Annotated in this window: 61 protein-coding genes and 1 tRNA gene (2 of these 62 cut by a window edge); 41 read left to right on the plus strand and 21 right to left on the minus strand. The window is 35.9% G+C overall.

Annotated elements, in window-relative coordinates:
• The 3 genes from D2K60_RS20160 to D2K60_RS20170 all read left to right on the plus strand — a co-directional run.
• Positions 1-1,654 carry the 3' portion of a monovalent cation:proton antiporter family protein gene (locus D2K60_RS20160; RefSeq protein ID WP_117170902.1) on the plus strand. 191 nt of this gene lie to the left of the window's left edge, so 1,654 of the gene's 1,845 nt are visible here — the last part of the coding sequence; its start codon lies beyond the left edge, outside the window; its stop codon occupies positions 1,652-1,654.
• Between the two features lie 141 nt (positions 1,655-1,795).
• Positions 1,796-2,572 (plus strand): enoyl-ACP reductase FabI, encoded by a 777-nt coding sequence (gene fabI / locus D2K60_RS20165; protein WP_117170903.1) that lies wholly within the window; start codon positions 1,796-1,798, stop codon positions 2,570-2,572.
• Between the two features lie 134 nt (positions 2,573-2,706).
• Positions 2,707-3,297: a CotO family spore coat protein gene (locus tag D2K60_RS20170; protein WP_117170904.1), complete on the plus strand. Its 591-nt coding sequence runs from the start codon at positions 2,707-2,709 to the stop codon at positions 3,295-3,297.
• Between the two features lie 49 nt (positions 3,298-3,346).
• Here D2K60_RS20170 and D2K60_RS20175 read toward each other — a convergent pair whose 3' ends face one another.
• Positions 3,347-3,802, minus strand: coding sequence for a CotY/CotZ family spore coat protein (locus tag D2K60_RS20175; protein ID WP_117170905.1), 456 nt, complete (start codon positions 3,800-3,802; stop codon positions 3,347-3,349).
• 220 nt (positions 3,803-4,022) lie between these two features.
• Here D2K60_RS20175 and D2K60_RS20180 point away from each other — a divergent pair, with 220 nt between their 5' ends.
• The 3 genes from D2K60_RS20180 (at position 4,023) to D2K60_RS20185 (ending at position 5,674) form a co-directional block, all read left to right on the plus strand.
• On the plus strand, positions 4,023-4,295 hold the full coding sequence (locus tag D2K60_RS20180; protein ID WP_117170906.1) for a hypothetical protein: 273 nt from the start codon (positions 4,023-4,025) through the stop codon (positions 4,293-4,295).
• A gap of 853 nt (positions 4,296-5,148) precedes the next feature.
• Positions 5,149-5,322, plus strand: coding sequence for a hypothetical protein (locus D2K60_RS20785; protein WP_162880803.1), 174 nt, complete (start codon positions 5,149-5,151; stop codon positions 5,320-5,322).
• A gap of 67 nt (positions 5,323-5,389) precedes the next feature.
• The gene (locus tag D2K60_RS20185) at positions 5,390-5,674 is read left to right on the plus strand and encodes a hypothetical protein (protein WP_117170907.1); all 285 of its coding nucleotides are present in this window, start codon (positions 5,390-5,392) and stop codon (positions 5,672-5,674) included.
• A 22-nt stretch (positions 5,675-5,696) separates the two neighbouring features.
• Here D2K60_RS20185 and D2K60_RS20190 read toward each other — a convergent pair whose 3' ends face one another.
• A complete protein-coding gene (locus D2K60_RS20190) occupies positions 5,697-6,374 on the minus strand; it encodes a DUF421 domain-containing protein (protein WP_117170908.1) in 678 nt (225 codons plus the stop codon).
• A gap of 92 nt (positions 6,375-6,466) precedes the next feature.
• Positions 6,467-6,895, minus strand: coding sequence for a GNAT family N-acetyltransferase (locus D2K60_RS20195; protein ID WP_117170909.1), 429 nt, complete (start codon positions 6,893-6,895; stop codon positions 6,467-6,469).
• Between the two features lie 132 nt (positions 6,896-7,027).
• Between D2K60_RS20195 and D2K60_RS20200 the strand changes: the two genes are divergently transcribed.
• Positions 7,028-8,773, plus strand: coding sequence for a methyl-accepting chemotaxis protein (locus tag D2K60_RS20200; protein WP_117170910.1), 1,746 nt, complete (start codon positions 7,028-7,030; stop codon positions 8,771-8,773).
• A gap of 83 nt (positions 8,774-8,856) precedes the next feature.
• Here the strand turns inward: D2K60_RS20200 and D2K60_RS20205 are convergent, their stop codons facing one another.
• Positions 8,857-9,447 carry a cell wall hydrolase gene (locus D2K60_RS20205; RefSeq protein ID WP_117170911.1) on the minus strand — a complete coding sequence of 197 codons (591 nt, stop codon included), beginning with the start codon at positions 9,445-9,447 and terminating at the stop codon, positions 8,857-8,859.
• Between the two features lie 308 nt (positions 9,448-9,755).
• Here D2K60_RS20205 and D2K60_RS20210 point away from each other — a divergent pair.
• Positions 9,756-9,827 (plus strand) — tRNA-Val (locus D2K60_RS20210).
• A 44-nt stretch (positions 9,828-9,871) separates the two neighbouring features.
• Here the strand turns inward: D2K60_RS20210 and D2K60_RS20215 are convergent.
• Positions 9,872-10,138, minus strand: coding sequence for a hypothetical protein (locus D2K60_RS20215; RefSeq protein ID WP_205418627.1), 267 nt, complete (start codon positions 10,136-10,138; stop codon positions 9,872-9,874).
• 300 nt (positions 10,139-10,438) lie between these two features.
• Between D2K60_RS20215 and D2K60_RS20220 the strand changes: the two genes are divergently transcribed.
• Positions 10,439-10,933, plus strand: coding sequence for an antibiotic biosynthesis monooxygenase family protein (locus tag D2K60_RS20220; protein WP_117170912.1), 495 nt, complete (start codon positions 10,439-10,441; stop codon positions 10,931-10,933).
• Positions 10,934-11,090: 157 nt separating this feature from the next.
• Positions 11,091-11,642: a TVP38/TMEM64 family protein gene (locus tag D2K60_RS20225; RefSeq protein WP_117170913.1), complete on the plus strand. Its 552-nt coding sequence runs from the start codon at positions 11,091-11,093 to the stop codon at positions 11,640-11,642.
• A gap of 62 nt (positions 11,643-11,704) precedes the next feature.
• On the opposite strand, the gene D2K60_RS20230 is transcribed toward D2K60_RS20225, so the two are convergent.
• The 7 genes from D2K60_RS20230 to hxlA all read right to left on the minus strand — a co-directional run bounded on the left by D2K60_RS20230 (position 11,705) and on the right by hxlA (position 18,047).
• The gene (locus D2K60_RS20230) at positions 11,705-13,651 is read right to left on the minus strand and encodes an ABC transporter permease (RefSeq protein ID WP_117170914.1); all 1,947 of its coding nucleotides are present in this window, start codon (positions 13,649-13,651) and stop codon (positions 11,705-11,707) included.
• Positions 13,641-14,402 carry an ABC transporter ATP-binding protein gene (locus tag D2K60_RS20235; RefSeq protein WP_117170915.1) on the minus strand — a complete coding sequence of 254 codons (762 nt, stop codon included), beginning with the start codon at positions 14,400-14,402 and terminating at the stop codon, positions 13,641-13,643. The genes D2K60_RS20230 and D2K60_RS20235 overlap by 11 nt, the downstream gene beginning before the upstream one ends.
• 100 nt (positions 14,403-14,502) lie before the next feature.
• Entirely contained in the window at positions 14,503-15,507 is a 1,005-nt protein-coding gene (locus tag D2K60_RS20240; RefSeq protein ID WP_117170916.1) for a sensor histidine kinase, read from the minus strand.
• A complete protein-coding gene (locus D2K60_RS20245) occupies positions 15,500-16,195 on the minus strand; it encodes a response regulator transcription factor (protein ID WP_117170917.1) in 696 nt (231 codons plus the stop codon). The genes D2K60_RS20240 and D2K60_RS20245 overlap by 8 nt, the downstream gene beginning before the upstream one ends.
• Positions 16,196-16,355: 160 nt before the next feature.
• Complete coding sequence (locus D2K60_RS20250; protein ID WP_117170918.1) at positions 16,356-16,721, minus strand: winged helix-turn-helix transcriptional regulator; 366 nt, start codon at positions 16,719-16,721, stop codon at positions 16,356-16,358.
• Positions 16,722-16,854: 133 nt separating this feature from the next.
• On the minus strand, positions 16,855-17,412 hold the full coding sequence (gene hxlB / locus D2K60_RS20255) for a 6-phospho-3-hexuloisomerase (RefSeq protein WP_117170919.1): 558 nt from the start codon (positions 17,410-17,412) through the stop codon (positions 16,855-16,857).
• 5 nt (positions 17,413-17,417) lie between these two features.
• Positions 17,418-18,047, minus strand: coding sequence for a 3-hexulose-6-phosphate synthase (gene hxlA / locus D2K60_RS20260; RefSeq protein ID WP_117170920.1), 630 nt, complete (start codon positions 18,045-18,047; stop codon positions 17,418-17,420).
• Positions 18,048-18,245: 198 nt separating this feature from the next.
• On the opposite strand from hxlA, the gene trhA reads away from it, so the two are divergent.
• From trhA to D2K60_RS20275, 3 genes are all read left to right on the plus strand, one after another.
• Positions 18,246-18,881, plus strand: coding sequence for a PAQR family membrane homeostasis protein TrhA (gene trhA, locus D2K60_RS20265; RefSeq protein WP_117170921.1), 636 nt, complete (start codon positions 18,246-18,248; stop codon positions 18,879-18,881).
• A gap of 82 nt (positions 18,882-18,963) precedes the next feature.
• Complete coding sequence (locus tag D2K60_RS20270; RefSeq protein ID WP_117170976.1) at positions 18,964-19,851, plus strand: RluA family pseudouridine synthase; 888 nt, start codon at positions 18,964-18,966, stop codon at positions 19,849-19,851.
• A 17-nt stretch (positions 19,852-19,868) separates the two neighbouring features.
• Positions 19,869-20,099 carry an excisionase family DNA-binding protein gene (locus tag D2K60_RS20275; RefSeq protein WP_117170977.1) on the plus strand — a complete coding sequence of 77 codons (231 nt, stop codon included), beginning with the start codon at positions 19,869-19,871 and terminating at the stop codon, positions 20,097-20,099.
• A gap of 41 nt (positions 20,100-20,140) precedes the next feature.
• Here the strand turns inward: D2K60_RS20275 and D2K60_RS20280 are convergent, their stop codons facing one another.
• On the minus strand, positions 20,141-20,587 hold the full coding sequence (locus D2K60_RS20280; RefSeq protein ID WP_117170922.1) for a hypothetical protein: 447 nt from the start codon (positions 20,585-20,587) through the stop codon (positions 20,141-20,143).
• Positions 20,588-21,385: 798 nt separating this feature from the next.
• On the opposite strand from D2K60_RS20280, the gene D2K60_RS20285 reads away from it, so the two are divergent.
• Positions 21,386-22,828, plus strand: a complete 1,443-nt coding sequence (locus tag D2K60_RS20285; protein WP_117170923.1) for a DEAD/DEAH box helicase — start codon at positions 21,386-21,388, stop codon at positions 22,826-22,828.
• 118 nt (positions 22,829-22,946) lie between these two features.
• Here D2K60_RS20285 and D2K60_RS20290 read toward each other — a convergent pair whose 3' ends face one another.
• Together D2K60_RS20290 and D2K60_RS20295 are read right to left on the minus strand one after the other, a co-directional pair.
• A complete protein-coding gene (locus D2K60_RS20290) occupies positions 22,947-23,393 on the minus strand; it encodes a S1 domain-containing RNA-binding protein (protein WP_117170924.1) in 447 nt (148 codons plus the stop codon).
• A 99-nt stretch (positions 23,394-23,492) separates the two neighbouring features.
• Positions 23,493-25,049 carry an ABC-F family ATP-binding cassette domain-containing protein gene (locus D2K60_RS20295; RefSeq protein ID WP_117170925.1) on the minus strand — a complete coding sequence of 519 codons (1,557 nt, stop codon included), beginning with the start codon at positions 25,047-25,049 and terminating at the stop codon, positions 23,493-23,495.
• 431 nt (positions 25,050-25,480) lie between these two features.
• On the opposite strand from D2K60_RS20295, the gene D2K60_RS21060 reads away from it, so the two are divergent.
• The 11 genes from D2K60_RS21060 to D2K60_RS20345 all read left to right on the plus strand — a co-directional run bounded on the left by D2K60_RS21060 (position 25,481) and on the right by D2K60_RS20345 (position 39,293).
• Positions 25,481-25,999, plus strand: coding sequence for a hypothetical protein (locus tag D2K60_RS21060; protein WP_240335358.1), 519 nt, complete (start codon positions 25,481-25,483; stop codon positions 25,997-25,999).
• Positions 25,969-27,609: an FUSC family protein gene (locus D2K60_RS20300; RefSeq protein ID WP_240335359.1), complete on the plus strand. Its 1,641-nt coding sequence runs from the start codon at positions 25,969-25,971 to the stop codon at positions 27,607-27,609. The genes D2K60_RS21060 and D2K60_RS20300 overlap by 31 nt, the downstream gene beginning before the upstream one ends.
• 68 nt (positions 27,610-27,677) lie before the next feature.
• A complete protein-coding gene (locus D2K60_RS20305; RefSeq protein ID WP_240335360.1) occupies positions 27,678-28,445 on the plus strand; it encodes a PAS domain S-box protein in 768 nt (255 codons plus the stop codon).
• A 19-nt stretch (positions 28,446-28,464) separates the two neighbouring features.
• The gene (locus tag D2K60_RS20310) at positions 28,465-29,403 is read left to right on the plus strand and encodes an LCP family glycopolymer transferase (RefSeq protein WP_420818832.1); all 939 of its coding nucleotides are present in this window, start codon (positions 28,465-28,467) and stop codon (positions 29,401-29,403) included.
• 1,001 nt (positions 29,404-30,404) lie between these two features.
• Positions 30,405-31,364 (plus strand): calcium/sodium antiporter, encoded by a 960-nt coding sequence (locus D2K60_RS20315; protein WP_117170928.1) that lies wholly within the window; start codon positions 30,405-30,407, stop codon positions 31,362-31,364.
• Positions 31,365-31,375: 11 nt separating this feature from the next.
• A complete protein-coding gene (locus tag D2K60_RS20320; protein ID WP_117170929.1) occupies positions 31,376-32,710 on the plus strand; it encodes a DUF2252 domain-containing protein in 1,335 nt (444 codons plus the stop codon).
• Positions 32,711-32,913: 203 nt separating this feature from the next.
• A complete protein-coding gene (gene licT / locus D2K60_RS20325) occupies positions 32,914-33,759 on the plus strand; it encodes a BglG family transcription antiterminator LicT (RefSeq protein WP_117170930.1) in 846 nt (281 codons plus the stop codon).
• Between the two features lie 142 nt (positions 33,760-33,901).
• On the plus strand, positions 33,902-35,752 hold the full coding sequence (locus tag D2K60_RS20330; RefSeq protein ID WP_117170931.1) for a beta-glucoside-specific PTS transporter subunit IIABC: 1,851 nt from the start codon (positions 33,902-33,904) through the stop codon (positions 35,750-35,752).
• 102 nt (positions 35,753-35,854) lie between these two features.
• Positions 35,855-37,312, plus strand: a complete 1,458-nt coding sequence (locus D2K60_RS20335) for a glycoside hydrolase family 1 protein (RefSeq protein ID WP_117170932.1) — start codon at positions 35,855-35,857, stop codon at positions 37,310-37,312.
• A 246-nt stretch (positions 37,313-37,558) separates the two neighbouring features.
• Positions 37,559-38,542 carry an ABC transporter ATP-binding protein gene (locus tag D2K60_RS20340; RefSeq protein ID WP_117170933.1) on the plus strand — a complete coding sequence of 328 codons (984 nt, stop codon included), beginning with the start codon at positions 37,559-37,561 and terminating at the stop codon, positions 38,540-38,542.
• Positions 38,520-39,293: an ABC transporter permease gene (locus tag D2K60_RS20345; RefSeq protein WP_117170934.1), complete on the plus strand. Its 774-nt coding sequence runs from the start codon at positions 38,520-38,522 to the stop codon at positions 39,291-39,293. The genes D2K60_RS20340 and D2K60_RS20345 overlap by 23 nt, the downstream gene beginning before the upstream one ends.
• Before the next feature lie 84 nt (positions 39,294-39,377).
• Here D2K60_RS20345 and D2K60_RS20350 read toward each other — a convergent pair whose 3' ends face one another.
• Positions 39,378-39,599, minus strand: coding sequence for a hypothetical protein (locus D2K60_RS20350; protein ID WP_117170935.1), 222 nt, complete (start codon positions 39,597-39,599; stop codon positions 39,378-39,380).
• Positions 39,600-39,773: 174 nt separating this feature from the next.
• Between D2K60_RS20350 and D2K60_RS20355 the strand changes: the two genes are divergently transcribed.
• The 7 genes from D2K60_RS20355 to D2K60_RS20385 all read left to right on the plus strand — a co-directional run bounded on the left by D2K60_RS20355 (position 39,774) and on the right by D2K60_RS20385 (position 44,335).
• Positions 39,774-40,436, plus strand: a complete 663-nt coding sequence (locus D2K60_RS20355) for a ribonuclease H family protein (RefSeq protein ID WP_117170978.1) — start codon at positions 39,774-39,776, stop codon at positions 40,434-40,436.
• A 9-nt stretch (positions 40,437-40,445) separates the two neighbouring features.
• A complete protein-coding gene (locus tag D2K60_RS20360) occupies positions 40,446-40,772 on the plus strand; it encodes a CHY zinc finger protein (protein ID WP_117170936.1) in 327 nt (108 codons plus the stop codon).
• A 58-nt stretch (positions 40,773-40,830) separates the two neighbouring features.
• Positions 40,831-41,010, plus strand: coding sequence for an H-type small acid-soluble spore protein (locus D2K60_RS20365; RefSeq protein WP_112180194.1), 180 nt, complete (start codon positions 40,831-40,833; stop codon positions 41,008-41,010).
• A 779-nt stretch (positions 41,011-41,789) separates the two neighbouring features.
• On the plus strand, positions 41,790-42,656 hold the full coding sequence (locus D2K60_RS20370; RefSeq protein WP_117170937.1) for an SPFH domain-containing protein: 867 nt from the start codon (positions 41,790-41,792) through the stop codon (positions 42,654-42,656).
• A gap of 14 nt (positions 42,657-42,670) precedes the next feature.
• Positions 42,671-42,820 carry a type II toxin-antitoxin system antitoxin gene (locus D2K60_RS20375; RefSeq protein WP_117170938.1) on the plus strand — a complete coding sequence of 50 codons (150 nt, stop codon included), beginning with the start codon at positions 42,671-42,673 and terminating at the stop codon, positions 42,818-42,820.
• A gap of 183 nt (positions 42,821-43,003) precedes the next feature.
• Positions 43,004-43,543, plus strand: a complete 540-nt coding sequence (locus D2K60_RS20380) for a DUF4334 domain-containing protein (protein ID WP_117170939.1) — start codon at positions 43,004-43,006, stop codon at positions 43,541-43,543.
• 21 nt (positions 43,544-43,564) lie between these two features.
• Positions 43,565-44,335, plus strand: a complete 771-nt coding sequence (locus D2K60_RS20385) for an SDR family NAD(P)-dependent oxidoreductase (protein WP_117170940.1) — start codon at positions 43,565-43,567, stop codon at positions 44,333-44,335.
• Between the two features lie 72 nt (positions 44,336-44,407).
• Here the strand turns inward: D2K60_RS20385 and D2K60_RS20390 are convergent, their stop codons facing one another.
• Complete coding sequence (locus D2K60_RS20390) at positions 44,408-45,103, minus strand: YetF domain-containing protein (RefSeq protein WP_117170941.1); 696 nt, start codon at positions 45,101-45,103, stop codon at positions 44,408-44,410.
• A gap of 180 nt (positions 45,104-45,283) precedes the next feature.
• On the opposite strand from D2K60_RS20390, the gene D2K60_RS20395 reads away from it, so the two are divergent.
• The gene (locus tag D2K60_RS20395) at positions 45,284-45,529 is read left to right on the plus strand and encodes a stage VI sporulation protein F (protein WP_117170942.1); all 246 of its coding nucleotides are present in this window, start codon (positions 45,284-45,286) and stop codon (positions 45,527-45,529) included.
• A 63-nt stretch (positions 45,530-45,592) separates the two neighbouring features.
• On the opposite strand, the gene D2K60_RS20400 is transcribed toward D2K60_RS20395, so the two are convergent.
• The gene (locus tag D2K60_RS20400; protein ID WP_117170943.1) at positions 45,593-45,973 is read right to left on the minus strand and encodes an SLAP domain-containing protein; all 381 of its coding nucleotides are present in this window, start codon (positions 45,971-45,973) and stop codon (positions 45,593-45,595) included.
• Positions 45,974-46,046: 73 nt separating this feature from the next.
• Between D2K60_RS20400 and D2K60_RS20405 the strand changes: the two genes are divergently transcribed.
• The 7 genes from D2K60_RS20405 (at position 46,047) to D2K60_RS20435 (ending at position 53,425) form a co-directional block, all read left to right on the plus strand.
• The gene (locus D2K60_RS20405) at positions 46,047-46,952 is read left to right on the plus strand and encodes a ketopantoate reductase family protein (RefSeq protein ID WP_117170944.1); all 906 of its coding nucleotides are present in this window, start codon (positions 46,047-46,049) and stop codon (positions 46,950-46,952) included.
• Between the two features lie 93 nt (positions 46,953-47,045).
• Positions 47,046-48,101, plus strand: coding sequence for a M42 family metallopeptidase (locus tag D2K60_RS20410; RefSeq protein ID WP_117170945.1), 1,056 nt, complete (start codon positions 47,046-47,048; stop codon positions 48,099-48,101).
• Between the two features lie 207 nt (positions 48,102-48,308).
• Positions 48,309-49,328: an efflux RND transporter periplasmic adaptor subunit gene (locus D2K60_RS20415; protein ID WP_162880804.1), complete on the plus strand. Its 1,020-nt coding sequence runs from the start codon at positions 48,309-48,311 to the stop codon at positions 49,326-49,328.
• A gap of 13 nt (positions 49,329-49,341) precedes the next feature.
• Positions 49,342-50,043: an ABC transporter ATP-binding protein gene (locus tag D2K60_RS20420; protein ID WP_117170979.1), complete on the plus strand. Its 702-nt coding sequence runs from the start codon at positions 49,342-49,344 to the stop codon at positions 50,041-50,043.
• Positions 50,040-51,218, plus strand: a complete 1,179-nt coding sequence (locus D2K60_RS20425; protein ID WP_117170947.1) for an ABC transporter permease — start codon at positions 50,040-50,042, stop codon at positions 51,216-51,218. The genes D2K60_RS20420 and D2K60_RS20425 overlap by 4 nt, the downstream gene beginning before the upstream one ends.
• 88 nt (positions 51,219-51,306) lie before the next feature.
• A complete protein-coding gene (locus D2K60_RS20430) occupies positions 51,307-51,987 on the plus strand; it encodes a response regulator transcription factor (protein WP_117170948.1) in 681 nt (226 codons plus the stop codon).
• Positions 51,935-53,425, plus strand: a complete 1,491-nt coding sequence (locus D2K60_RS20435) for a sensor histidine kinase (protein WP_162880805.1) — start codon at positions 51,935-51,937, stop codon at positions 53,423-53,425. The genes D2K60_RS20430 and D2K60_RS20435 overlap by 53 nt, the downstream gene beginning before the upstream one ends.
• Positions 53,426-53,430: 5 nt before the next feature.
• On the opposite strand, the gene D2K60_RS20440 is transcribed toward D2K60_RS20435, so the two are convergent.
• The gene (locus tag D2K60_RS20440; RefSeq protein WP_420818833.1) at positions 53,431-54,645 is read right to left on the minus strand and encodes a cation:proton antiporter; all 1,215 of its coding nucleotides are present in this window, start codon (positions 54,643-54,645) and stop codon (positions 53,431-53,433) included.
• Positions 54,646-54,915: 270 nt separating this feature from the next.
• Here D2K60_RS20440 and D2K60_RS20445 point away from each other — a divergent pair, with 270 nt between their 5' ends.
• Positions 54,916-55,185, plus strand: a complete 270-nt coding sequence (locus tag D2K60_RS20445; RefSeq protein ID WP_117170951.1) for a DUF3949 domain-containing protein — start codon at positions 54,916-54,918, stop codon at positions 55,183-55,185.
• 31 nt (positions 55,186-55,216) lie between these two features.
• On the opposite strand, the gene D2K60_RS20450 is transcribed toward D2K60_RS20445, so the two are convergent.
• A complete protein-coding gene (locus tag D2K60_RS20450) occupies positions 55,217-57,328 on the minus strand; it encodes a heavy metal translocating P-type ATPase (protein ID WP_117170952.1) in 2,112 nt (703 codons plus the stop codon).
• Positions 57,321-57,671: the 3' portion of an ArsR/SmtB family transcription factor gene (locus D2K60_RS20455; RefSeq protein ID WP_117170953.1), read on the minus strand. The gene runs 18 nt beyond the window's last position; 351 of the gene's 369 nt are visible here — the last part of the coding sequence; its start codon lies beyond the right edge, outside the window — the gene reads right to left on this strand; the stop codon is at positions 57,321-57,323. The genes D2K60_RS20450 and D2K60_RS20455 overlap by 8 nt, the downstream gene beginning before the upstream one ends.

Here is a 57,671-nt window from a genome sequence, read left to right on the forward strand (position 1 = left end):
ACTGGGTTTCATTTTTCTAATGTTTCTTAGTGGTTTAGAAATAGATTTTAGTCTCTTTTCAAGAAAAAGAAAAAAAGAAAATAAGGCATCAAAAATGCCGAATCCGGTAATAATTGCAACGATTGTATTTGCTGGCATCTTGCTATTATCATTAGTGCTTTCTTATTTATTTGTACTTGCTGGTTTCATAGATAATGTATTCCTAATGACGTTAATTATTTCAACTATTTCATTAGGTGTAGTGGTACCAACTTTAAAGGAATCACAAGCAATGAAAACGCCTATCGGCCAAACAATTTTATTGATTGCCGTTATTGCAGATTTAGTAACCATGATTTTACTTGCCGTATTTGTTTCTTTCTACGGAGAAGGTTCAGGAAATATGTGGTTACTACTGATTTTGTTTGGTGTTGGTATTTTACTTTATTTTGTTGGAAAACACTTCCGAAACCAAACATTTGTCGAAACAATGTCAAAAGGAACGATTCATATCGGTACGCGTGCCGTTTTCACGTTAATTATTTTTCTAGTTGCAGTATCTGAATCTGTTGGTGCAGAAAACATACTTGGTGCCTTTTTAGCTGGTGCTTTAGTTTCCTTATTGGCACCAAATCAAGACTTAGTACAAAAATTAGATAGTTTTGGCTATGGATTTCTAATTCCGATTTTCTTTGTGATGGTTGGTGTGGAAATCAATCTTTGGACATTATTTGAAGATCCGAAAGTTTTAGTGCTGATCCCGTTGTTATTGATCGCTCTTTTACTTTCAAAATTAGTACCAGCTATTATTTTAAGGAAATGGTATGATACACGCACCGTTATTGGGGCTGGTATGATACTAACGACGACATTGTCTCTCGTTATTGCTGCAGCGGCAATTGGAGAACGAATTGGCGTAATTGATAGCCAAATGGAAGGTGCGTTAATTTTAGTTGCGGTTTTAACTTGCTTAATCACACCACCGATTTTCAAAAAAATGTATATTCATAAAGAGGAAGAAATTCCGCAGCAAGTCATTTCTTTTGTTGGATCAAATCAAGCGACTTTACCTGTTGTGAGAGAGTTGGATCAAAACCTATTTGTGGCACATCTTTATCATACAAGATTAGAAAAAATTGATGAGAAAATTACACGATCTGTTTTTGATATTAAAGAATTAAAAGATTATCAAATAGAACACTTGGAAGAATTGGGTGTTTTTGATGTAGATATAGTAGTCGTTTCAACAGGTGATGAACATAAGAATGCAGAAATCGCTTGTTATGCAAAGAAAAAAGGTGTCAAACGTGTTATTGCAAGAGCAGAAATGACAAGCACTGACAAATATCTTAAAGAAAATGATGTGGAAGTATTTTCTGTTCTCCTATCAACAAAGACTTTGTTAAAAGCAATGATTGAGTCACCTAGTGTAGTAGATATTTTAACAAATCAAGAAAGTGCATTGTATGAGATTAATATGAACAATTCGATCTATGATGGGATTATGTTACGAGAGTTTCCATTCACAGGTGATGTCATTATGGTTCGAATATTTAGGGACGATGAGTCGCTTGTACCTCATGGAGATACAAGGTTACGTTTAGGCGATCATCTTGTTGTTACAGGGTCATCTGAGTATGTAGAAGAATTACAAGGTATATTAGAGTTTGTGTAAACGCACAGAAACTGGACAGTCTGCAGTAATTGCAGGCTGTTTTTAGTATTACAAAATTATAAATTGAGTTTCAAGTGAATCTAAGATAAACTAGTAGTAGGTACTAATAACAACTTATAATATATGTAGGGGGATACAAAAATGAATTTTTCACTAAAAGGGCGTACATACGTGATTATGGGTGTCGCGAATAAACGAAGTATTGCTTGGGGAATTGCTCGTTCTTTGCATGCAGCTGGTGCACGTCTTATTTTCACATATGCAAGTGAGCGCTTTGAAAAGCCGGTAAAAGATCTAGTTGCAACGTTAGAAGACCAAGAGGCACTTTTTTATGAATGTGATGTTACAAGTGATGAAGCGGTTCAAACAGCATTTGATCATATTAAAGAAGATGTAGGTACAATTCATGGTTTAGCACATTGTATTGCATTCGCTAAAAAAGAAGATCTTAAAGGGCAATTTGTTGATACAAGTCGAGATGGTTATCTTTTAGCACATAATATTAGTGCGTATTCTCTCTTAGCTGTATCACGCGCTGCACAGCCATTAATGACAGAGGGCGGTGGTATCGTAACTTTAACATACCTTGGTGGAGAACGCGTTGTTCAAAACTATAATGTGATGGGTGTTGCGAAGGCGAGTTTGGATGCAACGATGAAGTATTTAGCAAATGATTTAGGACAACATGGTGTTCGTGTAAATGCAATCTCAGCTGGTCCAATTCGTACATTGTCTGCAAAAGGTGTAGGAGATTTCAACTCGGTATTAAAAGAAATTGAAGAAAAAGCACCATTACGTCGTGCAGTTACGCAAGAAGAGGTAGGCGATACAGCATATTACCTCTTAAGTGATTTGTCGCGTGGTGTTACAGGTGAGATTATTCACGTTGATTCTGGTTTTAATATCTTAGGATTATAATAATGCTAACAAGCGAGTGCAGTTACCTACTGTGCTCGTTTTTTTATCTACAAAAATAACTTAAGTATTAAAGTGTTGGGCACAACTCCAAAAAGCTTTTCATATAGTAACATAGGCAAAGGAGGAAACCCACTGTGAGTAGAAGAAAAAAAAGATATTCAGCGCGTCCTGTACTTTATATTCAACAACCTGATTTTGAGGTGCCAGCTGCTTCCATGCAGGCAGATTACTTCACACCTAAAGAAGAGAAAGAAGCTACTGTTTCACATGCTTCAGTTCCAATTGAATCACAAGCACGTGGTAGAAAGTCAAAAAAGAAAACAAAAATTATACCTGAATTAGAAAAGCCTGTAGATGATTTTGAGGAAGATAAAGACGATGAAGAACGTGAAGTGAATACAGATTTGAAGGATGAAGAATTTAGTAAAGAAATGGAGTCTTCAGATAAAGAAGAAGAGGAGGAAACTCAATTTCAATCAAAGGAATTCCCTACTAAAAAGCCATTTTCTGAAATGACAATAGAAGAACAAGTCGATTATTTAGCGACAAAGCCATCCCCACATATACCAAAAATGAAGTGTGAAGTTATAGCCCAAACAGGCAGGTATAGAGGTATTATTACAGCGTTTGATGCTAATGTAGTTCAGATTGAAACATTTAAACGTCCTAAATTTCATCAGGTAGATCTTGAAGAAATTGAATCGATTCGCTTATTAGGATTTTAAATGACAAAAAGAAGGGCGGCACTATGCCAGCCCTTCTTTTTTAAAAATATTATAGTGCGTTAATTGCTGGTAGACAAGTGATGTGGCAGAAACAATCTAAATCTACTGTAATACAAACGCCAGTTACTTCTAATTCACCTGTTTTTTGTTCAACCGGTGAACATGGATCGTCTTGTTGATCGTTATCATCACGAAGCAATTCTATAACGGCACAGTTGTCGTCGCCTACCTCTTTTACTCGGAAGTAAAAGCTAGCAAAAGCATCTTTTAAGTCCTCAACTGGAACCCCAAATCCCTTAAACGCTTTACAGTCTCCTTTACAGTACAAAATAAATGGCACTGTGTCTAGATTGTTAGCTGATGGTGAAGTATCCCCCAATAAATCAGCAATTGATTGTTCACAACTTGTTGTACACTCGCTTAATAAATCAGATTGTGCATCCGCAATTTCGCGAAGAATATCAGCTACACAATTACCTGAATCAAACTTCTTTCCACATGACATAATAATATCCCCTTCCGTTTTTTGTTGACTTGTTCGTCACTTATAACGTATGTAATCTGTTATGTGTTGTGTGGGCAAACATCTTACTGAAAAAAATTTCTTTTTTTTATTAGTTTATTAGAAAAAAACGGAGAAAACCGGGCGATTGTCACTTCCGAATCAGCTTTTGTCACATAGACTAGTATCGATTAAGTTTTACACATAAGGAGTGAATTGAAGAATGTCAGAAGAAAAAAAGCATGAGTCGAAAAAGATTATTCATGTAAAGGACTTAGTAATTAAAGCAGAGAATGTACATTTCGAACCAACGCATCAACAACGACCAGAAGAACGTTCACGTCCATTTGATGCTTTCTTTGGGAAAAGAAGAGAAGAGGAAGCTGTGCAAGAAGATCGTGTAGAGGAAGTAAGGGATGAAGAAGTAAAAGAAGAGCAGGAAGAAGCACTTGAAACAGAAAAAAGAGAAGAGAGACGTCCATTCTCATGGTTGTAACTTTTTAGGGATAACATTAAATTGTTATCCTTTTATTTTTAGAAGCTTTTGAAATTCAAACGAAGCAATCTTACCAAAGAAAGTGCGAAACGTTGACTGCTTTATTTTATAAACAAAGCTTTTATATTACTTAACACTCTAAAAAAATCCTGCTTGCTAAAAGATTGTCGTTTATTGTTTATTATAAAAGAGCTGTATATTTTGGTTTAACATACCCGCTACGGAAGCAAATGGTCTCGCTTTCCGGTGGGCACAACCTCAGCTATCTATAGAAGCAGAGAACGCTTCTATAGATAGCTGAGGTTTGTGCTGTTCCCACTGGAGTCTCAACCCTTTGCTTCCTCCGCTAGATAGCGTATCTTTGTTTCATGCAGTTAACAATGTAAATCTACATGCTTCTTAATTTGCGAAAAAATTATCCAGATGAGTTTCTTAACGCCACTAACTATTATAAAAAAATATTATCATAAAAGAATGCGTCTAATACTATCGATGGAAATATACGAAGACTCCTCGAAAATACAAATCGATTTCCTTCGTGCGATGTGAATTCTGGGAAGCATTCCTTGTCCTGTGGGAACAGCGCGGGCTGAAGATCCACTTAGTAAAGCGTTTTGTGCTTTACTAAGTTAGCTGAAGCCGTGCCCACGGAAAGCGAAGTGTATTTCAGAGCGGTAATAGGATTTTCTATCAAGTGCTTAAGATAAAAAGCACTCATGAAAGGCCTAGAAGTCAATTTCTACTTTGAATTGCGAGACTTCCTAGTATTACCAAGATTTAAATACCTGTTTCACGCTGGAAAAGTTGAGTGATTTATAAACGTCACAATAGCTAGTGAAAGAAGGTGATCCCAATGCAAATACAGCGACTGATTCAAAATATCGGAATTATTGGAAAGCACATAGAGAAAAATGAAAAATACTTTCGTTATCCTGAGAAAAAAGTTCAACCAACTATTAAGGATATTGAAAATCAAATGAATCAATTTGAAAATGAGATGTTAAAGTGGGAAAAATTATTGGAATAGATGAACAATAAATGCATAAAAATCAGAAAAGCGGGTATAGAGTATATATAGAAGGGGAGGATGACTTATGGGTTATGTACTTCCGATAGACACGACGCAATATCAAAATTATCATAATCGAGTAGCGCAACCTGAGAGAGACCCATATCCAATTGAAAAAGTATATCCAACACAATTAGATATGTCTTACCAAAAGATGCCTGATAAAAACGATAATGATATGTCAGAATGGAGTGAGGCTGCTAGTAGAAACCAATCTGTAGCAATCCCTCAATATTCAATTCCAGGACCAGCAGATGAGGTTTATGCTGAGATGACTGGCGTTGGACAGAATATAAATGAAATTGTTTAATTTATATAAAAAAAGGAGAAGCTCACATCGTTTGTACGAATAGAACTTCTCCTCTTTTATATTCTGCATAAAAAACATCTTTATATGAATCTACATTTTGGATTTTTAATTCATTTTCCAACCAAGCTTGATCTTGATTTATTTCTTTCAAATTATCTTTTATTATTTCTCCATCATTAATTAAAGCCATCGACAATCTTACGTCTTCTGGATTTAAATTCAGGTCCAAACGTGTCGGTGTTTGTGCATGTGATGTTTTTAGAACAGAAACAGTTCCGTCAGTTTCCAATATCGCATATGCTACGTCGCGAATGGAGAAAACATCTTTAGAGCGAAGCAAATGGAGTAATTGATTCACATCAAGTTTTGCTTTCGCCATTACTTCGCGTTGTAATTTGCCGCTATGAATGATAATAGAAGGTCTACCCTCTAGTAACGAACGTGTACGTTTGAATTTTTGCGTCATCCACTCTGTTATATACAGCAAAAACCCCCATAAAAGTACAGCAAATCCAATCTGTGTTACGCCTACCTCATCATCAAATAAAGCATTTCCTACTAATTCACCTAAAACGAGTGCAGAAATGAAATCAAAAGCAGTTAATTGTCTGATTTGTGATTTTCCTAATACTTTTGTAATAATAAATAAGCATAAGAATCCAAATAGGGTTTCAATAAAAATAGAACCAATATCTTGCATGACATCCTCCCCATGTAACCAGCATACTATCTTCATGATGGACAAGAGAGTCAATTTTTATACCAGGAAGAGGTTACCACTTTCTACTTTTATTAGAGGAGTTCTTTTTCCATTGTAATATGTGGCATGTTAGCGTCGAGAAAAATATCTGAAACGGTACGGTATCCTAATCCCAGGTAAAAACGTTCTGCATGTGTTTGTGCATTTAATATAGCAGTCTGGATGGATGCATTAACGAGTTTCGATTCCATCGCTCGCATGAGTTCTTTTCCCAATGATTGACCTCGAAATGACTTCAAGATACAAATGCGCTCAAATTTGCCATAACTATTGATAATCCGAAGTCTACCAGCAGCGACAGGTTTTTCATCTATATAACCAACAAAGTGATACGCCTCTTTATCTAAATGATCAAGTTCTAATTCTTTTGGAACACCCTGCTCTTCTACAAAAACTTGCTGTCGTACAGTATAGGCATCTTTTAATTGTTTGTTATTGTTTGTTACTTCTTTAATATCCATTTAACATACCCCTTTGATTGTGAAAATTTATCAATAGCACTATTATATCATGTTACTTTCAATAAATAATTAGTTGAAATTTGCATATTTTTGTCGATAATAAAACTGTACAGACATTTCAGGGGGGATTATATGAAAAGGGGAAAGTTTCAATTATCAAGTATAGCAACTAAATTAATGCTATTAATCATTACTATTATTATAGTTACTGGTGGAATTATTGGTGGTACGAGTTATTTTATGGCGAAAAGTCAGCTTTTGGATGCAGGGAAAAGTGATTTACAAAGTATAGTGGAAGGGGCATATGCTTCGCTAGAATTATTAAATGAAGAGGTAGAGAATGGAGATTTATCTTTAGAAGAGGCAAAAGATAAAGCACGAATTATATTAAATGGACCATTAGAGGATGGTGAATACGTGTATGAAAAGTCACACTTCACCTATAAAGAAAATGGCTATGTTTTAGCATATGATGCAGATCTTGTATTACAAATTCATCCATCTAAAATAGGTGGAGCTCCCGCTGATGAACAAAATAGAAGTAATCGTGAGCGTATTGTGGCAGGTGGAACATCTGCAAATGAAGTGGATCACTTTGTAACGTATTCTGATCAGCAGTCAGATGGTTCGTTTCGAGATAAAACGGCTTACGTCCAATATTTTGAACCGTGGGATTGGACAGTTGGTATAGCCGTATTTGAATCCGAATTTTATGAAGAGTTAAATATTTTAAGATATGTTATTTTGGGTGCAACAGTAGCTATTATTCTCATAAGCTCACTTATTTTTTACGTAGCAATTCGTAAGAAGGTAGCTATGTTAAAAGATGTGGCAGAAGCATCTACACAAATAGCTCATGGTAAGGTACAGGTAACTAATCTTCCAGAATCAAATGATGAAATTGGACAATTAGCATTTGCTTTTAATAAAATGTCACAGCAGTTACGTGAATTAATAGAGAATGTACAAAAAACGAGTGATCACTTACTAGATTCAGCTAATGATTTATCGGCTGTGTCTGAAGAGACTTCTGCTAGTAGTGAAGAAATTGGTAATGCTATTTCTGAGGTTGCTACCGGTACGCAAGAACAAGCGAATGACCTAGAGGATATCAATTATCGCGTAGAAATTTTAACAACAGCAATTAATGCAATGAATGATCAGAGCAAGAAAATGAAAGATGTTACAACAAATGCTGAGGAAGTTTCTTCAGAAGGATTAACGATTGTTGGTCAATTACAACAATCTAATGCTGAATCACTGGCATCATCAGAAGAAATAAGCACAGATATAAAAAACTTGCATGAAAAAACAAAAGAAATATTTCATATCATGGAAACCATTGAGAGTATTGCAGGTGAAACTAATCTATTAGCACTTAATGCGAGTATAGAAGCGGCTAGAGCAGGCGAACAGGGTAAAGGTTTTGCGGTAGTTGCGGATGAGATTCGTAAATTAGCTGAACAATCGAAAGATGCAACCCATCAAGTTCGAGAGGTTGTAACAGCTATTACGAGTGAAACAGAGAAGACAGTAGAAACAGTAGGAAGCATAAACCAAACATCACAAAATCTAAATGAAGATGTGTTACAAACACAAAGTAAGTTTAATCAATTATCTATTTCGATTAAAGAGATAGGATCGGCCTTACTAGTGTTAGATGGCGAGATAGATAAGACAACTTCAACTAGTCAAAAAATTAGTGAGGGAATTGAGAGTGCATCTAGTGTTTCTGAAGAAACTGCAGCATCAGTTGAAGAAATAACCTCTTCTGTTGATGAGCAAATTAATGCAATTACGAATGTTGCAAACTCTGCAGAAAAACTAACTGACTTGAATCGCGAGCTAAGTGAGTTATTGAAACGATATACGATCTAATAGAAAACACCTTAATCTGGCTTATACAGATTAAGGTGTTTTTTTCATAGGTTGAAAGGCTAGTATCTATCAATTAATCAAATTTATTTTGCGAAACGATGGTTTCCGATTGTAATGGTTACTTCACGAGATAGAATCCAGCTGCTTTTAGCTGTTGTTGGATTATAAAAGTAAATCGATCCTTGACCTTGTCCTCGAAATGCAAGTGCTTCTTTTACCGCGCGTTTTGATTCGGCATCTGCAGCTTGATTGATCGAACCGTTTTGGACTGGTGTAAACGCGTAGTAGCCACCAGCTGATCGTTGATATATAACGTCGTTTACTGTATCAGGGAACTCTTTATGATCGACACGATTTAATATGACAGTCGCAACAGCAACCTTACCAGCATAGGATTCACCCTTCGCTTCTGCTTGTACCATTCTTGCCATTAAATCTTGATCACTAGTAGAAAGAGTAGAAGGAATCATGATGGATTGACCTGGATAAATCATATTTCCAATAGTGCCATTGGATTGTTGTAAGCTTGCAAGTGAAACGCCGTAGTTATTGGCAATTTTCCATAACGAATCCCCAGATTTAACCGTGTAGGATGACGCATCAACTATAGTTGGAATGGTTAATATGCCCAGTGACAAACCAACTGTTAGTACAACTTTTTTTAATTTGTTCATTTGTAGCCCTCCTTGTAATCTATCGCTCTAATAGAAGGCTACCAGTTGTAACATATATTTTCATGACCCAAAATATTACTATTATTCTTATAAACTCGTAAGGGTAGAACGGTTCTAGGTTTCTAGCTAAGAAGGAAATGATTACTAGTTGCATTTTTTTGGAGAAAGATGGTTGTGTTAGAAGGGATAGGTACGCTTATTGCAGCGTGATGTCAGGAATATGTCACGAGATTTAGAGAAGGATATTGACAAACCCCTTTATACAGTATTATGATATAGAATGTTAACGGTATCTATTATACTACTTTGTCTCGTTAGCTCAGCGGGAGAGCACTTGCTTGACAGGCAAGGGGTCACTGGTTCAATCCCAGTACGGGACATTAAATCTAATATAAAAAAGCTCTCCATATACGGAGAGCTTTTTTTATGTTAGATTCCGGTAATCAAACGCTTTCTTTAAGATGCCAGTATTTGGTAAAGCAACATTTTTTAAAAAGGTAGCCCACCAACTTTGTACGGTAGAATTTTCACCAGAGGATTTAGCGATGGCACCTTGTATAAAGCCACTCGCATCAAATCCTCCACCTGTTATCTTTCCCCAACCACTAGTAAAACAGGAGTATCCGGGATAGATTCTAATAACAGCTAATATTCCTGCAACAATCGTGTTATGCCTTAATAATGCTAACATTTTATCCACTCCTATTTAATGTTAATACCTTAATTAGTATATCCATAATAATATAGTCATATAAAAAAGCTGGCATTCTGCTTGTTACGCCACATGTAATATGTGTTGCGCCAAGCAGAATGCCAGCCTTTTGTTCCTTCTACTATAGCTTACTTTATGAAACGCGTTTCATAGCAAACTGATATTTGTAAGTTGATAATTATAATTTTAACTAACTGAAGCAAAATGTTTAAGAAATGGATGCATTAGGCGTATACTATTCCTACATGATAAATATAGTGGTAAAGGAGTAGTTTGGGTATGTACATATATTTTTTAGAAAATAAAATAAACGAAGAGACAGATGCTAACTTTTTTGAGCTGAAAGAGCATGATAAATCGCTCTACTTAATTGAAACAGAAACGTTGATTGAAGATCTAGGAGAGAACGATAAGACTTGTCACGTACTTGATTTGGAAGGTGATCTAAAAGGGGACACTTATGCAGTATGTAATAATATCCCTGTAAGAGAAGAGGGAAAGGCTGAATTTGAAGAAAGATTTCAAAATCGAGCTCGGAAGGTTGAAGGTGAAGTCGGATTTGTAGCTATTAGAGTGTGTCGACCACTTGATTCTGACACGTATGTCATTCTTACATTATGGGAAACAGAAGCAGACTTTGAAAATTGGAAGCAATCACAGGCATATAATCATGCACATAAAAAGCGCGGAACTGAAAAAGGCATAGATAAGCAGAAGCCACAAATATTCCCTAGACCGTCTTATGTTGAAACTTATTTAGTGAATGCGTTATAAGTCGTCATTCATATAAATCATGTTCGTTTATTGACTGTGTTCACTTACTGTGGGCACTTTATTTATTAAGTAACCTTTTGATGCGCCGCCTATTGCAATTAGCAGACGTTTGCGTTATTCTTCAATTTTAGTACACTTATATGATAGGAGGGCCATGATGGATCAATTTGATCAATCCCTTGAAATGTTTATTGATGGAGCAGGATGGCTAGCTCCCGCACTTTTTGTTGTTTTACATGTACTTCGGCCAATATTTTTCATTCCGGTAATCGTTATTTGTATCGCTGGTGGCGTATTATTCGGATTTATCGAAGGCGCAATTTTATCATTTATCGGACTCTCCCTAATGAGTCTTGTTTCTTATAAACTCGTTAATCGATTCCCAAAATTCAAGAAAAATCTTACCCGGTTAAAAGAGAAAGTGTTTCATGAGCGGACGATGTCTGTTGCGCAAGTTATGTTGCTCAGACTAATGCCGTTTGTTCATTTTCATTTACTGTCGTTTTATTTAATGGAGATGACAAAGACATTTAGGGAGTATATGTATTATTCTGTTTTAGGACTTATCTTACCTGCTATTATATATACTGCCTTTGGTGAAGCAATTACAGGTTTTCCATGGTATGTATCGATTCTGTTTTTCGTTTTCTTAATAGGTTTGTATGTTTGTATAGACAAATGGAATAAGTATCATAGCAAGCCCGCGTGAATTCTTATTTATTGCAAAAGACTCCAGACCATCGAGGTTTGGAGTCTTTTTCTGATTTTGGATTAAAGAGCGTCGCTAATGATATTCTTATAATAAAGTACGGAAAGTAATCCAAAAATAGAATACAAAACAGTATATACGATCATGACAATAATCAATGGCGTCCAGAGTTCTGTACCAAAGAAAAACCAGCCGGATTGAACTGCGAAATAACTATGTGATAAACCAACTACTAAGGGTATTCCAAAGTTAAATAACTGTTTAAGTTGGATCCCTTTTATTAAATCTCCTTGTGTAAAGCCTAACTTCCTTAAAATCGTGTAGTTAGACTTTTCTTCCTCGCCTTCATCCATTTGTTTGAAATAAAGAATACATCCAGAAGTGATGAGAAAACTTAATCCTAAAAAGCCAACAATAAACATAATTAGCCCCATATTTTGTTTTTGACTGTTAGCTATATTGTAACGAGAATCATATGGATAATCACCATTGGAAGGGAACTTTTCCAAGAAAATGTCATTTGCTTTTTTAATGTCTGATTTGTCTTGCATATCAATACCAATATAAATAGAAGAATTATCTTGGATTTCTGGATTAATATCATTTTGTAACTGTAAGAATATGCTCTCGTCAACAATTGCAACTGGCAAACCACCATGTGTAAAGTGATTGGATAGGACGAACTTGTCTTGCAAACCTATATAGCTCTGTTTAATTGTTTCCTTTTGTCCAGTTAATGTGATATCACCTGAATCTTTAAATGATATTAGACTAGACATTACAGCACTGTAGCCAGTAAAAATAGTTTCCTCAGAAGATACATTGATACCATCGACATCTTGATCACTAATAACAGGTAAGATCATGTTCGGATCGGAATTCACCTCATCAAGTTGCGTATCAAGTATATTCTCTACGTTGACATTAACTTCTAAAACTGCGGTTGTTCGATCACTATACGCTATATTGTTCTTATCTAATGCAAGCATAAATACTTTGGCATCATATTGATCTGTTATTGCAAAATCAGCCGCTACACTGTTTTCTGCATTTTTTTCAGCAGAATAGTAGGAGATATAACTTAACGATAATAAACCAATTGCTAGAGCGGATACAGTGGTAATAATCGTTAATAGCAATGCGTTTGATTTCATTCGAAACATTAAGGATGATAGGGATAGTACCTGATTAACTGTTAAGTACCCATCTTTCCTTTTTCGGATAACGTTTAAAATAAATGTTACAGATCCTTTGTAAAATAGGTAAGTACCTAGAATGACAGATACAAGGATAAAAATCATAGCCAAAAATAATCCATTCATCCCAACAAAATCTCCATCAAATAACTTCGATGAGATATAGTACCCCACCAGAATAAGAGCAATGCCAACAATCCCAATCACAATTTCAAATACGGATATTTTTTTTATCTTATTCTCTGTTGATGATTGTGTATTAAATAACGCGAGGATACTTTGTTTTTTTATGAAAATATAGTTCATCAACAATATAAATAAGAAGATCACACTAAAAACAATGATCGTTTGCACGAACGCCTCAATAGAGAAATGAAGCTTTGCTACATCATCGACTGCAGTAATTCGGAATAGAATCATCATCGCTAGTTTTGAAAAAGCAAAGCCTACAAATGTACCTATAATTAATGAACTAAAGTATATAATCGCATTTTCTGTCGCAAGGATTTGAAAGACTTTCCTTTTTGTCATCCCAATTAACTGAAAGAGGCCAATTTCTTTACTACGGCGTTTGATAAAGATTTTATTAGCGTATAAAAGAAAAATTGAAATAATAATAAAGAGAAGTACGGACGCCGCTTTAATCGCAGCACCACCCTTTATAGTTCCAGAGGTTTCATCCATTGCAGGGTCATATTGCAAGGTAACAAAGGCAAAGTATAATCCGACACTAAAAATAAGTGCAAAGACATAAAGGTAATAATTCTTTATATTCTTTTTTAGACTTTGAAAGATGAGATGTTTAATGCTCATAGGAAACCCCACCTAATACCCCTTGAGTCTTCATGATGTCTTGATAGAATTCTTGTCTTGTTTGCTCACCCTTTGTTAATTGTGTATACATTTGTCCATCTTTAATGAAAATCACCCGGCTACTAAAGCTAGCAGCTGTCATATCGTGTGTAACCATCACAATCGTTGCTTTTCTTTTTTGATTTAACTCGCTTAGTTTGTTTAACAGATCAGACGCGGATTTAGAATCAAGTGCGCCAGTTGGTTCATCTGCAAAAATAATACTTGGTTCATGGATGAAAGCACGTGCAGCTGACGTACGTTGTTTTTGTCCGCCTGAGATTTGATTTGGATAACTCTTCTCCAAATCAAAAAGACCTAGCTCTTTAGCAACTGCATTAAACTTTTGATTTGCTTCTTTTTTTGACGTTTTGCTAATGGATAATGGTAACAAAATATTTTCTTTCACAGTTAAAGTATCTAATAAATTGTATTCTTGAAAGATAAAACCTAAATGTGCTTTTCTGAAAGCAGCGAGCTCTTTCTCTTTCATGCGCGTTATGTCTTTTCCTTCTACGGTAATTGATCCGTTGCTCACCTTATCAATCGAGGAAAGTACGTTAAGTAGCGTTGTTTTACCTGACCCAGATGCCCCCATAATACTGACGAATTCTCCTGCTTCAATACTTATATCCAAGCCTTTTAATACGTCTTGTTTATTAAATTTATTCCCATAACTTTTATGGATTTTAATTGCCTGTAAAATTGGCATTTAATTCACTCCTTCTTCTACGATAGCTTTAGTTTAAACCTATTTTTGCTGTATCTCCTTCGATTAGCCGAACAATAAAATCAAGCATGTGACAATGCTGTCACATGCCTGTAATTGAAACAAATTCATTTAGCTTTGGAAAGGTTAACGTGAAAATGGTTCCTTTTCCTAAACTTGAGTTAACATCAACGACGATCTTTAATTCCACCGCAACTTTTTTTAATAAATATAACCCCATACCTGTTGCAGCATTATCTTGATGATTTGTAGTTGATGTGAATCCTTTGTCAAAGATACGTGCTATATCTTTCGGGTCAATACCGCGCCCGTAATCTTGTACTTCTAGAATGGTTTGGCCAGCTTGAGAATAACTCCTGATTGTAATATCGGAATCTTGACTATACTTTACGGCGTTTGTTAATAATTGTCTCAATATAAAGGCAAGCCATTTTGCATCACTTTCTAATGTAGCAATCTTTAGGTCTACATCAAACCCTAATCCTTTTTGTATACACCAAGATTGCAGTGTTTTGATTTCTTGAAAAATGATTTCCTCTAATACTATCTTTTCGATATATAAATCATTCTCAATAAAAGCTATTCGTTTTTGATGTAATTGCTGATCGAGTAAGAGATGGATTCGCAGCCATTCATAGGTTAGATTTGCTTTAATTGGCTCATTATCAAGTCGATCAATCATTAGATGCATTGCAGTTAATGGCGTTTTAACTTCGTGAATCCATGTTAATAGCTCATCTTTTTCTTGCTCTAATGTGGTTAAATTCTCAGAAGCTACTTGCTCCATGACACCTGTTTGTATTGTGATACTATCTGCGACAATTTCTTGAAAAGGAGTTTTAGCCTTAGCCATTCCTGTAATATCAAGATTACTTTCTCGTTCTATTAAACTTTTATAGAATTGTGTTTCTTTTTGAAAACGACAAATTAAAAAAACAAGAAAACTAATAACGGATAGAAAGACAATATACATCATTGATCGAAGAGGGATAGATGTATCGATAAAGGCAATAAAAACACTAAGTAATTGAATGAATAAAAAGAAAAAGATCCAACTTTGCTTCTCTATTACATAAAGCTTAAACATAGTGATTTCCCTCTTCCAAAGCAATGTACCCTTGGCCTACCTTAGTTTCAATAAACTTGCCCAATTCTAATTCTTCTAAACGCTTTCGTAATCGATTTACATTCACCGTTAGTGTATTGTCACTAACAAAACGACTGTCGTTCCATAAGCTCTGGATTAATTGATCCCGACTTACTATCTTATTTTTATGTTCAATCAGTAGCTTCAATATATAAATTTCATTTTTGCTAAGTTCAATCATTCCCATAGAATTAGTAATCGAGTTTTTTTGATAATTCACGGTTGCACCTGCCCATGTTTTTAAAGCAACATTCTCGGTATTGTAATTATAAACACGACGAAGTATTGCTTGTATCTTTGCAATTAGTACGTCAAAATGAAAAGGTTTTTGGATATAATCATCAGCTCCGAGTTGGATCGACATCACCATATCAGTTGGATGATCGCGTGAAGACAGAAAGATAATTGGCACACTTGAATGGGTTCTGATCATCCGACACCAGTGGAATCCGTCGAATTTAGGTAATTGAATATCGATAATAACTAAATCAGGCTTCACATCTGAGAATTCTTGCATAATCGTTTCGAAATTAGTTATATCATAGACATCATAAGACCAAGCTGCTAATCTATCTTTAATTTCCTTGCATAAGGTTCGATCATCTTCTATTAACAAAAGTTTAAACAAAATAGCCACCACACTTCTTTGATATTCTTAGCTAAGTGTATCGTATTACGATTGTACGTGCTATCAATTTTAGGAATTGACTCATCAAATAGAGTTATTTATGTTCAAGTTTCAACAAAAAAAGGTTATAACCATTTTTAAGAGGTTATAACCTTTACTATTATTGAATGGACTCTTTTACATCTACTTCATCGTTTAAAACGGTGTCGATATAATTTCTTCCCCAACTATACATCGACTCTAAGATCGGCATGAGACTTTCACCATTTTCGGTTAAAGAGTATTCTACTTTTGGTGGAACAACAGCATAGACCTCTCGATGAATAATTTCATCTTCTTCTAATTCCCTTAATTGATTGGTTAACATTCTTTGGGTGATACCAGGTATTAATTTTCTTAACTCACCAAAGCGTTTCGTCCCTGTTTTTCCTAAATGCCACATAATAAGCATTTTCCATTTCCCACCTATGATATGAAGCGTTAGTTCCTTTTCACAGTTAAAAACCTTGTTTTCAATCCGTGCCATTTATAATTCCTCCATACTAGATCAATTCTAATCATTCCCTCATTATAAGTGGCTTTCTTTGTATAAAGAAGTAATCCGCTCAAAAAAACCGTGAAGACTAATGAAAGCTTCACGGCTTGGTTCTTTCTATACTCTATTCTAAGTTAGCATGGCGACCATACATGTTAGCAGAATCTAGCCCTTTTCTTTCCATGAACCGAAGGATAACGGCATCAAAGAATAAAAGAAGGGACTGTTCAAACAACGATCCCATTGGTTGAATCGTTTGATAGTTACTTGTTGATTGATCTTTAGGTGATCCTGGCATTTTTATCACAAGATCAGCTAGTTGTGCAATCGTCGAATCTACATTTGTGGTTAGAGCGACAACTTCTCCACCAATTGATTGGGCCTTTTCAGCAATGGAAATAAAGTTTTTCGTCTCTCCAGAGCCAGAACTAATAAGCAGCATATCATCTTGTTCGAAGTTTGGTGTGATCGTTTCACCTACTACGTATGGATATAATCCAACGTGCATCATTCGCATCGCAAATGATTTAGCTGCTAAACCTGAACGGCCACCACCAGCGACAAAAATTTTGTTCGCATTTAGAATACCAGTAACGAGTTCTTCGACTTGTTTGTCTGATATAACTTCGATTCCAAGCTCTAATTCCTTGAGGATTGTTTTTAGATAATCCGTCGTATGCATCTTAATTACGCCTTAATTAATTGTTGCATTTCTTTTGCTACTGCAGCTTTGTCATCGACCCCAGTGATACCGCCACCAACAATAATAAGGTCTGGATTTGCTTTAATAACTTCTGGAAGTGTTTCTAATTTAATCCCGCCAGCTACAGCTGTTTTTGCATTTTTTACGACGCTTTTGATAGTCATAAGTTGTGCAAATGAGTTCTCACCTGCTGCTTGCAGATCATAGCCAGTGTGTACGCAAATATAGTCAACGCCAAGTGCATCAATTTCTTTTGCGCGTTGTTCAATGTTTGGTACATTCATCATATCAATTAGAATTTTATTACCATGCTTTTTAGCTTCTTCAACGGCGCCAATAATAGTTGCATCATTTGTTGCACCAAGAATAGTAACAATGTCAGCACCTGCTTCAGAAGCTTTCATTACTTCATATCCACCAGCATCCATGACTTTAAGATCAGCCAATACTTTCAATGATGGGAATGCTTCTTTCATAGCTTTTACCGCATGAAGACCTTCATTAATAATGATTGGTGTGCCAATCTCTACTATATCAATGTATTGTTCTACCTCTTTAACGAGCTTAATTCCTTCTTCTGTAGTTACTAAGTCTAATGCTAATTGTAGTTCCATTTATATCCGACTCCCTTTATTTTATTTGTACAGATTCATTCTAGTACGTAATAAACTTCAATGTAAGTACGCACTTTAAAAGAAGATAGGCACAAATAGTATACTGTGAAGCAAAAAAGTATCAAACATATTATTTGGTTAAATGGTTAAAAATATAACTAAATTTAGAAATAACGTAATTGTTGAGGAGAAATGAATATGAATTGTCATACGTGTACAAAAAAAGAAGAGTTAGTGAATGCAATTACACATGGAATAGGAGCCGTTTTGAGTATTATTGCACTACTGATAGTAATAGATGATGGACATACAAATCTTAATTTAGGACAATTTGTTTCGATCACTGTTTATGCCATTACGATGTTGATGATGTACATATTCTCAACAATTATGCATAGCGTGCCAAAAGGAAGAATAAAGGATATCTTTCACGCGCTCGATCATAGCTCAATCTTTCTATATATCGCGGGTACATATACAGCTATTTCTTTGCTAGTGGTAAAAGGTAAGCTCGGCATGCTAGTTCTTGTTATCGTATGGATCTTATCGTTAGCGGGAATTGTCTTTAAACTGCTATTTTTGAAAAAGTTTAAAGTACTAACAACATGTATTTATCTATCATTTGGATCGTTTCTACTTATTTTATGGGAGCCACTTGTTTTGGGCATGGCCTATCAAGGTTTGGTTCTTCTTATATTGGGTGGACTCTGTTATGCTGTTGGAACGATATTTTTCCTTTGGAAGGACTTGCCCTATAATCACGGAATTTGGCATGTTTTTGTTCTGTTTGGTAGTGCCATGCATTTTATGACTTTTTTTCAATATGTTATTTAGATCTGAAAAATTAGAACGCGTGAGTACGATAAAAAATGTTATAATGAGTAGAATATATTGTACATTAGGAAGTTGGGAAATGATGATGAAGAAAAAAAATCAATCAGAGAACGGACAACAATACAAGGTGAATGAAAGAATAGAATTGTTGCCTTTTCTATTGCAAGTAATCGATCGGGGGAGAAATCACGTTAAGGCTGTTCTGGCGCGTGGTCAAGTATTAGTAGATAATGAGGTTCAAACAGTCTTCAACTTGGAACTAAATCAAGGACAAACTGTTACTATATTAAAACAGGCTGTTGAAAAACAGGCACTTATAGGACTTACGATTATGTATGAAGATGACGCTGTACTTGTTGTTAATAAGAAGGAAGGGTTACTATCTGTATCTTCTCCAAATGAAAGTGATGTTACAGCTTATCGACAACTTACAGCACATGTGCGTCAGAAAAATCCGAAGAATAGAATTTTTATCGTGCACAGGCTTGACCGTGATACATCGGGTGTGATGGTATTTGCAAAGACAGAAGAAGTAAAGCGGAAGCTGCAAGATAATTGGAAAGATGTAGTCAAAGAAAGAACCTATATTGCACTTGTAGAAGGTAAAGTAAAGAAAGAAGAAGGTACGATTTCTACCTGGTTAAAAGAGAGTAAAACGCATAAGATGCATTCAAACAAAGAGCCAAATGGCGGTCAAAAAGCAATAACGCATTTTAAAACACTCTCGACTAATTCAAAGTTCTCCTTACTACAAGTAGAACTTGAAACAGGTAGAAAAAATCAAATTAGAGCACATATGGAGGACTTTGGTTTTCCAGTAGTTGGGGACAAAAAATATGGTGCGAAAACAAATGAAATAGGAAGACTTGGTTTGCATGCAAAAGTTCTTGCCTTTACACATCCAACAACGAATGAGGATGTGCGTTTTGAAGCAGATGTACCTAAATCATTTTTTAATAAATCTAGATAGAAGGTAGGGTGATGGGTGTGTATTTGACGATTAAACAAACGGCAGAATATTTGGAAGTAGAAGAAGCACAAGTGAGGCAACTTATTTATCAAAAACAAATTCGAGCGTTACATGATGGTGAGAAGTATTTGGTCAATGATGAGCAATTCACTACGCATTTTGAACAAATCGAAAATTATAAACAGTTGGTACAAGAAATATTCGATGAACCTATTCCGGAAAGTGTTGATGTGAAAGATGAAGATTAAAAAAAAGGGCCCCTACTAGTGTTTTAATAGGGGCCTGCTTTTTAACGACGTCTGAATCCTTCTTGTTCCAGGTAATTAGTTGCACCATTATAGGTTGCGTAAGTAGCGTCTAATAAGTCACCTGCGTAAATGTTCCAAGAGTCGAAGTCATTAATAATTTTCAATGTTTGATTTTCAGGGTTAATCCATGTTTCTTCAAAAGGCTCTTGTTCAGATAGGGAATCGATTGATTGGTTAATTACTTTACGCAATGCCTTTTCATCAAAATCACGGATATTAACCATTCCGTTATTATCTAGGTTATAATCTTCATCAATTAGCTCTGCGAAGACATAGCCATTGCCGTTTGGGTGTAAATGATAAACGACATTTTGTTTGTTGATGACAGCTTCTTCATATTGAAAATTGACACGGCCAAGAGAAACATTTTTACGTTTTAACATAGGGTAAGATTCAATAATTGCAAGTTTTTCTTCAAATGTAAGCATGGTACCTCCAAATAGATTGTTTTTTGATTCTTTTCTTAAAATGCCATTGCTATTAACGACGTAATTAATGGGTAGTGTGACATAACATACCGCTTTGGAAATATACTTCGCTTTCCGTGGGCACGGCTTCAGCTGACTTAGTAAAGCAAAAAACGCTTTACTAAGTTGATCTTCAGCCCGCGCTGTTCCCACAGGAGTCTACGTATATTTCCGTCGCTAGAATAGAATTATTTTTTCGTTAATTAAAAATTACATGTAAGAGAAAAATAAGCTCTCATTGTTTTTTTACAAATTGGTGTTACTTAGAAAATTCTTTTGCTCACTATGTTATTAGAGAAAAAAATAGCGTAACAAGTGAAATTGGCGACATCCTCGAAAATAAAAGGCCATTTTCTTCGTGCGATGTGTCGCTGTCGAAGCATTCCTTGTCCAGCAGGAACAGCACGGGCTGAAGATACACTCGGAAAGCGTCCTTTGCTTATCCGAGTTAGCTGAAGCCGTGCCTGCGGAAAGGGAGCCGATTTCACTTGAGGAGCGGGTCAAGAAATTCTGTTGTGTCACAGTTTACGAATTTTTATCACTACAGCTATCTGCTGTGCATGAGTCATTTTTTAAGATGCAGTTCATATTATAACACTTGTATTTTGAAAAATACCACTTTTCTAAAGATAATTCTACTAAAAACGAGTTTTCTCTATTTTTTCAAGTTATAATGAATATATTACGATTTTGCATATGCTTTTTCTCTTTAGAGAATCCTATATAGAAGTCGAACATACAAAAAGGTGAGGTTAATACATGAACGAAGGAAATTTTAATGATTTTAATTTAAGTGAAGAGATAACGCGTGCACTTGGTGTTTTAAAATATAAAACACCTACAGAAGTACAAAATAGGGTAATCCCTAGCGCATTGGAGAACAAGGATCTTGTTGTAAGATCTGAGACAGGTAGTGGTAAAACAGCTGCCTTTGCGATACCGATTTGTGAACAGATCGAATGGGAAGTGAAAAATCCACAAGTATTAGTACTTACACCAACACGAGAACTTGCTGTTCAAGTGCGTGATGATATTACAAATATCGGCAGATTTAAGCGAATTAAAGCTGTCGCTGTTTATGGAAAAGAACCGATCGCTAGACAAAAAGAAGAATTAAAACAAAAAACGCATATCGTTGTTGGTACACCAGGACGTGTAATTGATCATATTGACCGGGACACATTGCATTTAGATGAAGTGAAATATTTAGTCATAGATGAAGCAGACGAAATGCTTCACATGGGCTTCATTGATAAGGTAGAGTCTATTATAAAGCAACTCCCAAAAAACAGAGTGACGATGGTATTTTCAGCGACATTACCAAAAGATGTCGAGAAGTTATGCTATAAGTACATGATTGATCCTGTCAATATTGAATTAGAGACAAATGGTATTACTACGAGTACAATTGAGCACCGCTATATTGAGGTTAGAGAAGACGATAAGCTGCCATTACTTAAAGATGTAACAGTAGCAGAGAATACTGAAAGTTGTATCATTTTTTGTAAGACAAAAGAGCATGTTGATACCATTTATACCGAATTAGAAGCGGAAGGATATTCATGTGAAAGACTTCATGGTGGTCTGGAACAAAAAGATCGTTTTGCTATTATGGAAGGTTTTAAACTAGGGAATTTCCGTTACCTGATAGCAACTGATGTAGCAGCTCGAGGAATTGATGTTGATAATATAACATTAATTATTAACTATGATATTCCGTTGGAGAAAGAAAGCTATGTACACCGAACAGGACGCACAGGTCGTGCTGGTAATAAAGGTAAAGCAATTACATTCGGTACACCGAATCAAGGGAGATACCTTGGATCCATCGAGCGTTATATTGGATTTAAAATACCAGTTATGGATGCGCCAAGTGAACAAGAAGTTGCCAAAAATAAAAAAGTATTTGAAGAAAAGATGAATAACCGTCGTATTGTGAAAAATAATAAAACTGCACGTATTAATAAAGATATTATGAAACTGCAATTTAATGGTGGGAAGAAGAAAAAGATTCGTCCACTTGATTTTGTTGGAACGATTACTAGTATTCCAGGTGTTGAGGCTGAGGATATTGGCATTATTACAGTTAAAGATAGCTTATCATATGTAGATATTCTAAATGGTAAGGGTTCATTGGTGTTACAAGCAATGGAGCACACAACTGTGAAGAACAAACAGTTAAAAGTAAGTGTAGCGGAATAATATAAAAGAAAAAGTGTGGCATGTTCAAACGCTTTTAGATCATATTAAAACGTAAAAAAGACAAGCCATCATCTTTGTGGCTTGTCTTTATCTATATGTTAATCCATTAAAATTTAGGTTAGCCACGTCTTCCCCCTCTACCGCCTTGTTTTGATTCGTTACTGCGTTTTAGAGTGGACAGGTTTTCTTCACTACTTTTTAAGAAATTTGCCATTTTATCTTCAAATGTCTCTTTAGGCTTAAAATTACTTTTTGCACGGCCATTTTTCCCATTTCTATCATTCCCACCTTGACGTGGTCGACGCGTGTAAGAAGCACTTTGTCCTTCGGGTTTATCGATTGCCTTTTTAATAGACAAGGCAATTTTTCCATCCTTCTCACTAATTACTTTAACTTCAATTTGGTCCCCTACTTTAAGGTGATCATTCACGTCTTTTACATAGCTATCTGCTACTTCACTGATATGCACAAGTCCTGTTGTGCCACCGGGTAATTCTACGAATGCTCCAAAATTAGTGATACCAGTTACTTTACCTTGAACCTTGCTACCTATTTCAATTGACAAAAAAATTTCCCCCTCAATAATTTTAAAACCAATTCATTATAACAAATATTTGAAACAAAATCAAATGTGTTTCTTTAATTTAAGCAAGTATTCCTTGCGTTAAAAGACCATTGTAGTCCAATCTTCACAGTTCCAAATGTCTGTAACGAGATCTTGATAGAAATCAGGTTCGTGTGAGATAAGTAGAACACTACCTTTGTAATCTGTTAATGCACGTTTTAACTCGTCTTTGGCATCACGGTCTAAGTGATTTGTTGGCTCATCTAACACAAGTAAATTGGTTTCTTTATTAATTAATTTGCACAATCTTACTTTTGCCTTTTCTCCACCACTTAAAACTTTTAATTTACTTTCAATATGTTTTCGCGTTAGCCCACATTTTGCTAAAGAAGAGCGTACTTCTTGTTGTGTTAGGTGTGGGAATTCGTCCCATATCTCATCTAGACATGTTTTTTGACTAACTTCACTTGGCTCTTGTTCAAAATAGCCAATATGCAAGTGCTCTCCTAATTGAACGCTACCTGATACAGGTTTGATTTCACCAAGGATACTGCGTAGTAAAGTAGTTTTACCAATCCCATTTGCTCCTGATAAGGCTAATTTTTGTCCGCGTTCCATTGCTAAGTTAAGTGCACGCGATAGTGGTTCATCATAACCAATTATAAGTTCATTTGTTTCAAACAAGTATTTTCCTGATGTACGAGCCTCTTTAAAACGAAAATGCGGTTTTGGCTTTTCGGCGTCTAATTCAATTACATCCATCTTGTCGAGTTTTTTCTGACGAGATGTGGCCATCTTACTAGTTGCGGCATTTGCTTTATTACGTGCGACAAAGTCTTTAAGGTTTGCGATTTCTTTCTGCTGTTTCTTGTGTGCTGAAGCAAGTTGTTGTTTTCTCATGTCATAGACACGTAAAAATTCATCATAACCACCTGGGTAACGTGTTACTTGTTGGTTTTCCATGTGATAAATTAACGTAACAACACTATTTAAAAATGGAAGATCGTGTGAAATTAAAATAAATGCATGATCATAGTTTAGTAAATAATTGCGTAACCACTCAATATGCTCAACATCGAGATAGTTTGTCGGCTCATCTAGTAGTAAAATATCTGGTTTTTCTAATAAAAGTTTAGCAAGCAGTACTTTTGTACGCTGTCCGCCACTCAATTCGTGTACATCGGTTTCTAAACCAAATTCATCTAATCCAAGTCCATTCGCAATTTCCTCGACTTTGGCGTCGATCATATAGAAATCATTGTTTGTTAAAGCATCTTGCATGCGACCTGTATCCTCAAGAAGCTTCTCAAGATCTTCTGGTCCAACTTCGCCCATTTTGCCGAATAAACCATTCATTTCTTCCTCTATATCATATAAATACTGGAAGGCGGTTCGTAGCACATCGCGAATCGTCATTCCTTTATTTAGAGAAGTATGTTGGTCTAAATAACCAACGCGTGTATGCTTCGTCCATTCCACTGTGCCAGCGTCTGGCTCTAGCTTTCCAGTGATAATATTCATAAATGTCGATTTACCTTCGCCATTGGCTCCAATAAGACCGATATGTTCGCCTGCTAATAAACGAAATGATACATCTTCGAAGATTGCTCTGTCACCAAATCCGTGACTTAAATTTGAAACTGTAAGTAAACTCATAATATAAACACCTTTTCTCTTATAGTTAATGCTATCTTATTATAAAGGTGATTGCCATAAAGTGATAGAGCTAGGGAGAAAAAATATTAAAACCTGATTACCCAATTTTTGTTAGATAGAGTTAAACTCTATAATCCTTAAAAAATTCTTAAGGATTATACGAACCAAATGTTAAGTATTTTCGTTTACTATAGTAGACGTTAATTAAACTATAGTTCGGTTATTTGATTTAGTCGAAAAGTAATGTAGTCGCTAAAATAGGCGAGTCTTTCACTTCTATTATCTTTTATAATCAACTTACTAGCCGTCATTTCTTACTAGAAAACAGATGGAACGAATTTTTTGGTTGTATTTTTCACGAATAACGTATATTGTCTATTTAACTATTTAACAAGAATATAACTAGAAAATACTAAAAAGGTTGATAAAAATTGAATCAAATACATATCAGACATCCTTGGATTGGGAAATTGATTGCCTCAGATCCTGGTAGAAAGAGATTACAACTGGCGGCTAAGGCAACGACGAGTTTAATTACAGCAGTAACTGGTATGCTTCTAATTTTGCGTCTTTTAAATAGTGACTTATTTACGCCAGTTATTGTAGCAGGTATGCTAGGGATCATTGGCATAATGGTTGTGACGGATGATACGAAAAGAAAGAAGCAAGTTACAACACTATTATTACCTATTTCAGCCTCTTTAGGAATTACAATCGGTGCATTTCTGGCAGGTAATCCTTATTTTGTTGGAATAGTAATGGTGGGGATTATTTTTAGTTCGTTTTACTTTTCTAAATTTGGCTCGCGCTATTTTTCACTAGGTATGGTTAGTTTCATGACTGTTTATATTTCTACCGTTATACAACTTACGCCAAACCAATTTGGTTGGTTTTATTTAGCAATAGGAGTTGGTGTAGCATGCGCTCCTATCACATTCAAGCTAATTTAACGTTCAATATCTTAATAACGCTAATGGAAGATCCGATAAATAGTAAGAAACGAATAACTAGTTTGGAGAAAAATGTTCAAAAATTAGGTGAGTATGCGCAAAATGTATCAGGTGATCTTAAGGAACAGGATGTCGAACGTATGTGGCCTGGTCTGAGCGCAGCGCATTTAAGTTTATATGTTTTTGATACAGCAATGCTTGTCGAGACTTTAACAGATTCAATAAAGCAGTTGAAAATAGCAGAAGGATTAGAAATAGAAGAACTAAAACGAATGCTTGTATGGGTTGTAAAGACACTACGTGACGCAGAAGTATTAGCTCGGAATTATACTCCTGAACATTTAAAAGAAGCAGAAAATGCCGCAAAAGGACTCCGCCTTATATTAATGGATATTCAAATGGGGACAAAGGAAAAGGAAACAAGAAAAGGCTTGTACTTAATCAGAAGAATTGAATCAATTGTTGATCATGTAGTGAGAAGTGCTACAACAATTCAAGAATCGCTAGTTATCGGTCAGCGTGCTGTTAATGAGGAGAGGGTAAACAATATAATAGATAGTAAGGTTACAGCGAATACTCTAGAGAAGGACGGCTTAAAACCTACTACTAAAAAAGCTTATCAAGCGATTGTGGCAGGTATATTAGCGATTTTAGTCGGCCACTGGATTTCTCCGGTTCAACCTTATTGGGTTATTCTTACTGTCTTTCTCGTGTTGCTTGGGACAGAATCAATTGGTCGAACGTATATTAAAGGGTTTCAGCGCTCAATAGGAACAATATGTGGCGCAATCACCGGTTTTGTACTTGCGCAACTTGTATCTGGTCATACGGAAATAGAGGTTGTTCTCCTATTTATTGTTGTCTTCTTTACTTTTTATTTCTTAACCGTTTCTTATACACTAATGAGTTTGTTTATTACTATTTTGATTGCTTTCATGTATGATATTCTTCTTGGTGGAATTAGTTATCAATTATTAGGTCTACGTGTCATTGATACAATATGTGGTGCGCTTATTGCACTCGCTGTTTCTACTTTTATTTTTCCAACTAAAACGACTGATAAAGTATCCCAATCTTTTATCGATTATTTAACTTTATTAAATTCATTTTCAACAGATTATGTCAAAGGATTTAGAGAAGAAGTCGATGTTAAAAGTCTTTCAAGAAGTGCATTTGATATGGATCTTAACCTACAATTAATTAAAAATGCAGCGCAATCACTAATTCAGCGTCCTAATAGTCTAGTTGATCATGAAGTTATTCGTTGGATTACAGTTTTCACAGCAATGAACTATTATGCAAAACATTTAGTCGCATCGTCTTATCAAAATGAATTTGATTTCCCTGAAGAACTTATAGCGGACTTTGGGAAAATTGAAGAAAAGATACAACATAATGTGGAGATGTTACGTGCATTGATTAGTGGTAATAAACGTCAAGGTGTTGTTTATCATTTAGGGGAACAAAGAGAACGAATCGAAAGACTAGCTATAAGTGAAAATGTAAATAAAAATGACTTAACACATCATCTCTATTACGTATGGAAGATAAATGAATCGATTGTTCTGTTAGCGCTTGAGTTGGGTGCGAAGGAAGCATCTTCTAGTTAATTATTTCCTTTTAAATACAGTATGAAAGGTGTATCATGAGAGATAAATAAGAAAAGGGGGAATAATTGGTGAAACAGTCGAATCCTAATTTATCAGACAAAGAGAAAAAAGCACTGTATCATCAAGTTGTTGAATATGCACTTGAGACGACGATTATTCACTCAAATCAAAAGGTATTATACATAAATGAGCCAGGAGCGAAGTTTTTAAAAGCAAAACGAGAAGATCTTATTGGAGCAAATGTGGTCGATGTCTTTACCGAGCGATATAGAGATTTTATTGTTGAGAGAATACGTAAAGGAACAGAGGAAAGAGTTGTTAGTGAATTAGTTGAAACAACTATCTATCGTGCAGATGGAACAACTGTTGAAGTAGAGTTATTTTGTCATCCGGTAGTGTACGGTGAAATAGAGGCAATTCAGTCAACAATTAGAGATATCACACCGCGTAAAGCAGCCGAAGCAGAGCTTGAAAAGGTATTGCGTGAAGTAGCGACACCTATTGTACCAGTACATGATGGGATCGCTATTATTCCTCTAATCGGTGACCTGAATGAATTTAGAACGTGTGAACTTATCGAGATTATTCCAGGGAAAATTGAAGAATATGATTTGGATTATTTAATTATTGATCTTTCTGGCATTTATAGTATAAATGAAGTGACAGTAGAATTCACCTACAAGCTAGATGCAATGATGCAATTACTAGGCATAGATTTGATCTTTACAGGTTTTAGACCTGAACTAGCGAAAAAATCAGTAGAAGCTAGTATAAGTCATGGCACGTTACGTACAATGTCACATGTTAAAGAAGCGTTACGTCAACTAGTTAAATAATATTATAAAAGAGGTGCTTGTGTTGGGGCGTAAAGAAAAAAGGGAAAAAAACAAGAAAAAAAAATGGTTGAAAATCACGCTTTTAGTTATCGGGTTGTTGGTATTAATAGGAGGCATTTTTCTTTTTGCATTCTATAAGAATGTAAAAGATACGGTAAATAATGATCTTCATGAATCTGTCACGGCTATCGATAATGATCTAACAAAGGAGAAGATGGCAAGTAATGAACCGCTAAATATTTTATTGTTAGGTGTCGATGAACGTGAAAATGATAGAGGTCGTTCTGACACAATGATTGTGCTGACACTAGATCCTAGTAACGAGCGGATGCAAATGGTAAGTATTCCACGGGATACAAGAACTGAAATTATTGGTCATGGAACAGTGGATAAAATCAATCATTCCTATGCATTTGGTGGCAGTAACATGTCGGTAGACACGGTTGAAAACTTTTTAGATGTTGAAATTGATTATTATGTACGTGTGAATATGGAAGGTCTGCAACAACTCGTAGATTCTGTCAATGGAGTAACGGTAACGAATAATCTGGCATTCACAAATGGTAGTTATGAGTTTCCAATAGGAGAACAGGAGTTAGATGGTAGAGAAGCATTGGCTTATGTTAGAATGCGAAAAAATGACCCTCAAGGAGATGTCGGACGTAATGAAAGACAACGTCAGGTTATTGAAGGTGTTATTAGTAAAGGTGCTAGTTTTAACGGAGTAAGTAAAATTAATGAGATTCTATCGGTTCTAGGTGAAAATGTAAGTACAAACATGGACTTCTCAGATATGAGTGGACTTGTTACAGACTATAGAGGTGCACGCAAGGATATTGAAACCTATCAGATTACTGGAGATGGTACGACAATTGATGGTATTTGGTACTTGCAGGTTCCAGACGAGGAAGTTCAAAAAACACATGATATGATTGATGATTTCGCTAACGGATTGTAATATTAAGCACAACTTTCGAAGCGTGAAACAGGCATATAAGTTTTTATAAAGCTTGACACTTTTAAAAAATGTTTATTACTGAATAAACATTGACTCTGTCGTAATAATGCTATCGACTACCTAGTTTTCTACCACGCTACGGTAGCAAATGGTCTCCCTTTCCGTGGGCACAACCTCAGCTATCTATAGAAGCAAAGAGCGCTTCTATAGAGGATCTTCGGTTTGTGCTGTTCCCACAGGAGTGTCAACCATTTTCTACCTTCGCTGAATAGCGGATCTTTGTTTTATACAGGTGATAAAATCACTTTTTATTGTTTTTAACGAGTACCTTAGTCAGCCATAAATTACGAATAATAGAATCTTTTACGCAATTTTATTGAACGGACTAAAACCAGTGGATCAAGCTAAATGGGCGAGATCCTCGAAAATAAAAAGCCATTTTCTTCGTGCGAAGCGTCGCTGTCGAAGGATTCCTTGTCCTGTAGGAACAGCACGGGCTTCCGAGTTAGCCGAAGCCGTGCCTGCGGAAAGGGAGCCCATTTCGCTTGAGGAGCGGTGCATAAATTTCTTTGTATTGCACTTTTTATAACGTGCATTTATTTTACGACAGAGTTTCTCTCGAGTACGTCAGATCAAACGCACTAATGATTACCAAAGCAGCGTGAAGTCAACTTCTATTTTGGATTTTGAGACTTCCTTGTTATACAAAGACCTTAGTGCCGTTTTTACACTGCGAATGTTGAGTAAATTAGTAAAGCAAATGTTTTCAGAGGGCTGAGTAAATGCAGGCCCAAAGGGAGCAGAGTTTATAATCCCTCGTAAAAAACAACAATCTCTTAGAAAACAGACTTTTTAAAAGGCTATCAAGCAAGATAAAAGCTTTTGCAAAAGCAGCTAATGTTTCAGGCTTGTTCTTTAGTGGAAAACTAGAATAATAAAGCTTAAATTAAACGTAAATGGTATAGACTAATTTTACTGCTTTTAATTGAAAGGAAATAAAAATGACGTACTTATTACTAATTATTGGATTTGTCTTACTAATAAAGGGTGCAGATTTCTTTGTTGATGGTGCTTCGAAAATAGCCCAAACCTTAAATGTCTCTCCATTATTAATTGGATTAACGATTGTTGCATTTGGTACAAGCTCACCAGAAGCGACGGTGAGTATTGTTTCAGCTTTAGAAGGTAATGCGGGCGTAGCAATGGGTAATGTGGTGGGTAGTAATATTTTTAATATAACGATTGTTGTTGGTATAACAGCATTGTTAAATCCATTACAAGTACAAAATGAAACGATCAGAAAAGAAATACCATTTGCTTTGTTAGCAAGTGTTGCGCTGTTCATTCTCATTAGTGATATAGCGTTACAAGGACTGGGTGCGAACTCCATTACTAGAGGTGACGGTTTTGTATTGTTATTATTCTTCGCTGTGTTTTTATACTATATTTTTGAAGTAGCGCGTAAAAGCCGAGATAAAGCGAAGCAAGAACAAACAATCAACACAGAGAAACCATCATGGACAAAGAATAGTATATTAACAGTTGGTGGTCTTTTAGCAATAATTTTTGGTGGAGAGCTAGTTGTAACAAATGCAACGGAAATTGCACTTATGTTTGGTATGAGTGAAACATTGGTAGGGTTAACGATTGTTGCAATTGGTACATCTTTACCTGAATTAATTACATCAATTACCGCAGCTTTAAAAAAACAAAGTGAGATTGCCTTAGGAAATATAATCGGCAGTAATATATTTAATGTGTTCTTTGTTTTAGGCTCTGCATCGATCATTTCACCATTGGCTGTAGAAAATAAACTAGTAGTTGATGTACTTATCATGATCGTATTGACGCTATTATTACTTGTTTTCTCAAGGACGCATTTTAAAGTTGGAAAACTAGAAGGTATCGTATTAGCGGCTTTTTATCTGCTATATATGGTTTATATTATCATCAGAAATTAGGAGGTAAATAGATGGTACAAGATGTGAAACAACGCATCAGAAATACAAATAATTATTTGCGAAAACAAACAATACATGAAATTATGGAACAGTTTGATGAGCAGATTATGCGCTTAAGCAAAACGAATCGACGTAGTAAATACACGAAAATGAAGAAAGATGCGTATAGTTTTTTTCGCGGAAGTATCTATTTATTCTATTATGATGTAACGAAAATTCCGTTTTCTTATCATACAACTGAGGAGAAGCCAGCTTGGATATTAGGTGATCTTCATTTTAATAACTTTAGTGCTTTTCAGAATGAGGATGGAGATAGTGTTTTTGATGTAGATGATTTTGATGAAGGTTATTTCGGTTCTTATTTATATGACGTGTTACGGATGGTTGTTAGTATTCGATTACTTGCGGACCAACAAGGGATCGAAGAAGCAGAACATGACGAGCTTGTAGAAATTTATTTAAAGGCTTATTATAAAGAACTAGAAAAATTTGCTGCAGGTGAAAAAGATCCTGTAACTAGAATATTTACGACGGAGAATACAAAGAGTGCAATTGCATCAACATTAGATAGTTTAATGGATAGAAAAGAAACGCATGCACTTAAAAAGCAAACACATGTAAATAAAGATGGCGAGCGAAAGTTTGATCGTAAAAAAACAAAATTTGATGATGTAACAAATAATGAGTATAAAGAAATTAATAAAGTGTGGGACCAGTATTTAGATAGCATAAAAAGTGACGTTTTTAAAGGTAAAGAACAGTATCAGATAAAAGATATTGTTAAAAAAAGCGGAGCAGGAATTGGTTCAATTGGCTTGAAACGCTTTTATATATTGATTGAAGGTCAAGATGATGACATTATCTTAGAAGCTAAAGAAGCACGTACACCAGTCCCAGCATACTTTTGTGCATATAATGAAACATTTTGGGAAGAAAATAAGCATCAAGGAAATCGTGTGATTAACACCCAACAAGCAATGCATCATAAATCAGATCCATATTTAGGCTACTTCACATTGCAAAATCGTGATTTTTATGTAAGAGAACGATCTGCATATGAAGAAGATTTAGAAACAAAAGATCTTAATGTATTTAAAAAGATGAAGCAAACATTAAAAACAATGGGCAAAATATCTGCCAAAATTCACGCGCGAGCTGATGTCGATATCGAACATGGCATACTGGATTACCATGGGGAAGACGAGATATTAAAAGCCATTGGTGATGATAAAGCGGGATTCAAAAAAGAGATGGTTGTATGGTCTAAGTTTTATAAAGAACGCGTTGAAAAGGATTATGACTTGTTTAATGAATGGTTAAAAGAATACTACTATAAAAAGAATTAAAAGTAGTGGAGTAAAAAAATCTAAAAAACTTGAAAACGATTGCTTTTTGCGTTACAATAACTTTAATAAAGGATTGTGACTGTTCGGCAGGCGATACCTAAACAGAGACGTGTGGATATGACTTCCTAATATTGGTAGTTCATATTACTGTTTCCGTTTAGGTTTTTTTTTATAAAACTATATATATATGTAGGTGATAATCCATGAAAATAAAAAAAATATTTAATAATAATGTTATTTTAGTTTCTGATGGTGAAGAAGAAATGATTGTAATGGGAAAAGGAATTGGCTTTAATCAAGGTGAATCTGATCAAATTGACCCAGCGAAGATTGATAAGAAATTTGTATTAGCAACAAAGGGCGTTGCGGATAAACTTGCAACACTTATTAATGAAATTCCAGATGAACATTTAATGCTATCTAATAAAATAATTGAGCTTGCAAATGAATCATTGGAAACGGAGTTAAATGTAAATATATATATAACGTTAACTGATCACATTAGCTATGCTATAGAGCGAGTGAAACAAGGTCTTCTGCTCAAGAATCCTTTGGCATGGGAAGTGAAAAAATTTTATAAAGAAGAATATCATGTAGCTTTACAAGCTTTAGATATTATTAACGAAGCGAGTGGGATAAGGTTACCAGAAGATGAAGCTGGTTCAATTGCTTTACATCTTGTTAATGCACAGCAAGGTGAACATGATATGGAACAAACAATGGCTATGACGCAAATTGTAACCGATTTATTGCAAATTGTTAAATTGCATTATGGGATAGAAATTAATGAGGATTCAATGAATTATAATCGATTCATGACACACTTACGTTATTTTGCATATCGTGTACTGCGAGATGAATTTGTACCAGAAGATGAGGATTCTTTGTATGATCAAGTAAGAAGGAAGTATCCAGCAGCCTATAAATGCTCAAAAAAGATGGTTGCTTATTTAGAAAAGAATTTTAACAAGAAACCGACAAAAGAAGAATTGGTTTACTTTATGATTCATATTCACAGGGTGACAAGTCGAGAAACAAAAAATAGCTAGTGGGGATTGTGACTGTTCGGCAGGCGAAACCTGAATTGATACGTTCTAATTGGAGAAGTATATCTAATTAGAAGGTTTCAGTTCAGGTTTTTCTTTTGTCCAAAATGGCTGAGCGAAAAATAGTATAAGGAGTGAATGGAAAATGAGTTACAACGATTTAGCAAAAGACATTGTCCGCTTAGTTGGTGGAGAAGAAAACGTAAATAGTTTGGTGCATTGTGCAACAAGACTGCGTTTTAAGCTAAAGGATAATAATAAAGCAGAGAAGGAAGAACTTAAAAATATTGATGATGTGCTAAGTGTTGTCGTTAGTGGTGGGCAATTTCAAGTGGTCATTGGTAATCAAGTTTCGAAAGTATACGAAGAAATTACGAAGGTCTCGAATATAGGTGGTTCATCATCGTCAAGTGCAGATGATAGTAATCAAGAAAAAGGAAATATTGGTTCGCGTATTTTTGAATTTATCTCCGGGAGTTTCTCGCCATTAATTCCAGTTTTAGCTGGTGCTGGTATGTTAAAGGCATTAATTATTGTCTTAGAAATGCTAGGTTGGCTTTCTGAAGGTAATGGAACATATTCCATTTTATCAGCAGCTGGAAATTCTATCTTTTATTTCTTACCGGTTATGCTTGGTATAACAAGTGCAATGAAATTAGGAGCGAATCCATATGTCGGTGGTGCGATTGGTGCGGCATTATTAGAACCAGACTTTATGGCATTAATTCCTGAAGAGGTTACTTCCTTTATTGGTATCCCAGTCGTAATGATGGACTATTCTTCATCTGTTTTTCCGATTTTTATTGCGATTGCGATATTTGCAGTATTTGAAAAACAACTGAAAAAATTTGTTCATAAAGATTTGCAATTGTTCTTAGTACCAATGCTCTCACTGGCAATTATTGTACCATTAACGGCAATTGTCTTTGGACCGTTTGGTGTGTATCTTGGCGATGGTATTGCCTCAGGTATTAATTTCTTAATCGATGCAAGTGGGTTATTGGCTGGTGCAGTACTTGGTGGCTTTATGACTTTCCTTGTTGTATTAGGTTTACATTGGGGAATCATACCTATCATTTTAGAAAATTTAGCCAATGGTGGAGACCCAATCAGTCCAATGTGGGCTGCAGCTACTTTTGCACAAATCGGTGTCGCGATTGGTATATTTATTAAAGCACGTGATAAGAAGTTGAAATCTTTAGCAGGTTCAGCGGCTGCACCTGGTCTATTAGCTGGTGTGACCGAACCAATTATCTATGGCTTATTGCTACAGTATAAGCGTACATTAGTATATGTCATTATTGGCGGTGCTGTTGGTGGTGCAATAAATGGTTTAGGTGGTGTTACTCTATCTGCTTTTGCATTCCATAGTTTATTCGCAATCCCTATAAATACACCATGGCTTATATATATTATTGGTATAGGCGCTGCATTTACTATTGGTATGGTTCTGACATTAGTTCTTGGTTATGAAAGCAAACCTTCAAACAAAGATAAAGAAGTAGAAGAAATTGATGATAGAAAAGAAGAAGTAGAGAAAAAGAGAGAGGTCATTACGAGCCCGATAAAAGGTGAAGTCGTTCCATTAAGTGATGTGAATGATCAAGTTTTCTCATCTTTTGCAATGGGTAAAGGAATTGCAATCCAGCCAACTGAAGGTAAAGCCGTTTCTCCTGTTGATGGTGAGATTACGACTATATTCCCAACTGGACATGCAGTAGGGATCACATCTGAACATGGTGCTGAAATTTTAATTCACATTGGATTAGACACCGTTCAATTAGATGGTGAGCACTACACAGCACATGTTAAACAAGGTGATCAAGTCAAACAAGGTGATCTTCTAATAGATTTTGATGTGGAAGCAATTAAAGCTGCAGGTTATGACGTTATTACACCAGTTATTATCACAAACACAAATAATTATCTGGAAATTGTTGAAACGAATAACGAAGCGGTTGAGGTAAATGATGATTTACTAACACTTGTTGTATAAACCATCTAATAATGCAACCCGCTAAGGAAGAAATGGGCTCACTTTCTGTGGGCACATCCTAAAGTGTGAAAATAAATAGTAAAAATAAAAGGAGTAGAGATTATGGGACAATTTCAAGCGGAATTTCCAAAAGACTTTTATTGGGGTGGCGCAACTGCTGCGAACCAAATTGAAGGCGGATATGATCAAGGAGGAAAGGGCTTATCAGCTGCTGACTTTGTAGAGTATATTCCAAAGGATCAACGTAAAAAAGATAATTCAATGGAAATTACTTCAGATCAGATTAGAAAGGCACTAAGTGGTGAATCAACAGCTCGTTTTCCAAAACGGGAAGGAATAGATTTTTATCACCATTATAAAGAGGATATCGCATTACTTGCAGAGATGGGTTTTAAAGCTTTTCGTTTATCGATCCATTGGGCGCGAATATTCCCAAATGGTTATGATGAAACACCTAACGAAGAAGGATTGAAATTTTACGATAATGTCTTTGATGAATTACGTAAACATAACATCGAACCGGTTGTTACGTTGTCCCACTATGAGACACCTTATGGTTTAACAGATAAATATAATGGTTGGGTTGGACGTGAGACGATTGATCATTTTGTCCGTTATGCGGAAACAGTATTTACGCGGTATAAAGAAAAAGTTGCGTATTGGATTAGTTTTAATGAAATAAATGTTATTACGATTAGTCCATTTACTGGTGGCGGTGTGGTGTCTGACAAAGAAGACAAACCAATGCAAGCAAAATATCAAGCATTGCATCACCAGTTTGTTGCAAGCTCACTCGCAACTAAGAAATTGCATGAGATAAGTCCAAAAGCAAAAATGGGTTGTATGTTAGCTGTAATGACACATTATCCACATACACCTAATCCATTAGATGTATTAAAAGCACAAAAACAGAATCAAGATAACTTATTCTTTACTGATGTACATGCACGTGGTGAATATCCTCGTTATATGGATCGTTTCTTCCAAGAAAACGATATTGAAATAGTTAAAGAAACAGGAGACGATGAGATTCTAAAGCAACACACGGTTGACTACATTTCGGTTAGTTATTATATGTCGATGTTATCTTCTGAATCACCTGAAGGGGAAGTAACAGCAGGTAACTTGCATAACAGTTTAAAAAACCCTTATCTAGAAGCTTCTGATTGGGGTTGGCAGATTGATCCAGTTGGCTTACGTGTTGCCTTGAATGACATGTATGATCGTTATCAATTACCAATCTTTATTGTTGAAAATGGTTTAGGTGCATATGATAAAGTCGAAGAAGATGGTTCCATTCATGATCCGTATCGTATCGAATATCTAGGTAAACATATTGAACAAATGAAACAAGCGATTGGTGATGGGGTTGAATTACTTGGTTACTTAGCTTGGGGACCAATCGATCTTGTTTCAATGTCAACAAGTGAAATGTCGAAAAGATATGGTTTCATTTATGTCGACAAAGATGATGAAGGAAACGGAACGCTTGAAAGAAGCCGTAAAGATTCATTTTATTGGTATCAAAAAGTAATTGAAAGTAACGGCGAAGAACTATAAAGTTTTGAAAAAGAAGCACCTACTTTATTAAGATTAAAGTAGGTGCTTCTTTTTATGCATTTTTTTCCATATAGTAATATGATACTAACGAGCATTGTTACACTGAATGGAGAAATTGCTGTAATAGGAGCTAGTTTTTTTGATATCAACCTAGGGACGTAGTTGATATCGCCCTTTGGACGGTAGTTGGTGTAGCTAGTTTAGCTATACAATATGGATAGTATATTAGGCTGAAAGGATGTTTAAATGAAGAACATAATCGAGGTTGATCATTTACAAAAATCTTATAAAAAGAGGAAAACGCAAGAGGTAATTGAAGCGGTTAGTGATATTTCTTTTGTTGTCAAACCGGGTGAGATTCTTGGCTTACTAGGTCCAAATGGTGCAGGAAAAACGAGTACGATTAAAATGATTTGCGGTTTGCTTCATCCAGATGAAGGTTCTGTGAAGATAAAAGGCGTTGATAACACGAAACATCGCCAAAAAGCATTACGTCATATTAGTGCCGTATTAGAAGGCACGCGCAATTTATATTGGCGGTTAACCGTTCGTGAAAATCTTGAATATTTTGCAGGAAATCGAGGAGTCTCTCGTAAAACAGCTGCACCTTTAATTGATGATTTATTAATTAAATTCAAATTAAAAGACAAAGAAAATGAGTTGGTAAATCGATTATCACGTGGTATGCAACAAAAACTGGCGATTGCAGTGGCCATGTTAGCAGAAAGCGATGTTATTTTACTTGATGAACCAACACTTGGACTAGATGTCGAGACGGGTTATGAAGTACGTGAAATTTTAAAATCAATTGTAGCCGATTATAATCGTACAATTATTATTAGTTCGCATGATATGGATGTCATTCAAGATTTATGTGAACGTACAATTATTATTAATAAGGGAAAAATAATAACGGATGATCGGGTAGATAATTTAATGAAGTTTTTCGAGGTACGTTCATATAGCATTAAACTTGGAGGATTGTTAACGAAAGAACAAGAAAGTCGATTGACAATCGTTTTTCCAAATCACCTTTATACAGCTGATGTTATTCAAGCAACCTTAGAAATTGAGCTAGCCCAAAGTGATGAAATTTATCGGTTATTTGATATATTGAAACTTGACGCAACACCAGTCGAAGCTATTGATCGCAAGGTAGTTAACTTTGAGCAAGTCTTTATGAAACTTGTAAAGGGGGAAACAGCTCATGCAGTTGCTCAATCTATTTAATGCCAATATGCGAAAGGAATACATTGAACTAAAAAGATACTTGCCAAATACGATTGCTATCTTGTTAACCTTCTATATTATTTTTTTAGGTATGTTTACTGGTATTCAAATCATTGGCGATCCCAGCACACAGGATGCAAATATTCAGTACGTAATTGTTAATTATATTTTTTGGTATTTAATGATGATTGTTGTTAATGACATCGGCTGGCAAATTAGCAATGAGGCATCACAAGGAACTTTAGAACAAATAAGTATGTCGCCAATGGGTATTTGGCGGATTCTTACTGCAAGATTAATTTCATTAACCTGTATTCACTTTTTTATTATTGTTGCACTATTGTATCTGTCGATGGCAACAACAGGACAGTGGCTTAATATTGATGTGGTAACGATTATCCCAATACTACTACTTACATTGGTCAGTATGTTTGGCGTTGGTTTTATGATTGCGGGATTAACTATTATACTTAAACAGGTGCAAGCTTTTCTGCAAATATTACAGTTTATTTTGGCGGCATTAGCTTTTGTGCCATTATCAGTTGCACCATTTCTAGCTTTTTTCCCGATTGTAAAAGGAGTAGACCTTGTCCGAAGTGTCATGATTGATGGACTGACACTCGCACAAATTGGGGCAAATGATTTTTTGATTTTAGGATTTAATGCTGTCTTTTATTTTGCGCTTGGTTTAGGGATCTTCTTATATTGTGAACGCTTTGCAAGGAAGAAAAGTTTACTATCGCATTATTAGAATAAAAAGGCGAACCCGCTTGGGTTCGCTTTTTTTACTATAATTAATGTGCTTCGTCGTTACTAAAATGATGAAAGGTTAGACTTACCATGCTTGGAAATGTGCGTTGTTATTTTTGGCTTCTTGTTCGGCTATTGATTGGATTGCATTCGTTGGTTGGACTTGGGTTTGGGATTGCATATTGGTAACTGCACTACTAATTTTTTCTGGTAGCTGCTGAAGTGTCCCGTTTTGCATGCCTTTTCTGATGCCATAAACTGCTGCACTTGCCGCACCTATTGTTAGAGCTTTATTTAGTAAACCCATAAAATGATCATCCCTTCGTATTTTATTATTTAACACATTTATAGTTTTTTATAAAAAACGATTCCTATACAAGAATTCATTTTCCATCGCTCATGCATATGGTAAAATAGGGAAGTGGTAAGGATGTTTTTTGCAAAGAGTGGGAACAGTATAAATAAAAAAGGTGGTTCAACTGTGAACGTCAGAATCGAGTTAACCTATCGAACAGCAAAAGGAACAGAAACGACATTTAGTTCAGATCAAATGCGTGCTGCAAAAGCAATGTTAATCGCAGATGACTTCGATCGAACGGGTCGGATGAAAGAGATAGCATTTATTGATGAACAGGATACAAGCTGGACAATGAAAGAAATGAAAAAATACTTAGAAGAAATTGAAACAGAACCACATGATGTAACGGTTTATTTTGACGGTGGTTTTGATCTTAAAACGAAAAGGTCTGGATTAGGCTGTGTCATTTATTATCACCAAAACAAGAAGGCATTTCGACTGCGCAAAAATGCGTTAGTAGAAGAGTTAAATACGAATAACGAAGCGGAATATGCAGCTTTTCATTTAGGTGTTAAAGAATTAGAGGATTTAGGTGTACACCATCTACCGGTTGTCTTTGTAGGTGATTCCCAAGTCGTAATCAATCAGTTAAATGGAGAGTGGCCATGTGTTGAGGAAGAGTTAAACAGATGGGCTGATCGAATTGAAAATAAATTAGACAAGTTGGGAATTACACCAGCATATAGAGCTGTTTCTAGAAAAGAAAATCGGGAAGCAGATCAATTAGCTTCGCAAGCCTTAAAAGACATAGATATTAGTAGTACGCTTGAGTTAACAAAGGAGTAAAATCAAACAGTGATTATCCATGGAAAGAACGTAGAGGGGAATGTTATCGATAACCAAACACGCTGTTCGCATTACCATCAAGTGGAGGATGTTATTGCAATTAAATTCAAGTGTTGTCAGACATATTATCCGTGTTATGAATGCCATCGAGAAGATGCGGATCATCAAGCGGAATTATGGGCCAAAGCAGAATTTGATGCGAAAGCAATTTTGTGTGGTGTTTGTGGAGCTGAAATTTCAATTACTGCATACTTAACTGGAAATTCAACTTGTCCACAATGTCAGGTAGCATTTAATCCTGGTTGTAAAACGCACCGCCATCTATATTTTGAATGAGAAATGTATAAATTAATTTTAAAGGAGAAATATATAGATGAAATAGGAGGTTATACGCATGGATGAAAAAAGAGCACAAGAAATCGTGTCTTCACCAGAAATGGTAGGCGTTAATTATAATGGTGGAAAGGTCTACATTGAACATGTCGATCAAGGAACAGGAAATGCAACTGTCCATCCACTTGATAATCCAGATATTAAACAAAGTGTGAAGGTAAATGAATTGGAAGAAGAATGATCCATTAGAAAGCATCGCTAATAAGCGGTGCTTTTATTTGTAGTAAATCAACTTTCTCAGAGTGAAACAGGAAAATAAGTCTTGGTAAACTTGAGAGAAATTGTGACATAGTAAAACTTCCTTACCCGCTACGTCAGCAAATGGATTCCCTTTCCGTGGGCACAGTCTCAGCTAACTCGGATAAGCAAAGGTCGCTTTCCGAGTGGATCTTCAACTTGTGCTGTTCCCACAGGAGTGTCATCCATTTGCTTCCTTCGCTGGTTAGCGTATCTTTTCGACGTACTTATATATTATAATTGTTAGTTTTTCTAACTGTCGTTTCAATTACATATAACAAAGCAATCTATACTCTTATTATTACAGTGTTTCAAAACTAGCGGATCAAGTGAAATTGGCGACACTCCTGCAGGAATAGCACGGGCTGAAGATCCACTCGGAAACGTTCTTTGTTTCCGAGTTAGCTGAAGCCGTGCCTGCGGAAAGGGAGCCAATTTCACTTGAGCAGTGGGTTAGATAATTCTGTTTCGTCACAGTTGATGATAATTCCGACGTAAGGAACGCTACTTTGTAATTTATAGTAACTCAGTCATAAACAACAATATTTTTTAAATGACTGTTTTAAATATTGTCAATCTATATAAAGACTCTAAGCTCATGACAGCGAACGAGTAGCACGTATTTTTTATGTGTTAAAGTAATGTTTAAAAACAAAATTCCTAATATGTATGATATAATAGTGATATCACTTTAATATCATTTATTTGTAGAGGAGTTTTTATATGACGGAGAAAAAAGCGAATGTTTCAAATGGTTTTTTGGCTATCGTAGTTATTATAGCGTTAGTAGCCGTAGGGGGTTATTTATTAGTTGGTGAACTATCAGAAGTGACTGGCAGTATGGGAATGATTGTAGTGAGCATTATATTGATACTTGCTGCACTTATCATGTGCACTGGTATTGTTTTAGTGAAGCCTAATGAAGCAAGAGTGGTGTTGTTTTTCGGTAGATATTTAGGAACACTTAGGGAAAGTGGCTTATGGTGGACAACACCATTAATTACCACACAGGTTATTAGTATTAAAGTTTTTAATTTTAATACGCCGAAATTAAAAGTGAATGATGTAGATGGAAATCCGATTGAAATTGCTGCTGTTATTGTATACAAAGTTTTAGACACGGCAAAAGCTGCATTTGATGTAAATAGTTATACTAAATTTCTTGAAACACAAAGTGAATCAGCGCTTCGATATATTGCGAGTCGCTATCCGTATGATCGGGAGAATAACGACGAACATTCCTTGCGTGGTGATTCAGAAAAGGTCTCGCATGAATTATTAGAGGAAGTACAAGAGCGACTTAAAGCAGCAGGTGTCGAAGTAATTGAAGCTCGTCTCACCCATCTTGCTTATGCACCAGAGATCGCTTCTGCAATGTTGCAACGCCAACAAGCTGCTGCCATTATTGCAGCGCGTGAAAAGATTGTTGAAGGTGCAATTGGAATGGTGCAATCAGCTATTGAGAGGTTAGAAAAGGACTTCGAGTTGGATGAGGAGCGTAAGGCAGTTATGGCAAATAATTTGATGATCGCGATTGTATCTGACAGAGGTACACAACCTGTCATCAACACTGGATCACTATATAACTAAATAGGACTGATTTAATGGCTAAAAAAAAGCAATATCCACTTAGAATCGATCCAGCGCTTTATGAGGTACTTGAAAAGTGGGCAGAAGACGATTTGCGAAGTGTTAATACCCATATTGAATATCTGCTAAGAGAAGCAGCAAAAAAAGCAAAGCGACTGAAATAGTAACGTGCCATACATCGGGTGTGTGGCACGTATTTAAACAACTCAACTTCAGCTTTGGATTGCAAGACTTCTCACGTTTAGTAAGACATATTTTCCAGTTTCACTCAGCGAAAGTTGAGTAAACAACAAGCGGAATTCATATAGATAAGGATAATGAAGACATTTGCAGAAAGGGGGAATAGCATGAGCAAAAAAGAAGATTTAGAACAAATGCTAAGAGACGGAGCTTCTCAAGCAGAAGCATTTCAATTATTTGATGCGCTTGAAGTGGTCAATTTTGAAACGATGTGGGGATTATGGAAAGGATCAGAAATCACGACAGGCCAACCGATGGAAGGGTTACTTACCGCAGCTGGTTGGTACGGGAAGCGATTTGAAAACCCTGAATCTGTTTATCCGTTAGTTTTTCAAAAACCAGATGGTACTTTGTTTACTGGTAATCCAGCCTTACTGCCATTAAGCCTGCCATTTGATAAAGTTTCCTTAAAATCTATTTCAATCGGAATGAAAGTGGTGCGTCCCTTTTTTACTACGGAGAAGAGTAGTGCAAGGCTTCGGATAATGGATTATCGAGGCAAACCAAGTGCAAGTATGGTTTATGACGCGAAAGCAATTATTGACATATTTCGCAAAGTGGATGAGACAACATTAATGGGTGTGATGGATATAAAAAATATCAAGCAAGACATGTCTTACTTTTTTGTATTACGAAAAATAAGGTAAAAGAAGAAAGGATGAAATAATATGCGTTCGATTGCTATTGTGACAGGAGCATCATCAGGAATTGGTAAGGAAATTGTTAAACGTATTGATCGTGATTATCCAACTATAGATGAAGTGTGGGTGGTTGCCCGAAGAGAAGAAAGATTAACAGAATTAGCGAAAGAAACGTTTATTAAGTTAAAAATAATTCCGTTAGATTTGGCTCGTCCAGAAAGCATAGAAACGTTAAAAGCAGAACTAGAAACATCGAAATCAAATGTAAAATTGTTAGTTAATGCGGCAGGTTATGGTAAATTCGGAAAAATTGGCGAACTACCATTAGCTGAAGAGATTGGTATGGTTCGACTGAATGTTGAAGCAATGACAGCTGTCACAAGTACAGTATTGCCTTATATTCCATCAGGAGGTAAGATTATTCAAATTGCTTCGAGTGCGGCTTTTGCTCCGCAACCGAACTTTGGGATATATGCGGCAACTAAAGCTTATGTGCTTTCTTACAGTCAGGCATTGAACGAAGAGTTGAGAGGAAAAAACATCTCGGTTACTGCGGTTTGTCCTGGACCAGTAGAAACAGAATTTTTTGATGTAGCGGAGACGTCGAATCGTGTTTCATTTATGGATGCTTTACCTAGAACAAATCCACAAGATGAAGCAAGACATGTATTAAAAGATAGTCAAAAAGGAAAGGCCGTTTCTACATATGGACCTGTCGCAACAGGATTCCGAATCGCCAGTAAATTATTGCCTGTTGGAGTTATTTTGCTGGCTACGCGTTATTATATGAAAGATTAAGTTTTTCCATTAATTAACCCGCAAGTATTGAGAGGAAAACTTGCGGGTTTCTTTATATGTTATACAGAGCTTTTAATCTAGTCCATCACTCCTATTGTCAATGTATAATGTACCATCTTTTTGAACCGCAGCATAAAAGACTTCTTCAATAGAATGGACACCAGCACTTTCTAATTGTTTCATGACCCAATCTTCATTTAAGTGCAGTTTTTTTAGGTTATTTGTATCTATTTTACCATCTGATACGATCATTGTTGGAGTGGGGGAGATGCTTGCTTTATTTTGAACTTGAAGATCCGTCTTTGCCAAAGGTTTTACCTTTTCCTTTTTATCTACAGAAAGGCTTCCGTCTGTTTCAAAAATAGCAAAATCGACGTCCGTGATGGAGAAAATATTTTTTTTCCGAAGCAATACATTCAAGGCGTCTATATCTAGACGAACTTTCCGTAATTCATTCTCCATTATTTTACCCGCTTTAATCACAACTCGAGGCTGCCCTTCAACTGCAATGCGGAATTTTTTTGATTTAAGGTCAATTATACCGATAACTATAGTTATTGCACTCCATACAATTAAAGCATATACACCATTTCGAATACTTAGCGTTTGGTCAATTGCAAGCGAGGCCCCTATTGTACCTATTGCTATTCCAGAGACAAAATTAAAAAAAGTCATTTGTGCAATTTCTTTCCTTCCCATGATTCGTGTTAAAATTAATAATGTTGCAAAGGCAATGACTAGCCTTACAGATAGAATGGAAATAGACATGATGGTAGCTCCTTTTTTATATTCTTATTTAGTACTATTTGCTTTTCAATTGAAGCTATACAGAAAAATAAATCTCAGAATTAATTATCTGGTCACATGTATTATTTGTAGCAAAGATGGTTCATTAATCCAAACCTTACATATTAGTTCTCATAAACTAATATGTAAAGGAGGGATTCGATGAGTCAAGACATGTTCAAGAATGTAGAAAAAAAGACCGGAGTAGATATGAAGAGCATTGCAAAGGTTGCAGGCGCATATAGTGGAAAGAACCTTCAAGATGAGAAAACCATAAGGCAATTAATTAAACAAGTTAGTCAACTAGCTGGAAAAAAAGTAACGAAAGAAACAGAAGATAGAATAGTCAAAATGCTAGTGAGTGGTAAGAAAATTGATGAAACTACAATTAAGAAAATGATCAAGTAACTTAAAAAAAGAGTTCAACAATTGTGTTGAGCTCCTTTTCTCGTTGAAATAATGTGATAAAAATTAATTAAGAATTTCTACTACACCATCTTTAAATGAGCAATCTGCTTGCAAACTGTCTGTTGGAAAAATAAATGTCCAGGGCATGCTTGTCTGTTTGGTAATCGTTAGAGTAGGAGAACCAAAGGTGTGCGTGGCTTTGATTAGATTCTTTTCTTTGTATTGAAGTGTTTTACCATGAAAACGAAAAGACTCTTCTGTGAAATTATGAATTAATACGGTTACTAACAATTCCCCTTTATGATTTTTGGCAACGGTTACTGGTGCTAACGTTATATCTTGAACCTGATGATGGTTTGTTTCTGAGAATATCCTTTCGATTCTTTTTCGATCTTGATCAGCGATTGTCTTGTCCCAAGCGGATTCAAATTGTAGTTGTTGCATGGATGATTACTCCTTTTTGCGATATAATTAAGTTAAGTATAACAGAAGTTGTTCTAAGGGGATGAAACTTAAATTGCAAATAAAAACGGTTTCTATTATAGGTTTAGGCGCGTTAGGGATTATGTATGCCGATCATTTTACGAAGAGGTTACCAAAAGAGAATGTGAGTATAATTGCCGATCAGGAGCGAATTGACCGCTATCAATCGGAAGGCATATATTGCAATGGAGAACGCTGTGATTTGCATTATGTCACACCAGAAGAGGCAGTAACGCCAGCTGACTTAATTATTTTTACTGTGAAATATAGTGGTTTGTCTGAAGCGATTGATGCTGTTTCTAATCAGGTTGATAAAGATACAATCATTCTATCGGCTTTAAATGGTATCTCAAGTGAAGCGGAAATTGGTGAAGTGTTAGGTCATGAAAAGGTGCTGTACTGTGTTGCACAGGGCATGGATGCTATTAAAGACAGAAATCAGGTAACCTTTCAGAATAAAGGTATGCTTTGTTTTGGTGAAGGGAATTCCGAAAAAATCGAGACTGTTGCTCACTTTTTTGATCAAGTAGAATTACCTTATCAAGTAGTTGACGATATGATCGAACGTCAATGGGGGAAATTCATGTTAAATGTTGGAGTAAACCAAGCAGTTGCTGTCTATCAAACAAACTTCCAAGGTGTACATGAAGAGGGAGAAGCGCGAAATACGATGATAGCCGCAATGCGTGAAGTTATCACGCTTTCGCAAAAAGAAGGGGTATATTTAACAGAAGCAGATTTATATTACTGGCTAGATATTTTATCCACATTAAATCCACAAGGCAAACCTTCTTTGCGCCAAGATACGGAAGCCAAGAGGTACAGTGAAGTTGAGTTATTTTCTGGGACTGTCATTCGCTTAGGTGAAAAACATGGCATCCCGACACCTGTTAACCAATACCTCTATCAACAGATAACTGATATGGAAAAACAGTATTGAAATGGTTTTTTATTAATAGCTAGAAAGATGTTGTTTCTAATACATAATACAGCTACAATAATGGTAAAGAAGAACTGAAGAGGGGGAATAAAATTGACTACATATCCGAATGTAACAGAGACGAAACGTTTGATAAAAGAGCTTGTGTCGATCCCAAGTCCATCAGGTAATACGGGAAAAGTTATTCAGTTTGTTGAAAACTATCTACGAGACTTAGGTGTGGAAACAAAACGCAATCGTAAAGGTGGATTACTTGCCTCGATTCCTGGTGAAAATAATTCAGAACATCGTATGTTGACAGCTCATGTTGATACGCTTGGTGCAATGGTAAAAGAAATAAAGCCAAGTGGTCGCCTTAAACTAGATTTGATTGGTGGATTCCGCTTTAATGCAATGGAAGGTGAATATTGCAAAATCGAAACAGCTAGTGGTGAAACGTTTACTGGGACGATTCTCATGCATCAAACCTCTGTTCACGTTTATAAAGATGCGGGAAAGGCAGAACGGAATCAAGAAAATATGGAAATAAGAATTGATGCAAAAGTAGAAAGCTTGAAAGATGTTCGCGCAATTGGTATTGAAGTCGGTGATTTTGTTTCATTTGATCCACGTGTGGAAGTGACGGATAATGGTTTCATTAAATCAAGGCATTTAGATGACAAAGCGAGTGTGGCTATCTTGCTACAACTTATTAAGCGACTGAAAGAAGAGAAGATTACGCTCCCTTATACAACACATTTTTTAATTTCCAATAATGAAGAAATTGGCTATGGTGGTAATTCAAATATTACACCAGAAACAGTTGAATATTTAGCAGTTGATATGGGTGCGATGGGTGATGGACAGACAACAGATGAATATACTGTTTCCATTTGTGCAAAAGACTCAAGTGGTCCATATCATTATGGTTTGAGAAAGAACTTAATTGCTTTATGTGAGGCAAATAAGATTGGTTACAAAGTTGATATCTATCCATTTTACGGCTCTGATGCCTCTGCAGCAATTGGATCTGGTCATGACATTGTCCACGGTTTGATTGGGCCTGGAATCGATGCTTCTCATGCCTATGAGCGCACACATGAATCATCATTGAAGCAAACGGAACAGCTTGTTTACCACTATGTGCAGGCAGACTTAGTGAAGTATTAATATTTTAAGAAGATTATCTAGCTAAGGAATGCTACTAAGTAGCGTTCCTTAGCTTTCTTTTTTTATTTAAATTTACTTATTGAAGTTTCCTTTTATTATTGTTTTGTAAATTTTTTACGCTGACATCTTTTTGACATACTAAAGGACTATACTATTTTTTGTAACAAATTAAGGAAAATAACGTTCAATGAAGAAGGGATGATAAGTTTGAAGAAATGGATTATTATACTAGCGATTGTTGTGATTGTTATTGTTGGTGGAACAACGACATATGGTTTTATTAATAGCGATGAAGAAACAGATAACAGTGCAATGGCAACAACACAAACTGCGGTAGCAGAGCTTGGCAATGTTGAAGTTAACATTAGTGGTACAGGTAGTATTTTAACAATGAATGAACAAACAATTACGTTTGATGACACTAACGCTGTAATTGAGGAAGTTTTAGTAGAGGTTGGTGATACGGTAGAAGAAGGAGATGAATTGATCACGTTTGAAGATGATGCATTCGATGCTATTGAGGCTCCTTTTTCGGGTGAGGTTACGATACTAAATGTTGTAGGTGAAGATACAGTTTCGATGGGAACAGAAATGATTGAAATAACGGATTATGATAACTTGCAAATGATAGTGAATATAGATGAATTGGATATTGCACAAATTGAAGTTGGACAAACTGCAGCAATTGACGTTAGTGCGATTACAGATAATAATTTTACTGGAACCGTTACAAGTGTTGCAAAAGAAGCAAATGATTCAGATAGCAGTGTTGCGCAATATGCTGTCGAAGTGACTATTAATGAACCAGAAGGTATTAAAGTGGGTATGACTGCTGAAGCAACAATTACAACGGAAAGTAAAGAGAATGTATTAACTGTGCCAATTGAAGCGATCCAAACACAAGGTGATCAATATTATGTGTTAATGGAAGATACATCAGCTGAAGAAGCAGTTGAAGAAGAGTCTAGTGAAACAATAACAGAAGAAAATGATGTAGCTTCAGAACAAGTAACGATAGAAGTTGGTCTGCAAAATGAAGAAGTTGCTGAAATTACCAGTGGTCTTAGTGAGGGCGATGTAATTCTTCTCGAAACAGTGCAAGCATCTGATGATACTGGAGAAGAAACAAGGCAAGACATGTTCCAAGGTGGTTTTGGTGGAGGCGCTGGAGAGAGGCCTAGTGGCGAAATACCTGCAGGTGGTGGAATGAGACCAAATGGTAATTAAGGAGGCAATGAAAATGATTGAGAATCAACGGATTGTTGAGATTAACAACCTAAGTAAGCATTATACACTTGGCGGAGAGACAGTAAAGGCATTAGATAATGTAAGCTTCTCAGTCAATAAAGGTGATTTCATTGCAATCATAGGTCCATCTGGTTCAGGGAAATCTACTTTGATGAATATGATTGGTTGTTTAGATATACCGGACACAGGTGAGTATTTTTTGGATGGTAAGAATGTTTTTGGATTAAAGCAAAGGCAATTAGCAGAAGTGCGTAATCAAAAAATTGGGTTTATCTTTCAATCTTTTAATTTATTAAAGAAACAATCAGCATATGAAAATGTAGAATTACCGTTGATATATCGCGGATTAAGTAGAAATGAACGGAAAGAGATTGTAAGGAATGCGTTAGAAAAAGTTAACATTGCAGATCGCGCTAGACACCGACCAACTGAATTATCGGGAGGTCAACAACAAAGAGTTGCTATTGCGAGGGCCCTTGCAGGAAATCCTCCAATTATACTCGCAGATGAACCCACAGGTGCATTAGATAGTAAAACAGGTCTTGAAGTGATGGATTTGATTAAAGATTTAAATAGACAAGGCCATACGATTATTTTAATAACTCATGACTTGGATATTGCTAATCAAGCAAATCGCGTTATCCATATCGAAGATGGTCGAGTAGTTGAAAGAGAGGAGGTACAGATACAGTGAAGTTTGGTCAGGTAATTAAAATTGCATATAAAAATATTGCATCAAATAAACTTAGAACATTTTTAACCATGCTTGGTGTTATCATTGGTGTTTCAGCTGTTATTGCGCTAGTTTCCCTCGGACAGGCCGCATCAGCATCTGTATCAGAAGATGTCTCTTCTTTAGGAACAACTATGGTGACCGTAAATATCCAAGGGAACACAACTACAGAAGAGGTAGTTGATTATGAAGAAGTGCTCGCATTTTCTGAATATGATGAAGTGGAAGCTGTTTCACCAACTGTATCTGGAACAGGGACAGTGAAAAATGGAACAACTAGTATGGATAGTGTATCCATAACGGGTGTAACACCGGATTATCTAGAAGTTCAGGATGCATCAGTCAGTTCTGGTCGATTTGTACTTGATATAGATCAAGATAATCGAAATAAGGTTGTCTTGTTAGGATCTAATGTAGCAAGCGAGTTATTTAGTTTCAGTAATCCGATTGGAAATGACGTGAAGATAGACGGAAATACATTTACTGTCGTTGGTGTACTTACGGAACAAGGTGAGGACTTACAAGGCTCTGTAGATGATACCGTATTACTTCCATTTTCAACAGCTCAACGATTTCTGGAACAAACGGTAGTGAATACTGTCGATGTTAAAATGGACTCAGAAGAAGTGGTTGATTTAGGAATGGCGAAGATAGAACAGTTTCTTTACAATCAATTTAGTGGGGATGATTCAAGTTATAATGTCCGAAACCAATCAGATGTATCAGACGCGTTAACTTCTATAACGGAAACAATGACACTATTATTAGCAGGAATTGCTAGTATTTCGTTACTAGTTGGTGGAATTGGGATTATGAATATTATGCTAGTCTCTGTAACCGAACGGACTAACGAAATTGGCATTAGAAAAGCAATTGGCGCGAAGAAAAAGGATATTCTTATTCAATTTCTAATTGAAGCTACACTCCTAAGTAGTCTAGGTGGACTTATAGGAGTTGTAATTGGAATAGGAAGTGCAGAATTGCTGTCTTCGATTTTAGACATGAGCATAGCTATATCATGGCTTGCAGTCGTTATTTCTGTTAGTTTTTCAATTGTAATTGGTATTGGATTTGGTATTTTTCCGGCAAATAAAGCAGCCAATTTAAGTCCTTTAGAAGCTTTAAGACATAGTTAAGGTTTATATAGTAGAGTTTGATAATAACGTATTATCAAACTCTACTTTTATATAATAATAGGGTAAATTTAACTAAAGAGGTTATGTGATGAAAACAATATTAGTTGTAGAAGATGAAAAGCCAATCTCACTTGTCCTAGGAGCTTATTTAGAAAAAGAAGGATATAATGTCGCCTATGCATATGATGGTTTGGAGGCAATACAAGGAGTCGACGAAGTAAATCCAACGCTCGTTTTATTAGACGTGATGTTGCCAGTATTAAATGGTTGGGCTGTACTTAAAAAAATTAGAGAGAAAAATTCTTGTCCAGTTATTATGCTAACCGCGATTTCCGGAACAGAGCAAACAATAAAAAGTTTTAATGAAGGTGCGGATGACTATATTACAAAACCGTTTGTGGCAGAAGAGGTAATCGCACGAGTAAGCGCCGTGTTACGTCGTTCTCCTCAGTTAGAAAGAGCGGACAAGATTAAGCTTTTTGGCACATTAAAAATCAATCTTCTCTCAGATCAGGTTTTTTTAAAGGGAATAGAAATTAAGTTTACACCAAAAGATCTATCTTTATTTATATTTCTAGTACATCATCCAAATCAAACTTTTACGAGAGAGCAATTAATTGAGAAGGTTTGGGGATATGATTACGAAGGAAGTAATCGTGCTGTAGATCTTGCTGTGAAACGAATTCGCAAATTATTGAGTGGATGGGATGCACAACATGGAGAAATTAAAACGTTACGGAACATGGGTTATCAATTTTATATTAAATAAAAGGCGTAAGAAACCATCGCTTCTGTACTATTGGACAAAACGGTATTTAGTTACGTTAGTGATCGGTTTAGTCATTATTGGTCTAGTATCGATATTTTGGATAAGACATAATACAATTGAAAACAGATTAGAATTAACGAAATTACTAGCGCAAGAACTTGCTGATAGAGCTGTAGATGAAACTTCTGGTGAAGAAATAACATTGTCGCATCTGCCTTTTATATTAGAAGAACGGGAAAACCTTTTAAATAATCAAGTACCATTACAGGTTTATATAAAAACGAATGATGGTGAATTAATTTCTCCTAATCCAATAATAAATCGTTTTGAAAATCGAACAGAAGAGATGGATTGGTTAGAAACGGTTGAAATTTCTGACCAATTAGTAGTAGAGAAGATACCTTTTGAAGCTAATAGTACAAGTTATGCAGTAATTTCACCGATTGTAGACGACGAGAAGAATATTGGGGCAGTCATTATTATACAGCGGATGGGAAGCATTGCAAGTATAAACAAGGAAGAATACCAACTGTTAGCGATGTTACTTGTCAGTATGGCCATACTTGGGTGGTTAGTTATTTATTTTTTATCGAAAAAACTTGCTAAGCCCGTTCAAGAAGTTGCTGTAGCAGCGGAAAAATTACGTAATGGAGATTATACGATTCATTTAAACGAGAATATTCAAGAGAAAGAATTACACCAACTCGTGATATCTTTCAAGGAAATGGCAATAAATCTGCAACAATTAGAAGGAATAAGATCTGAACTACTAGCAGGGGTGACACATGAATTAAAAACGCCGATCACTTCTGTAAGTGCGCTCATTCAAGCAGTTCAAGGGGATGTAGTAGATGAGGAAAGTAAGAATGAGTTCCTGCAAATGGCATTAAAAGAAGCTGGGCGACTACAGAACATGGTAGAAGATCTGTTAGATTTTAATAGTTTTACAGCAGGTTCAATTATAGTGAATTCAGAAAATCTGGATATCAAACAAACATTAAAAGAAATCATCTATCAGTGGGAAATAGTCCATGCAAAACAATTAATTGGTAAAAAACTTATATATAATTTAAGTGAAGAACAACTATATGCTATAGCGGATCCGATTCGCTTGCAACAGATTATAACGAATCTACTGAATAATGGTTTACATGCAATTAAAGGTAATGTAGATGGTCATTTAATTGTAGAGGTTTATCAGCAAAAAGAGATTATTTCGATAGAGGTAAAAGATAATGGTACTGGTATTCCGAAAGAAGAACAACCTTTTATTTTTGAACGATTTTATCGCGGTGAAGATAAAAAACATGTCGAACATGGTTTAGGACTTGGTCTACCATATAGTTTACTTTTAGCCAAGGCACAAGCTGGCGATTTATTTTTAAAGAAAAGCGTAAACGGCGAAACGGTGTTTGTAATGCACATCCCACCTAAATAACAGGCTTAGGTGGGTGAATGTTTTTTTGCATTTTTTGATAATGGATAAATTCCAAAACTCTGAATCACAAGGGATAACAATACAACAGCAAAGGATAAGGATACGATCCAATCGAGTTCGGTGCTGTTTGTATCCTTTGCGTAAAGTGTGAGTATAAGGAAAATAGACATCGTTCCTTTTAAACCTGCCCATGAGATGAGAAAGGACTCCATTAAACTAGTCGAAGTGCGCCACTGTGGAAAGATCTTTGTTGTGCCTAGTATTAGTAGAAAACGAATCACTAGTGCAGCAAGAAAAATGGTAACAGCAAAGATCCATCCATCAAAGATAAGATATGGGGCAGCTTCAATACCGATTACTAAGAATATTATGGAAAGGATTGAAAGTTCTACAATTCCCCAGAATCCGTTAAGCGCGTCTTTAAAATGATCTTCTTTAATTGTGCGACCATATTCAAATGCTAGCATCATTCCAGCAGATACGGTAGCAAGTACCCCAGAGACGCCGACAAATTCAGCAATATGAAAAATCCCGTAAGCTAAGACAATACTGAGCATTACCTGATATTCCTTATGATGGGTAAAGTGGACTGCTTTACTCATAAGCCAGCCAAAACAAATTCCAAGCAAAGCACCACCAATTGAAACAGATAAAAATTCTCGAATAAATGAAAGAGTAGAGAATGCATGATCATCAATAAACATGCTAGTTAGCACAGTAAAGACAACTATGCTTGTCCCATCATTTAACATCGATTCTCCTTCTACGAGTGTTGTAACCTTTCCATCACCAGATGATTTTTTTAAAATGGGAACCACAGATACAGGATCAGTTGGTGTTAAAATCGACGCAATAATTAATGCAGCTAGAAAAGATAGAGAGGTAAAGATGCTACCTAATAAATAAATAGTGAATCCTAGTACAACAACAGTGATCAGCAATCCGACAGTTGCCAGAAATAAAATAATCCAAGCATTTTCCTTGAATGCCTTTGGTGGAAACTGATAAGCGGAAATAAATAATAAAGCAGGCAAGAAAATGTGATAAATCATATCAGCTGTCACATTAATGGATGAAAAATAAGGGATAAAAGATAAAACGATTCCCAATAGCACTAATACAGTAGGTACAGGAAAGTTTTCCTGTTTTTTATCAATCGTAAAGATAATAAAGCCAATAAATAAGAGCCAGATAATTTGACCGATTTCCAAGAGTAGCACCTCCCATATAAGTTTTAATAGTATGCGTATCTATAGCCTTAAATAGGCAGGATTAAACGGAATATAGAGCGAACGGCTCATATAATTTGCTGAAGAGCGCATATATTCCGGCGACGGCCCATATAAATCGCGGGAGGGCGCATATATGCTGACGACGGCTCATAAATCAAGCTTAACGGCTCATAACGGATAGGGATTTGATTATATGAGCCGTCCGAGATATGAAACTTTTTGCTAGATTCGTACGTAAGTTAGTATATAGATGGGGAGATGTTTCTAATTAATTTTCTTTTAATAATATTAGGTATATATGTTGTTTTTTCACTATTGATAACACCTATTCAATACAACTATTATCTGGCAATAAAAGAAATGGAAGACAAGCAGAAGAAACAAGGCAAGAGCCAACCCGAAATGTATGAAGAGATGAGTTTTCAAGAAGACTACCTGCATTATAATGTACAATCAAATGCCTTTTTCTGGCTTCCAAATATATTTGCTGCAATTTACTATCGAATTACACATCCTAAACAAGAATAAAAGCTTGGAGTTAAAGTGCACTCCCAAGCTTTTATTCTTTAATCTTCAATAAACGTAAGCTGTTTAATGTGACGATTAATGTTGCACCCATATCAGCAAATATTGCGATCCATAATGTTAGCCAACCTGGGATAACGAGTAGCAGTGCGATTACTTTAATTACTAATGAAAAAGTGATATTTTGCTTAATAATCTTTAGTGCTTTGCGACTTAAATGAACCGTATAGGGTAATTTACGTAAGTCGTCTGACATAAGGGCGATATCAGCTGTTTCTAATGCTGTATCTGTTCCAGCACCTCCCATTGCAACGCCAACTGTTGATGCTGCAAGTGCTGGTGCATCGTTCACGCCATCACCAACCATCGCGACATGTTGCTGTTTGTCGCGTAATTGTTTAATGAAGTGAAGTTTATCTTCCGGAAGTAAGTCTGCTTCAATTGTCGAAACACCGACTTGCTTCCCGATTGCTGCTGCAGTCCGTTGATTATCACCAGTTAGCATTACTGTTTCAATTCCTAGAGTAGCTAATTTTTGGACTACTTCTTTTGATGAATCCCTGACTTCATCTGCTACGGCAATTAATAATAGAATATCCTCCGTTGTCCCTACTAGCATGACGGTTTTACCTTCTGTTTGCATGTAGGTAACTTTTGCTTTGACCTGACTATCAACTGTTTGGTGTAATGCTTCAAAAAGAGTTGGATTTCCCACATAGTATAAGGTGTCATTAATCTTTGCTTTTACACCTTTACCTGTCATCGATTGGAAGTCCTCGATCACAACATCATCAAAGTTCAACCCGTTATCATTTGCTTTTGCGATAATTGCAGATGCAAGCGGATGTTGGGAAAATTTCTCGATTGCTGCAGTGAGCTTCAATAAGTCATTTTCATTTCCACCAAAGCTGTCTATATCTGTTACAGCTGGGATCCCTTTTGTTAATGTTCCAGTTTTATCAAAAGCGATTACTTTTAGAGCGCCTGCAGCTTCTAAGTGGATACCACCTTTGATTAATACACCATGTTTGGCTGCATTTCCAATGGCAGTAACTACTGCTACGGGTGTTGAGATTACTAATGCACAAGGACAACCAACTACGAGAACAGCTAATCCTTGATAGACCCAGTCACTCCAACTAGCTCCAAAAAATAATGGCGGAATGACAGCGATTAGAAAAGCAAGAATAACGATCGCTGGCGTATAATATTTCGCGAATTTATCAACGAAAGCTTGAGAAGGTGCACGTTCTGCTTGTGCTTCCTCGACAAGGTGGATGATTTTTGCTAGTGTCGTATCTTCTACGCGTTTTGTAACTTTAACTTCAAGTAAGCCTTCTTCATTCAATGTTCCTGCAAAAACCTCATCGTCAATTGCTTTCATTACTGGCACACTCTCACCGGTAATTGCAGCTTGATTTACTGTTGATTCACCTTTTATTATTGCGCCATCCATCGCCAGTTTTTGACCCGGCTTAACGACCATAATATCACCAACTTGAATGTCAGCAACAGGAATCATCCATTCTTCATTTCCACGGCGAATTAATGCTTCTTTTGGTGCGATATCCATTAATGATTCAATCGATTGTCGTGCTTTGTCCATCGAATAACGCTCTAATACTTCACTAATCGCAAACAGAATTACAACAGTAGCGCCTTCACTCCATTGGCCAATTAGTGCGGCTCCAATAACCGCAATGGTCATTAGTGTTTTCATATCGAAGTTTAATTTACTTAGATTTTTTAAGCCTTTGTAAAATAAAGCATATCCTCCAATTAAAATTGAGGCTGCATAACCGATTGTTGGAATAAGATGTGCTTCTCCGTTTTGCTCCCCTAAAAACCAACTAATTAGCAGCAAAATTGCGGATAGATAAACTTTCCTATTTTCATTTTGCTTCCAAAAAGGTTCTTGTTCAACGGGTTTTTCATTTTCATTTCGTATCTTTAAATTTTCAAAAGCACCTGCTTTTTCTAGAGTTTCTATTGTTGTATTGCCTTCCACAGTTAGTTTAGAAGCACCAAAATTCACTTTCGCGTCTGAAACACCATCCAGGTGTCGAACGTTCTCTTCGAACGTTTTAGCACAACCTGCTCAGGTGAATCCTTGGACACGATAGGTTGTTTCTTCGTGTTTAGACATGAAGAAACACCTCCTTTTCAAGGGATAAAGCCATAATCATGACTTGCTTAATTGTTTCATTATCTAGGGAATAAAAAGCTAATTTCCCAACTTTTTGATAACGAACAATGCCTTGTTTATGGAGGCTTCGCAAATGGTGAGATGCTGTTGCAACAGTAGATCCAATGATATTCGCAATATCACATACACACAATTCTTCTTCTTGGCATAAAGCAAAAGAAATCTTAGCCCGGTTTTCATCTGCAAGTGCTTTAAAAATCTTGGCAGCACCAGCTATATTTTCCTTTTCAATATCATTTTGTATCCGTTTAACTTTCGGTTCGTCATAACAATAAATATCACA

The organism is Paraliobacillus sediminis (assembly GCF_003426055.1).

Coding starts and splice junctions, on each gene's coding strand:
- D2K60_RS20215 (WP_205418627.1), bottom strand. CDS start 10,138: ATGTTAGCATTATTAAGGCATAACACGATTGTTGCAGGAATATTAGCT.
- D2K60_RS20205 (WP_117170911.1), bottom strand. CDS start 9,447: ATGAACAAATTAAAAAAAGTTGTACTAACAGTTGGTTTGTCACTGGGC.
- D2K60_RS20300 (WP_240335359.1), top strand. CDS start 25,969: ATGCGCTCCTATCACATTCAAGCTAATTTAACGTTCAATATCTTAATA.
- D2K60_RS20250 (WP_117170918.1), bottom strand. CDS start 16,721: ATGGCACGGATTGAAAACAAGGTTTTTAACTGTGAAAAGGAACTAACG.
- hxlA (WP_117170920.1), bottom strand. CDS start 18,047: ATGGAACTACAATTAGCATTAGACTTAGTAACTACAGAAGAAGGAATT.
- D2K60_RS20230 (WP_117170914.1), bottom strand. CDS start 13,651: ATGAGCATTAAACATCTCATCTTTCAAAGTCTAAAAAAGAATATAAAG.
- D2K60_RS20220 (WP_117170912.1), top strand. CDS start 10,439: ATGTACATATATTTTTTAGAAAATAAAATAAACGAAGAGACAGATGCT.
- fabI (WP_117170903.1), top strand. CDS start 1,796: ATGAATTTTTCACTAAAAGGGCGTACATACGTGATTATGGGTGTCGCG.
- D2K60_RS20390 (WP_117170941.1), bottom strand. CDS start 45,103: ATGTCTATTTCCATTCTATCTGTAAGGCTAGTCATTGCCTTTGCAACA.
- D2K60_RS20225 (WP_117170913.1), top strand. CDS start 11,091: ATGGATCAATTTGATCAATCCCTTGAAATGTTTATTGATGGAGCAGGA.
- D2K60_RS20370 (WP_117170937.1), top strand. CDS start 41,790: ATGACGGAGAAAAAAGCGAATGTTTCAAATGGTTTTTTGGCTATCGTA.
- D2K60_RS20320 (WP_117170929.1), top strand. CDS start 31,376: ATGGTACAAGATGTGAAACAACGCATCAGAAATACAAATAATTATTTG.
- D2K60_RS20380 (WP_117170939.1), top strand. CDS start 43,004: ATGAGCAAAAAAGAAGATTTAGAACAAATGCTAAGAGACGGAGCTTCT.
- D2K60_RS20180 (WP_117170906.1), top strand. CDS start 4,023: ATGTCAGAAGAAAAAAAGCATGAGTCGAAAAAGATTATTCATGTAAAG.
- D2K60_RS20185 (WP_117170907.1), top strand. CDS start 5,390: ATGGGTTATGTACTTCCGATAGACACGACGCAATATCAAAATTATCAT.
- D2K60_RS20375 (WP_117170938.1), top strand. CDS start 42,671: ATGGCTAAAAAAAAGCAATATCCACTTAGAATCGATCCAGCGCTTTAT.
- hxlB (WP_117170919.1), bottom strand. CDS start 17,412: ATGCATACGACGGATTATCTAAAAACAATCCTCAAGGAATTAGAGCTT.
- D2K60_RS20335 (WP_117170932.1), top strand. CDS start 35,855: ATGGGACAATTTCAAGCGGAATTTCCAAAAGACTTTTATTGGGGTGGC.
- D2K60_RS20200 (WP_117170910.1), top strand. CDS start 7,028: ATGAAAAGGGGAAAGTTTCAATTATCAAGTATAGCAACTAAATTAATG.
- trhA (WP_117170921.1), top strand. CDS start 18,246: ATGAATTGTCATACGTGTACAAAAAAAGAAGAGTTAGTGAATGCAATT.
- D2K60_RS20345 (WP_117170934.1), top strand. CDS start 38,520: ATGCAGTTGCTCAATCTATTTAATGCCAATATGCGAAAGGAATACATT.
- D2K60_RS20385 (WP_117170940.1), top strand. CDS start 43,565: ATGCGTTCGATTGCTATTGTGACAGGAGCATCATCAGGAATTGGTAAG.
- D2K60_RS20270 (WP_117170976.1), top strand. CDS start 18,964: ATGATGAAGAAAAAAAATCAATCAGAGAACGGACAACAATACAAGGTG.
- D2K60_RS20175 (WP_117170905.1), bottom strand. CDS start 3,802: ATGTCATGTGGAAAGAAGTTTGATTCAGGTAATTGTGTAGCTGATATT.
- D2K60_RS20195 (WP_117170909.1), bottom strand. CDS start 6,895: ATGGATATTAAAGAAGTAACAAACAATAACAAACAATTAAAAGATGCC.
- D2K60_RS20330 (WP_117170931.1), top strand. CDS start 33,902: ATGAGTTACAACGATTTAGCAAAAGACATTGTCCGCTTAGTTGGTGGA.
- D2K60_RS20295 (WP_117170925.1), bottom strand. CDS start 25,049: ATGAGTTTACTTACAGTTTCAAATTTAAGTCACGGATTTGGTGACAGA.
- D2K60_RS20340 (WP_117170933.1), top strand. CDS start 37,559: ATGAAGAACATAATCGAGGTTGATCATTTACAAAAATCTTATAAAAAG.
- D2K60_RS20785 (WP_162880803.1), top strand. CDS start 5,149: ATGCAAATACAGCGACTGATTCAAAATATCGGAATTATTGGAAAGCAC.
- D2K60_RS20435 (WP_162880805.1), top strand. CDS start 51,935: ATGGAGAAATTAAAACGTTACGGAACATGGGTTATCAATTTTATATTA.
- D2K60_RS20190 (WP_117170908.1), bottom strand. CDS start 6,374: ATGCAAGATATTGGTTCTATTTTTATTGAAACCCTATTTGGATTCTTA.
- D2K60_RS20395 (WP_117170942.1), top strand. CDS start 45,284: ATGAGTCAAGACATGTTCAAGAATGTAGAAAAAAAGACCGGAGTAGAT.
- D2K60_RS20240 (WP_117170916.1), bottom strand. CDS start 15,507: ATGTTTAAGCTTTATGTAATAGAGAAGCAAAGTTGGATCTTTTTCTTT.
- D2K60_RS20420 (WP_117170979.1), top strand. CDS start 49,342: ATGATTGAGAATCAACGGATTGTTGAGATTAACAACCTAAGTAAGCAT.
- D2K60_RS20280 (WP_117170922.1), bottom strand. CDS start 20,587: ATGCTTACATTTGAAGAAAAACTTGCAATTATTGAATCTTACCCTATG.
- D2K60_RS20430 (WP_117170948.1), top strand. CDS start 51,307: ATGAAAACAATATTAGTTGTAGAAGATGAAAAGCCAATCTCACTTGTC.
- D2K60_RS20285 (WP_117170923.1), top strand. CDS start 21,386: ATGAACGAAGGAAATTTTAATGATTTTAATTTAAGTGAAGAGATAACG.
- D2K60_RS20400 (WP_117170943.1), bottom strand. CDS start 45,973: ATGCAACAACTACAATTTGAATCCGCTTGGGACAAGACAATCGCTGAT.
- D2K60_RS20315 (WP_117170928.1), top strand. CDS start 30,405: ATGACGTACTTATTACTAATTATTGGATTTGTCTTACTAATAAAGGGT.
- D2K60_RS20445 (WP_117170951.1), top strand. CDS start 54,916: ATGTTTCTAATTAATTTTCTTTTAATAATATTAGGTATATATGTTGTT.
- D2K60_RS20235 (WP_117170915.1), bottom strand. CDS start 14,402: ATGCCAATTTTACAGGCAATTAAAATCCATAAAAGTTATGGGAATAAA.
- licT (WP_117170930.1), top strand. CDS start 32,914: ATGAAAATAAAAAAAATATTTAATAATAATGTTATTTTAGTTTCTGAT.
- D2K60_RS20365 (WP_112180194.1), top strand. CDS start 40,831: ATGGATGAAAAAAGAGCACAAGAAATCGTGTCTTCACCAGAAATGGTA.
- D2K60_RS20350 (WP_117170935.1), bottom strand. CDS start 39,599: ATGGGTTTACTAAATAAAGCTCTAACAATAGGTGCGGCAAGTGCAGCA.